This is a genomic window from Mesorhizobium waitakense, from assembly GCF_056431085.1.
The window spans coordinates 1-51,449 of record NZ_JBWKME010000097.1 but is presented as its reverse complement, the minus strand read 5'-3'; the positions used below and the strand labels follow the sequence as shown (position 1 = coordinate 51,449).

General features: G+C 63.5%; 50 protein-coding genes and 2 pseudogenes. 28 read left to right on the top strand and 24 right to left on the bottom strand.

Going from position 1 to position 51,449, the window contains the following annotated elements; translation table 11 throughout:
• Positions 1-221 precede the first annotated feature (221 nt).
• Positions 222-1,397, bottom strand: coding sequence for an Mrp/NBP35 family ATP-binding protein (locus AC07FD_RS20915; protein ID WP_478351382.1), 1,176 nt, complete (start codon positions 1,395-1,397; stop codon positions 222-224).
• 216 nt (positions 1,398-1,613) lie between these two features.
• Between AC07FD_RS20915 and AC07FD_RS20910 the strand changes: the two genes are divergently transcribed.
• The 11 genes and pseudogenes from AC07FD_RS20910 to AC07FD_RS20860 all read left to right on the top strand — a co-directional run bounded on the left by AC07FD_RS20910 (position 1,614) and on the right by AC07FD_RS20860 (position 12,255).
• Positions 1,614-1,991 (top strand): VOC family protein, encoded by a 378-nt coding sequence (locus tag AC07FD_RS20910; protein WP_478351380.1) that lies wholly within the window; start codon positions 1,614-1,616, stop codon positions 1,989-1,991.
• Positions 1,992-2,121: 130 nt separating this feature from the next.
• Positions 2,122-3,021: a LysR family transcriptional regulator gene (locus AC07FD_RS20905; RefSeq protein ID WP_478351379.1), complete on the top strand. Its 900-nt coding sequence runs from the start codon at positions 2,122-2,124 to the stop codon at positions 3,019-3,021.
• Positions 3,022-3,155: 134 nt separating this feature from the next.
• Positions 3,156-3,635, top strand: coding sequence for a formate dehydrogenase subunit gamma (locus AC07FD_RS20900; protein WP_095082625.1), 480 nt, complete (start codon positions 3,156-3,158; stop codon positions 3,633-3,635).
• Positions 3,632-5,188, top strand: coding sequence for a formate dehydrogenase beta subunit (locus AC07FD_RS20895; RefSeq protein WP_478351378.1), 1,557 nt, complete (start codon positions 3,632-3,634; stop codon positions 5,186-5,188). The genes AC07FD_RS20900 and AC07FD_RS20895 overlap by 4 nt, the downstream gene beginning before the upstream one ends.
• A gap of 10 nt (positions 5,189-5,198) precedes the next feature.
• Complete coding sequence (fdhF, locus tag AC07FD_RS20890) at positions 5,199-8,111, top strand: formate dehydrogenase subunit alpha (RefSeq protein ID WP_478351377.1); 2,913 nt, start codon at positions 5,199-5,201, stop codon at positions 8,109-8,111.
• A 2-nt stretch (positions 8,112-8,113) separates the two neighbouring features.
• Complete coding sequence (fdhD, locus tag AC07FD_RS20885) at positions 8,114-8,944, top strand: formate dehydrogenase accessory sulfurtransferase FdhD (RefSeq protein ID WP_478351376.1); 831 nt, start codon at positions 8,114-8,116, stop codon at positions 8,942-8,944.
• Complete coding sequence (locus tag AC07FD_RS20880; protein ID WP_457151683.1) at positions 8,934-9,245, top strand: formate dehydrogenase subunit delta; 312 nt, start codon at positions 8,934-8,936, stop codon at positions 9,243-9,245. Before fdhD ends, AC07FD_RS20880 begins: the two co-directional genes overlap by 11 nt.
• Positions 9,246-9,521: 276 nt before the next feature.
• The gene (locus tag AC07FD_RS20875) at positions 9,522-10,898 is read left to right on the top strand and encodes an alpha/beta fold hydrolase (RefSeq protein WP_478351375.1); all 1,377 of its coding nucleotides are present in this window, start codon (positions 9,522-9,524) and stop codon (positions 10,896-10,898) included.
• A 109-nt stretch (positions 10,899-11,007) separates the two neighbouring features.
• Positions 11,008-11,487, top strand: coding sequence for a carboxymuconolactone decarboxylase family protein (locus tag AC07FD_RS20870; RefSeq protein ID WP_478351374.1), 480 nt, complete (start codon positions 11,008-11,010; stop codon positions 11,485-11,487).
• 84 nt (positions 11,488-11,571) lie between these two features.
• On the top strand, positions 11,572-11,934 hold the full coding sequence (locus AC07FD_RS20865; RefSeq protein ID WP_478351373.1) for a nuclear transport factor 2 family protein: 363 nt from the start codon (positions 11,572-11,574) through the stop codon (positions 11,932-11,934).
• A 7-nt stretch (positions 11,935-11,941) separates the two neighbouring features.
• Positions 11,942-12,255: pseudogene (locus AC07FD_RS20860) on the top strand (hypothetical protein).
• Between the two features lie 52 nt (positions 12,256-12,307).
• Here the strand turns inward: AC07FD_RS20860 and AC07FD_RS20855 are convergent.
• The 7 genes from AC07FD_RS20855 to AC07FD_RS20825 form a co-directional block, all read right to left on the bottom strand.
• The gene (locus tag AC07FD_RS20855) at positions 12,308-12,793 is read right to left on the bottom strand and encodes an ester cyclase (protein WP_478351372.1); all 486 of its coding nucleotides are present in this window, start codon (positions 12,791-12,793) and stop codon (positions 12,308-12,310) included.
• Positions 12,794-12,836: 43 nt separating this feature from the next.
• Complete coding sequence (locus tag AC07FD_RS20850; protein WP_478351371.1) at positions 12,837-14,264, bottom strand: gamma-aminobutyraldehyde dehydrogenase; 1,428 nt, start codon at positions 14,262-14,264, stop codon at positions 12,837-12,839.
• 29 nt (positions 14,265-14,293) lie between these two features.
• The gene (locus AC07FD_RS20845) at positions 14,294-15,109 is read right to left on the bottom strand and encodes an ABC transporter permease (protein WP_478351370.1); all 816 of its coding nucleotides are present in this window, start codon (positions 15,107-15,109) and stop codon (positions 14,294-14,296) included.
• The gene (locus AC07FD_RS20840; protein WP_478351369.1) at positions 15,099-16,067 is read right to left on the bottom strand and encodes an ABC transporter permease; all 969 of its coding nucleotides are present in this window, start codon (positions 16,065-16,067) and stop codon (positions 15,099-15,101) included. Before AC07FD_RS20840 ends, AC07FD_RS20845 begins: the two co-directional genes overlap by 11 nt.
• Positions 16,064-17,074: an ABC transporter ATP-binding protein gene (locus AC07FD_RS20835; RefSeq protein ID WP_478351368.1), complete on the bottom strand. Its 1,011-nt coding sequence runs from the start codon at positions 17,072-17,074 to the stop codon at positions 16,064-16,066. The genes AC07FD_RS20840 and AC07FD_RS20835 overlap by 4 nt, the downstream gene beginning before the upstream one ends.
• 191 nt (positions 17,075-17,265) lie before the next feature.
• Positions 17,266-18,420: an ABC transporter substrate-binding protein gene (locus tag AC07FD_RS20830; protein WP_478351367.1), complete on the bottom strand. Its 1,155-nt coding sequence runs from the start codon at positions 18,418-18,420 to the stop codon at positions 17,266-17,268.
• A 214-nt stretch (positions 18,421-18,634) separates the two neighbouring features.
• Entirely contained in the window at positions 18,635-19,480 is an 846-nt protein-coding gene (locus tag AC07FD_RS20825) for a class I SAM-dependent methyltransferase (RefSeq protein WP_478351366.1), read from the bottom strand.
• 76 nt (positions 19,481-19,556) lie between these two features.
• On the opposite strand from AC07FD_RS20825, the gene AC07FD_RS20820 reads away from it, so the two are divergent.
• The gene (locus AC07FD_RS20820) at positions 19,557-20,039 is read left to right on the top strand and encodes a helix-turn-helix domain-containing protein (RefSeq protein ID WP_478351365.1); all 483 of its coding nucleotides are present in this window, start codon (positions 19,557-19,559) and stop codon (positions 20,037-20,039) included.
• A gap of 4 nt (positions 20,040-20,043) precedes the next feature.
• Here the strand turns inward: AC07FD_RS20820 and AC07FD_RS20815 are convergent, their stop codons facing one another.
• The 3 genes from AC07FD_RS20815 to AC07FD_RS20805 form a co-directional block, all read right to left on the bottom strand.
• Positions 20,044-20,949 carry a LysR family transcriptional regulator gene (locus AC07FD_RS20815; protein WP_095082657.1) on the bottom strand — a complete coding sequence of 302 codons (906 nt, stop codon included), beginning with the start codon at positions 20,947-20,949 and terminating at the stop codon, positions 20,044-20,046.
• An 81-nt stretch (positions 20,950-21,030) separates the two neighbouring features.
• Complete coding sequence (locus AC07FD_RS20810; protein WP_478351364.1) at positions 21,031-21,648, bottom strand: DedA family protein; 618 nt, start codon at positions 21,646-21,648, stop codon at positions 21,031-21,033.
• On the bottom strand, positions 21,645-22,244 hold the full coding sequence (locus AC07FD_RS20805; RefSeq protein WP_478351363.1) for a class I SAM-dependent methyltransferase: 600 nt from the start codon (positions 22,242-22,244) through the stop codon (positions 21,645-21,647). The genes AC07FD_RS20810 and AC07FD_RS20805 overlap by 4 nt, the downstream gene beginning before the upstream one ends.
• A 294-nt stretch (positions 22,245-22,538) precedes the next feature.
• On the opposite strand from AC07FD_RS20805, the gene AC07FD_RS20800 reads away from it, so the two are divergent.
• Both AC07FD_RS20800 and AC07FD_RS20795 read left to right on the top strand, forming a co-directional pair.
• On the top strand, positions 22,539-23,213 hold the full coding sequence (locus AC07FD_RS20800) for a response regulator transcription factor (protein WP_478351362.1): 675 nt from the start codon (positions 22,539-22,541) through the stop codon (positions 23,211-23,213).
• Complete coding sequence (locus tag AC07FD_RS20795; protein WP_478351361.1) at positions 23,210-24,571, top strand: sensor histidine kinase; 1,362 nt, start codon at positions 23,210-23,212, stop codon at positions 24,569-24,571. The genes AC07FD_RS20800 and AC07FD_RS20795 overlap by 4 nt, the downstream gene beginning before the upstream one ends.
• A 92-nt stretch (positions 24,572-24,663) precedes the next feature.
• Here the strand turns inward: AC07FD_RS20795 and AC07FD_RS20790 are convergent, their stop codons facing one another.
• The gene (locus tag AC07FD_RS20790) at positions 24,664-25,440 is read right to left on the bottom strand and encodes a DeoR/GlpR family DNA-binding transcription regulator (RefSeq protein ID WP_478351360.1); all 777 of its coding nucleotides are present in this window, start codon (positions 25,438-25,440) and stop codon (positions 24,664-24,666) included.
• A 428-nt stretch (positions 25,441-25,868) separates the two neighbouring features.
• Here AC07FD_RS20790 and AC07FD_RS20785 point away from each other — a divergent pair, with 428 nt between their 5' ends.
• Positions 25,869-26,756 carry a phosphotransferase gene (locus AC07FD_RS20785; RefSeq protein WP_478351359.1) on the top strand — a complete coding sequence of 296 codons (888 nt, stop codon included), beginning with the start codon at positions 25,869-25,871 and terminating at the stop codon, positions 26,754-26,756.
• A complete protein-coding gene (locus tag AC07FD_RS20780; RefSeq protein WP_478351358.1) occupies positions 26,753-29,194 on the top strand; it encodes a GcvT family protein in 2,442 nt (813 codons plus the stop codon). The genes AC07FD_RS20785 and AC07FD_RS20780 overlap by 4 nt, the downstream gene beginning before the upstream one ends.
• 19 nt (positions 29,195-29,213) lie before the next feature.
• Here AC07FD_RS20780 and AC07FD_RS20775 read toward each other — a convergent pair whose 3' ends face one another.
• Complete coding sequence (locus AC07FD_RS20775; protein ID WP_478351357.1) at positions 29,214-29,876, bottom strand: class I SAM-dependent DNA methyltransferase; 663 nt, start codon at positions 29,874-29,876, stop codon at positions 29,214-29,216.
• A 69-nt stretch (positions 29,877-29,945) separates the two neighbouring features.
• On the opposite strand from AC07FD_RS20775, the gene AC07FD_RS20770 reads away from it, so the two are divergent.
• Entirely contained in the window at positions 29,946-30,863 is a 918-nt protein-coding gene (locus AC07FD_RS20770; protein ID WP_478351356.1) for a phosphotransferase, read from the top strand.
• A gap of 11 nt (positions 30,864-30,874) precedes the next feature.
• Here the strand turns inward: AC07FD_RS20770 and AC07FD_RS20765 are convergent, their stop codons facing one another.
• The 3 genes from AC07FD_RS20765 to ilvD form a co-directional block, all read right to left on the bottom strand.
• Positions 30,875-31,798, bottom strand: coding sequence for a DMT family transporter (locus AC07FD_RS20765; protein WP_457152730.1), 924 nt, complete (start codon positions 31,796-31,798; stop codon positions 30,875-30,877).
• Positions 31,799-31,973: 175 nt separating this feature from the next.
• Positions 31,974-33,266: an amidohydrolase family protein gene (locus AC07FD_RS20760; protein ID WP_478351355.1), complete on the bottom strand. Its 1,293-nt coding sequence runs from the start codon at positions 33,264-33,266 to the stop codon at positions 31,974-31,976.
• Positions 33,267-33,517: 251 nt separating this feature from the next.
• Positions 33,518-35,362, bottom strand: a complete 1,845-nt coding sequence (gene ilvD, locus AC07FD_RS20755) for a dihydroxy-acid dehydratase (protein ID WP_478351354.1) — start codon at positions 35,360-35,362, stop codon at positions 33,518-33,520.
• A gap of 197 nt (positions 35,363-35,559) precedes the next feature.
• On the opposite strand from ilvD, the gene AC07FD_RS20750 reads away from it, so the two are divergent.
• The 3 genes from AC07FD_RS20750 (at position 35,560) to AC07FD_RS20740 (ending at position 37,016) form a co-directional block, all read left to right on the top strand.
• A complete protein-coding gene (locus AC07FD_RS20750; RefSeq protein ID WP_478351353.1) occupies positions 35,560-35,904 on the top strand; it encodes an ArsR/SmtB family transcription factor in 345 nt (114 codons plus the stop codon).
• Between the two features lie 73 nt (positions 35,905-35,977).
• Positions 35,978-36,505 (top strand): SRPBCC family protein, encoded by a 528-nt coding sequence (locus tag AC07FD_RS20745; protein ID WP_478351352.1) that lies wholly within the window; start codon positions 35,978-35,980, stop codon positions 36,503-36,505.
• 40 nt (positions 36,506-36,545) lie between these two features.
• A complete protein-coding gene (locus AC07FD_RS20740) occupies positions 36,546-37,016 on the top strand; it encodes a VOC family protein (protein ID WP_478351351.1) in 471 nt (156 codons plus the stop codon).
• Positions 37,017-37,177: 161 nt separating this feature from the next.
• Here AC07FD_RS20740 and AC07FD_RS20735 read toward each other — a convergent pair whose 3' ends face one another.
• The 3 genes from AC07FD_RS20735 to AC07FD_RS20725 all read right to left on the bottom strand — a co-directional run bounded on the left by AC07FD_RS20735 (position 37,178) and on the right by AC07FD_RS20725 (position 40,392).
• Complete coding sequence (locus tag AC07FD_RS20735; RefSeq protein WP_478351350.1) at positions 37,178-38,770, bottom strand: peptide chain release factor 3; 1,593 nt, start codon at positions 38,768-38,770, stop codon at positions 37,178-37,180.
• A gap of 99 nt (positions 38,771-38,869) precedes the next feature.
• Entirely contained in the window at positions 38,870-39,799 is a 930-nt protein-coding gene (locus AC07FD_RS20730) for a haloalkane dehalogenase (RefSeq protein ID WP_478351349.1), read from the bottom strand.
• On the bottom strand, positions 39,796-40,392 hold the full coding sequence (locus AC07FD_RS20725; RefSeq protein ID WP_478351348.1) for a TetR/AcrR family transcriptional regulator: 597 nt from the start codon (positions 40,390-40,392) through the stop codon (positions 39,796-39,798). The genes AC07FD_RS20730 and AC07FD_RS20725 overlap by 4 nt, the downstream gene beginning before the upstream one ends.
• A gap of 116 nt (positions 40,393-40,508) precedes the next feature.
• Here AC07FD_RS20725 and AC07FD_RS20720 point away from each other — a divergent pair, with 116 nt between their 5' ends.
• Positions 40,509-41,582 (top strand): NAD(P)/FAD-dependent oxidoreductase, encoded by a 1,074-nt coding sequence (locus AC07FD_RS20720; protein ID WP_478351347.1) that lies wholly within the window; start codon positions 40,509-40,511, stop codon positions 41,580-41,582.
• Here AC07FD_RS20720 and AC07FD_RS20715 read toward each other — a convergent pair.
• The 3 genes from AC07FD_RS20715 to AC07FD_RS20705 all read right to left on the bottom strand — a co-directional run bounded on the left by AC07FD_RS20715 (position 41,576) and on the right by AC07FD_RS20705 (position 44,195).
• Positions 41,576-42,949 (bottom strand): amidase, encoded by a 1,374-nt coding sequence (locus AC07FD_RS20715; RefSeq protein ID WP_478351346.1) that lies wholly within the window; start codon positions 42,947-42,949, stop codon positions 41,576-41,578. The two genes, AC07FD_RS20720 and AC07FD_RS20715, sit on opposite strands and share 7 nt — an antisense overlap.
• A gap of 181 nt (positions 42,950-43,130) precedes the next feature.
• Positions 43,131-43,931: a class II glutamine amidotransferase gene (locus tag AC07FD_RS20710; protein WP_478351345.1), complete on the bottom strand. Its 801-nt coding sequence runs from the start codon at positions 43,929-43,931 to the stop codon at positions 43,131-43,133.
• 15 nt (positions 43,932-43,946) lie between these two features.
• Positions 43,947-44,195 carry a DUF6356 family protein gene (locus AC07FD_RS20705; protein ID WP_457152761.1) on the bottom strand — a complete coding sequence of 83 codons (249 nt, stop codon included), beginning with the start codon at positions 44,193-44,195 and terminating at the stop codon, positions 43,947-43,949.
• A gap of 115 nt (positions 44,196-44,310) precedes the next feature.
• On the opposite strand from AC07FD_RS20705, the gene AC07FD_RS20700 reads away from it, so the two are divergent.
• From AC07FD_RS20700 to AC07FD_RS20675, 6 genes are all read left to right on the top strand, one after another.
• Entirely contained in the window at positions 44,311-44,781 is a 471-nt protein-coding gene (locus tag AC07FD_RS20700) for an Lrp/AsnC family transcriptional regulator (protein ID WP_478351381.1), read from the top strand.
• Positions 44,782-44,911: 130 nt separating this feature from the next.
• Positions 44,912-45,397, top strand: a complete 486-nt coding sequence (gene dut / locus AC07FD_RS20695) for a dUTP diphosphatase (RefSeq protein WP_478351344.1) — start codon at positions 44,912-44,914, stop codon at positions 45,395-45,397.
• Entirely contained in the window at positions 45,397-46,059 is a 663-nt protein-coding gene (locus AC07FD_RS20690) for an HAD family hydrolase (RefSeq protein WP_478351343.1), read from the top strand. The genes dut and AC07FD_RS20690 overlap by 1 nt, the downstream gene beginning before the upstream one ends.
• 136 nt (positions 46,060-46,195) lie before the next feature.
• Entirely contained in the window at positions 46,196-47,050 is an 855-nt protein-coding gene (locus AC07FD_RS20685) for a hypothetical protein (RefSeq protein WP_478351342.1), read from the top strand.
• An 81-nt stretch (positions 47,051-47,131) separates the two neighbouring features.
• The gene (locus tag AC07FD_RS20680; RefSeq protein WP_478351341.1) at positions 47,132-47,935 is read left to right on the top strand and encodes an isocitrate lyase/PEP mutase family protein; all 804 of its coding nucleotides are present in this window, start codon (positions 47,132-47,134) and stop codon (positions 47,933-47,935) included.
• Between the two features lie 12 nt (positions 47,936-47,947).
• A complete protein-coding gene (locus AC07FD_RS20675) occupies positions 47,948-48,946 on the top strand; it encodes a proline racemase family protein (RefSeq protein ID WP_478351340.1) in 999 nt (332 codons plus the stop codon).
• 7 nt (positions 48,947-48,953) lie between these two features.
• On the opposite strand, the gene AC07FD_RS20670 is transcribed toward AC07FD_RS20675, so the two are convergent.
• Positions 48,954-49,664, bottom strand: coding sequence for a sulfate transporter family protein (locus AC07FD_RS20670; RefSeq protein ID WP_478351339.1), 711 nt, complete (start codon positions 49,662-49,664; stop codon positions 48,954-48,956).
• Positions 49,665-50,041: 377 nt separating this feature from the next.
• Positions 50,042-50,959 carry a DMT family transporter gene (locus AC07FD_RS20665; RefSeq protein WP_478351338.1) on the bottom strand — a complete coding sequence of 306 codons (918 nt, stop codon included), beginning with the start codon at positions 50,957-50,959 and terminating at the stop codon, positions 50,042-50,044.
• A 275-nt stretch (positions 50,960-51,234) separates the two neighbouring features.
• Here AC07FD_RS20665 and AC07FD_RS20660 point away from each other — a divergent pair.
• Positions 51,235-51,449: pseudogene (locus tag AC07FD_RS20660) on the top strand (adenosine kinase); the annotation flags it as partial.

Here is a 51,449-nt window from a genome sequence, read left to right as displayed (position 1 = left end):
TCACCTATGCTATCGGTCCATTCTGTTACCTATCTATCAGGTTCGGACACCGGCACCTTCTCCCCGTATAGTGACGGGGAGAAGGGAACTGGCCGCAACGTCGGCGCCCTTCCTCCCGCGCAGATTGGCGAAATCATCAAGGACGGTGTCTTTCTCCCCGTCACTATACGGGGAGAAATGTCCGGCAGGACAATGAGGGGCGGCGCCTACCGAACGAAAAACTACTCGAACACGATGTTCGGCACCGCATCCGCGGCCGCATCACGCTCTTCATTGATCCGGTCCCAAACCTTCGAGGCGATATCCCGGTAGATCCTTGCCTCGGCGCCGTCGGGCTTCGAGACAACCACCGGCGTTCCGGCATCCGAGCTTTCGCGAATGCCCATCTCGAGCGGCACTTCGCCAAGGAAGGTGACGCCCAGACGCTCGGCTTCGCGGCGCGCGCCACCATGGCCGAAGATGTCGTAGCGTTTGCCGGTATCCGGAGCGATGAAATAGCTCATGTTCTCGACGATGCCGAGCAGCGGCACGTCGACCTTCTTGAACATGTTGAGGCCCTTGCGGGCATCGATCAGCGCCAGATCCTGCGGCGTCGAGACGATGACGGCGCCAGCCAATGGGACCTGCTGGGCCATGGTCAGTTGCGCGTCGCCGGTGCCGGGCGGCATGTCGACGACGAGCACATCGAGCCGGCCCCATTCGACCTCGCGCAGCATCTGCGTCAGCGCCGACATCACCATCGGACCGCGCCAGATCATCGGTGTCTCCTCATCGACGAGGAAGCCCATCGACATCACTTTAAGCCCATAATTCTCCATCGGTTTCAGGATCTTGCCGTCGACGGTCTGCGGCCGGCCGTGGATGTTGAGCAGGCGCGGCATGGACGGGCCATAGATGTCGGCGTCGAGCACGCCGACGCGCAAACCATTGGCGGCGAGGCCAAGAGCGATGTTGACGGCCGTGGTCGACTTGCCGACACCACCCTTGCCGGAAGCGACGGCGATGATCGCTTCTATGCCAGGCACGCCACGCTTGCCCTGGCTGTGCGAAGCCGGAGCGTGCGGAGCGGCACGCGGCGCGGTGGCAGCCGGCGGCGCTGGCCTGGGTGCAGGGCGCGATGGAACCGGCGCTTCCATACCGCCGCCTTTCTTTTCCGCCGTCAGTGCAACGACGGCACCGGCAACGCCGGGAATAGCCTTGACGACGCGCTCGGCAGCAGCCCGCAGCGGTTCCATCTCCTGGGCGCGGGCGGCGGGAACGGTGATCGAGAAGAAGACCTTGGAATCGGCGATGAAAATCTCGGAAACCATGCCAAGGTCAACGATGTTGCCGGTGAAATCCGGGCCATTGACCGTCTTCAGCCGCTCGGTGACGATTTCCTTGGTGACGGACATCAGTTCTTCCTTATGCAAGCTTTGGCCTGAGATAGTGCAGTTTCCGGACAGAACCAAGCCGTGGAGCAATTGCTGCCTTGGTGTGCCCGCAAAAACGACGGGCGGTGTCGGAGCAGCCGGCATTTTGCGAACCGGCGATCGCCAAACGGCCCCTCTGATCTATTTCAAGGATCGACATGAGCAATCAATCGAGATGAGCAATCAGGGAAGGAGACGATCATGCTCGCAAACAGCAATGCAACGGCCAATGTGGCGGTGAAAGACCTGGCGAGGGCAAAGGCCTTTTATGAAGGGACGCTGGGCCTCGAGCAGGTGGATGATATGGGTGGCGAACTGATCGTCTACAGAAGCGGCACCACGCTTATCAATGTCTATCATTCGCAATTCGCAGGCACCAACAAGGCGACGGCGGTGACCTGGACGGTCGGCGACGAGATCGAGACCATCGTCAAGTCGCTGAAATCCAAGGGTGTCGCCTTCGAGCGCTATGAGATGCCCGGCCTCACGCTGGAGGGCGACGTCCATGTCGGCTACGGCATGAAGGTCGCATGGTTCAAGGATCCCGACGGCAATATCCTGAACCTCGTCGATAGATAGGCTATTGCGCATTTCGGGGAGGCGGGGCGAGCATGATCCGGAACAGGCACTCCTGACCGAGCCGTTGGCTCGCTCTAACCGTTTGTTCTGCTGCATTTATGCGGACACCAAAATGCTCTAGCTTCCGTCCATGATCGACAAGCTGGAATTCTTCATCGCACTGGCCAAGGAAGAGCATTTCGGCCGGGCGGCGGAAGTGTGCGGGGTTACCCAGCCGACGCTGTCGGCCGGCATCAAGCAGCTCGAGGGCCAGCTCGGCGTGATGCTGGTGCTGCGCGGCTCGCGCTTCCAAGGGCTGACGCCCGAAGGCAAGCAGGTATTGGTCTGGGCGCGTCGCATCGTCGGCGACACCCGCACCATGAGAGAAGAGATGCGGGCGGCGCGCCACGGCCTGTCTGGTCGCATCCGCATTGCCGCGATTCCGACCGCCCTGGCCATGGTGGCGCGGCTGACGACCCCCTTTCGGGCAAAACATCCCGGCGTCACCTTTTCGGTGCTGTCGCGGACCTCGATCGAAGTGCTGTCGCTGCTCGGCAATTTCGACATCGATGCCGGCATCACCTATCTCGACAACGAGCCGCTGGGGCGCGTCACCAGCGTGCCGCTCTATGACGAGCGCTATCAACTGATCACTGCGATGGGGAATCCCTATTCCGACCGCGACAAAGTGACATGGGCCGAGCTTAGCAGCCTGCCGCTCTGCCTGCTGACGCCCGACATGCAGAACCGCCGCATCATCGACCAGCACCTGGCCGAGGCCGGGGTACAGGTGCGGCCGACACTCGAATCCAATTCGATGATCGTACTGTTTTCGCACATCCGCACCGGCAAATGGTCATCGATCATGCCCCTTAACCTGGCGGAAACATTCGGCTTTTCCGAACCGATCCGAGCCATCCCGATCGTCGAGCCAGACGCCAGCCACACGGTCGGCCTGGTGGCTGCGCCGCGCGAGCCGCACACGCCACTGGTCTCGGCGCTGCTGGACGAGGCGATGGCGCTGGCGGACGATTTCCACGCCCGCCGCTAGGCTAGACAATAGCGGCCGACCAAGCTCGATAGAAGATTTCTATCGAGCAACGAAACGGCTTTATTGATTCCGAGGGTTTCCTCTGATTTTGTAAAGACTTAGCGATAAAAGCTATCGACCAGGGAGGGCGCTGCATGCCAATGCAGCCTGCAAGTACCGAGATCACATCGCGCACGACCGCGATCATCCAGGAGCTGAAAGGCCTCGAAGGCCCGCTGCTGCCGATCCTGCACGGCATCCAGGAAGAGTTCGGCCATGTGCCGCAGGATGCGCTGCCAGTCATCGCGGAGGCGCTGAACATCTCCAGGGCCGAGGTGCACGGCGTTGTCACCTTCTATCACGATTACCGCAGCCATCCGGCCGGCCGGCATGTGCTGAAGGTCTGCCAGGCAGAATCCTGCCAGTCGATGGGTTCCGACGCCATCGCCGCCAAACTGAAGCAGTTGCTGGGCATAGGCTTCCACGAGACGACCCGCGACGGTTCGGTGACGCTGGAGCCGGTCTATTGTCTCGGCCTGTGCGCCTGTTCGCCCGCCGCCATGCTCGATGGCGAAGTGATCGGGCGGCTCGATGACGAGAAGCTCGACGAGATCGTTGCCGAGGTGCGCTCATGATCCCGCGTATCTACATTCCCGCCGATTCCGGCGCACTGGCGCTTGGCGCCGAAAAGGTCGCCAAGGCGATCGCCAGTGAACTGGCGGAGCGCGGCATCGAGGCCAAGATCGTGCGCAACGGCTCGCGCGGCGCTTATTTCCTCGAACCCATGGTCGAAGTTGCGACAGCCAACGGCCGTGTCGCCTATGGCCCGGTCAAGCCATCCGACGTCAAAAGCCTGTTCGACAGCGGCTTCCTCACCGGCGGCCCTCACAAGCGCTGGCTGGGCGCGCCGGACAAAATCCCCTTCCTGGCCAAGCAGACGCGGCTGACCTTCGCGCGTTGCGGCGTGATCGATCCGCTGTCACTCGAATCCTACAAGAAGCATGGCGGTTTGAACGGGCTGACGAACGCGTTGGCATTGACGCCCGCCGCCATTGTCGCCCAAGTCACCGAATCCGGACTGCGCGGGCGCGGCGGCGCTGGCTTCCCGACCGGCATCAAGTGGAAGACGGTGCTCGATACCGTTGGCGACCGTAAATACATCGTCTGCAACGCCGACGAAGGCGACTCGGGTACCTTCGCCGACCGCATGATCATGGAGGGTGACCCCTTCGTGCTGATCGAAGGCATGACGATCGCCGGAATCGCCACGGGTGCCACCAAAGGCTTTGTCTACGTCCGCTCGGAATATCCGCATGCGGTGGCGATGATGAACAAAGCCGTCGAGGTTGCCCGCAAGGCCGGCGTGCTTGGCGCGAGCGTGTTGGGCTCACCCTACACTTTCGACATGGAGATCAGGGTTGGCGCAGGCGCCTATGTCTGCGGCGAGGAGACGGCGCTGCTTGACTCGCTCGAAGGCAAGCGCGGCATGGTCCGCGCAAAGCCGCCGCTGCCGGCTCACAAGGGGCTGTTCGGCAAGCCGACGGTGATCAACAACGTCATCTCGCTGGCCTCGGTGCCCGTCATCATGGACAAGGGTGCGGCCTTCTACAAGGATTTCGGCATGGGCCGTTCGCGCGGCACGATCCCGATCCAGATCGCCGGCAACATCAGGTATGGCGGCCTGTTCGAAGCGGCCTTCGGCATGACTTTGGGCGAGATCGTCGACGACATCGGCGGCGGCACGGCGACGGGGCGCCCGGTCAAGGCGGTGCAGGTCGGCGGACCGCTCGGTGCCTATTTCCCGCGCGCGCTGTTCGACACGCCGTTCGATTATGAAGCCTTCGCGGCCAAGGACGGGCTGATCGGCCATGCCGGCATCGTGGTGTTCGACGACACTGCCGACATGCTGAAACAGGCACGGTTCGCCATGGAGTTCTGCGCCATCGAAAGTTGCGGCAAGTGCACGCCCTGCCGCATCGGTTCGACGCGCGGTGTCGAGACCATCGACAAGCTCGCCGCAGGCATCGAGCCGGAGAAGAACCTGGCTCTGGTCACCGACCTCTGCAACACGATGAAATTCGGCTCGCTCTGTGCGCTGGGCGGCTTCACGCCTTACCCGGTTATGAGCTCGATCACCCATTTCCCCGACGACTTCAAGCCTGCGCCAGTGCGCGTGGCTGCTGAATAGGAGCTGGCAGATGAACATCAAGGCCGACTTCCCATCACTCGTCGAAGAGATCGACTACGGAACTCCGCAATCGAAGGCGCACAAGCAGGTCACGCTGAGTGTCGACGGCCGCAGCATCACCGTGCCGGAAGGCACCTCGATCATGCGTGCCGCGATGGAAGGCGGGGTCGAGATCCCGAAGCTTTGCGCCACCGACATGCTGGACTCCTTCGGTTCATGTCGTGTCTGCCTTGTCGAGATCGAAGGGCGCGGCGGCACGCCAGCATCCTGCACGACACCTGTCGGCGAAGGCATGGTGGTGCATACGCAGTCCGGGCGGCTTGACGCCATTCGCCGCGGCGTCATGGAGCTTTACGTCTCCGACCATCCGACCGGCTGGAACGAGACGGCCGGAACCGGAGCCAGCGAGTTCGATGCGGTGGCGAAGTCGATCGGCTTGACCGAGAACCGCTACGGCATCGAGGGCCGCAACCACGTCAAGCAGGAAAACGGCGTAGCGCCCGGCCATGGCTCGCTGACGGTCGATTACATCGCACGCGACGAATCCAACCCCTATTTCACCTATGATCCCACGCAATGCATCGTCTGCTCGCGCTGCGTGAGGGCCTGCGAAGAGGTGCAGGGCACCTTCGCGCTGACCATCGAAGGACGTGGTTTCGAATCCAGGGTTTCGGCGGGAATGCACGAGGCGTTCATCGATTCGGAATGCGTGTCCTGCGGCGCCTGCGTGCAGGCCTGTCCGACCGATGCGCTGCGCGAAAAAACAGTCCTTGCCAAAGGCCTGCCGGAGCGCTCGGCCGTCACCACCTGCGCCTATTGCGGCGTTGGCTGCTCGTTCAAGGCCGAAGTGAAGGATGACGAGGTCATCCGCATGATGCCCTACAAGGAGGGCAAGGCGAACCACGGTCATTCCTGTGTCAAGGGCCGTTTCGCTTATGGCTACGCCACCCACAAGGACCGCATCTTGTCGCCGATGATCCGCGAAAAGATCACCGACCCCTGGCGCGAGGTGACCTGGGAAGAGGCTATTTCCCACACGGCCAAGGAATTCCGCCGTATCCAGTATCAGTACGGCCGCACCGCGATTGGCGGCATCACCTCGTCGCGCTGCACCAACGAGGAAACCTACCTCGTCCAGAAGATGGTGCGGCAGGGCTTCCGCAACAACAATGTCGACACCTGCGCGCGCGTCTGCCACTCGCCGACGGGCTACGGGCTCGGCCAGACCTATGGCACCTCGGCCGGCACGCAGGATTTCGACTCCGTCGACTACACAGACGTTGCCGTCATTATTGGCGCCAATCCCGTTTCAGCCCACCCGGTGTTCGCCTCGCGGCTGAAGAAGCGGCTGCGTCAGGGCGCCAAACTGATCGTGCTCGATCCCCGTCGCACCGAGATGGTCAAGTCGACACATGTTGAAGCGGATTATCACCTGCCGCTGAAGCCCGGCACCAATGTGGCGGTGCTGACGGCGCTGGCGCATGTGATCGTCACCGAGGGTCTTTTCAACGAGGCCTTCATTCGCGAACGTTGCGACTGGGCGGAGTTCCAGGATTGGGCATCGTTCGTCGCCTTGCCGGAAAACAGCCCTGAAACCGTCGGCAAACTGTCCGGCGTCGATCCGGAACTGATCCGCGGCGCGGCGCGTCTCTATGCTACGGGGGGCAACGGCGCGATCTATTACGGCCTCGGGGTGACGGAACACAGCCAGGGCTCAACCACGGTGATGGCGATCGCCAACCTCGCCATGGCCACCGGCAATATCGGCCGGCCGGGCGTCGGCGTGAACCCGCTGCGTGGCCAGAACAATGTGCAGGGCTCCTGCGACATGGGCTCGTTCCCGCACGAACTGCCGGGCTACCGTCATATCTCCGGCGAAGCCGTGCGCGACATCTATGAAAGCCTGTGGGGCGTGAAGCTGGACGACGAACCCGGCCTGCGCATCCCCAACATGCTGGACGCCGCCGTCGACGGCAGCTTCAAAGGGATCTACATCCAAGGCGAAGACATTCTGCAGTCCGATCCCGATACCAAGCATGTCGCCGCCGGTCTGGCTGCCATGGAATGTGTCGTCGTGCATGACCTCTTCCTCAACGAGACGGCGAACTACGCGCATGTCTTCCTGCCGGGCTCGACCTTCCTCGAGAAGGACGGCACCTTCACCAATGCCGAGCGTCGCATCAACATGGTGCGCAAGGTTCTGGAGCCGAAGGCGCGCTACGCCGATTGGGAAGCGACGCAGGAGCTTGCCCGGGCGATCGGGCTGGATTGGAACTACCAGCATCCCTCCGAGATCATGGACGAGATCGCCCAGACGACGCCGAGTTTCGCCGGCGTCTCCTTCGAGTTGCTCGACCGTGTCGGATCCGTGCAATGGCCCTGCAACGAGAAGGCACCGCTCGGCACCCCGATCATGCATATCGATGGTTTCGTGCGCGGCAAGGGCAAGTTCATCCGCACCGAATATGTGGCAACGGACGAAAGGACCGGCCCGCGCTTCCCGCTGCTGCTGACCACCGGCCGCATCCTGTCGCAGTACAATGTCGGCGCGCAGACCAGGCGCACCGACAACATCATGTGGCACAGCGAGGACCGGCTGGAGATCCACCCGCACGATGCGGAGAATCGCGGACTGCGCGACGGCGACTGGGTCCGGCTGACAAGCCGCTCAGGCGAGACGACGTTGCGCGCGCTGATCACCGACCGGGTGTCGCCCGGCGTGGTCTACACGACCTTCCATCATCCGGACACGCAGGCCAACGTCATCACCACCGACTTCTCCGACTGGGCGACCAACTGCCCGGAATACAAGGTGACGGCGGTGCAGGTCGGCGCCTCCAACGGCCCGTCGGAATGGCAGCGCGACTATGACGAACAGGCCAAGCAGAGCCGGCGCATCGCCTCGCTGCAAGCGGCGGAGTAGTCTTGAGCGAGCGCCGCAAAGCCACGACTCAGGTCTCGCGGCTGGCGCGTCGCGCGAGCGGGACGACGGCTGCCAACCGGATGGTGCCGGAAGAGACGCCGGTGGCGTTCTCGTTTGCCGGCACCACCCATGCCGTGATGATGGCAAGCCCGGCCGATTTCGAGGATTTCGCGCTTGGCTTCTCGCTGACCGAAGGCATCATCGCCAAGCCTGACGAGATCGAAGCCATCGAGGTCGAGGATCATGGCGCCGGCATCGATATCCAGATCCGGTTGAAGGACAGCGCCAATACGCGTTTCGAAGCGCGGCGCAGACGACTGGCCGGTCCGGTTGGTTGTGGCCTGTGCGGCATCGAATCGATCGAGGAAGCGATGCGTTCGGTCGACGCGGTCGGTTCGTCGACGCTTACATTTGATGCCGACGATATCGCCCGCTCGGTTAAGCTTTTGTCGAAAGTGCAGCCGCTGCACACGGAGACCGGAGCCGTGCACGCCGCCGGCTTCTATATGCCGGACAAGGGCATCGTCATGGCGCGTGAGGATGTCGGCCGCCACAATGCGCTCGACAAACTCGCAGGTGCGTTGGCGAAAGCCGGCATCGACGGCTCAACGGGCGCTGTGGTGGTGACGTCGCGCGTTTCGGTCGAAATGGTGCAGAAGACGGCGGCTATCGGCGCCGCAATCATCATCGCCGTTTCGGCGCCGACCGCGCTGGCCATCCGCACTGCGGAGGCCGCCGGGATGACACTGGTTGCGCTGGTTCGCGGCGATGATTTCGATATTTTCACCCACCCCGACCGGGTGGTTTGCGGAGTTGCCAAACATGTCGCATGACGAAGAACACATCATGAGCACCAGCGAGAAGCTGGTGCGCATGGCAAACCAGATCGCCGATTTTTTCCATTCCAAGCCGCGCGAGGAAGGCATTGCCGGCGTCGCCGAGCATATCAACAAGTTCTGGGAGCCGAGGATGCGGCGGCAGTTGTTCGATTTGCTGGACGGCGGCACCGAGAATTTCAACGAGTTGGTGGTCGCCGCCTCGGCCAAGATCAGGCGACCGATCACGCCGGCTGAGGCCGACCTCCGACTCGGGCTCGAGGCCTCCCCGGCCGACGTTGCCGCTTCGCAAAAATAGCGCCGAGGCACCGCGCCTATATTTTCCATCGCTAAAGTTTGAACTGCCGCGATCAGGCTGTTCTGCTATGGTTTGACGACCAGAAATCGTCAGGCCGGGGCGGAACCTCGTGAGGCCGATCGAGACCCGATATGCCCGTAGCGGCGATGTGCGGATCGCCTATCAGGTGGTCGGGCAGGGATCGTTCGATCTCGTCTTCGTGCTTCCAATCTCGACCTGCACTGGGAAGACGAAGGCTACAGCCGGCTGCTGAAGCGGCTATCGGCGTTCTCGCGGTTGATCCTGTTCGACAAGCGCGGCACGGGACTGTCTGACCGCGTCGACGCGCACCACCTGCCCAGCCTCGAAACGCGCATGGACGATGTGCGTGCCGTGATGGACGCGACCGGCAGCGGCCGGGCCGCACTGCTTGGCGCCTCGGAAGGCGCGCCAATGGCGATGCTGTTCGCCGCCACCTATCCGGAGAGGACGCGGGCGCTGGCGCTCTATGGCGGCTATGCGCATTTCCACAAATGGGTGATGCCACCGGAACGCCTCGATGCCTTCATCGAGACGGCTGAAACGTCATGGGGCACGGGTGCTACCTTGCCCAGCTTCGCGCCGGGCCGGGTCGACGACCCCCATTTCACCCAATGGTGGGCGCGCTTCGAGCGTTTGTCGGCAAGCCCGACCGCAGCGGCGGCACTGGCGCGCATGAACGCCGGGATCGACGTGCGCGGCGTGCTGGCGGCAATCCGCGCGCCAACACTGCTGATCCATCGCCGCAACGATGTGCGGGTCGATCCTGACGCCAGCCGCTTCCTGGCCAAGACCATCCCGAATGCGCGGCTGGCGGAAATCCCCGGGCGCGACCATCCGATCTGGACCGGCGATGTCGATCGGGTGGCTGACCTGATCGAGGAATTCCTGACCGGGGCACGCGCCGTGGCGGAAGCGGAGCGTGTGCTGGCGGCGCTTTTGGTGACACGCATCCATGACACGGCGCGGCTCGGCGACCGCATGTGGGGCGAACGCAGCCAGCGCTTCCAGGAAACATGGCGAACCCTTGTCGGACGCCATGGCGGGCGCTGCGTGGAAACGCATGGCGAAGTGATGATTTCACGTTTCGACGGACCGGGGCGGGCCTTGCGGTGCGCGGCGGCGTTGCGCGAGGCAGCGCAGGAGATCGGCGTAGCGAGCGCACAGGGGGCGCATGTCGGGGAAATCGAGGTGCGCGGATCGCCGGAAGGACTGACAGGTCGCGTGACGATGCAACTCGCTGCTCATGCCGGGCGCGGCGACATCCTGGCATCGCGGCTGGTCGCGGAGTTGGCGGCCGGCTCAGGGCTCCATTTCGCCGATGCCGGCCGCATCAGCATCGACGAACTGGACGAGCCGCTGGCGCTCGTGCTGGCGATGTCCGAACAGCATCTGGAACCGGCCTGCCGTCCCAAGGCCAGGGCGACCGAGCCGGCTTCGCTGACGGTGCGCGAGAGCGAAGTTGTGAGCCTGATCGCCGATGGCAAGAGCAATGCCGCGATTGCCGCCGAGCTCAGGCTGAGCGAGCACACGGTCAAGCGCCACGTCGCCAACATACTACTCAAGCTGGACCTGCCGTCGCGGGCCGCGGCAGCGGCATTTTCCGCCAGGCATACTGGCCCGGACGGGCCATAGGAGCCATGGCGCTTTCGGGCGAAGCGGCGCGAGGCATGCAAGCGTTATCAATTCTCTTCATGCAGGCCAGGCGGATGTCGCCGGGAAAGGCACTGCGAAGGAGGAAGAAATGCTGGAGTCAAGCCGGACGCTCAGATCGCTGGTGATTGCGGCAGGTGTTGGAGCGTTGTTCGCTATCGCTCCCGCAAAGGCCGAGGACGCGTCTGCGACAGCCGCCTACAAGGACATCCAGGCGACGCTCGGCTCGGTGCCGGACATGTTCAAGACCTTGCCGGATGTAGCCGTCGCCGGCGCCTGGGCCGAGATCAAGGGCGTACAGCTCAACCCGAAGACCGCGCTCGACGGCAAGACCAAGGAACTGTTGGGGCTCGCCGTCGCTGCGCAGATCCCGTGCCAGTACTGCATCTATTTCCATACCGAGGCGGCCAAGCTCAACGGCGCCAGCGACGAGGAGATCAAGGAGGCGGTGGCGATGGCCGCGATCGTGCGCCACTGGTCGACAATGCTCAATGGCAGCCAGGTCGACCTCGCGACCTTCAAGAAGCAGACCGACGACGTGTTCGCGGCCGTCAAGGCCAAGTCGCAGTGAAGAAATCACTGCCCGGCGATGAGCGCGGGGCGGCATCATGATCATTGACCGCCCGATCGCGAAGACGGGCATATGGAGGATAAAATGCTGACCAAGACACAGGCCGTGGACGGCGCGGCGATCAAGAAGGCGATCGAAGGCCGTGATGGAAAGATGCTGTCGAGCTTCTATACCGACGACGCGCTGGTGCGGGTGATCGACCGCAACAACCCGCCGAGCAAGCCACGCGAAATCCGCGGGCGCGCGGCGATCAGCACGTTCTGGGACGACATCTGCAGCCGGGCGATGACCCACAAGGTCGATACCGCGATCGCCGATGGCGACAGCCTCGCCTTCACCCAGGCCTGCACCTATCCGGACGGCACTAAGGTGTTCGCGGCAGCGATGCTGGAGATGAAGAACGGGCAGATCGCACGGCAGACGGTCGTGCAAGCCTGGGACGAGTGAGGCGGCGATGTTCAGCGCCAGATGGCAGATCGACGCCAAGTTCGGGCACAAGCAGACCGTGCTTGAGCTGATGAAGAAATGGGAGCGAGAGATCGGCTCGCAGGTCGGCATCGCCGACCTGAAGTTCCAGATCATGACCGGATCGATCGGCGCGCGCGAAGCGACGGTCGAGTCGCATCACCAGGTCGAGAGCCTTGCCCAGCTGGAGGCGTTCTTCGCCAAGATCGGCAAGATCGACGCCCACGCCAAATGGGGCAAGGAGATGGAGCCCTATGTCGTGTCGGGCACCAGCTGTGGAACATCTATCGTATTGTGGAGTAGTGGCCCGCGCCCTTCTCCCCGGCAACGGGGAGAAGGGATGCAGACGGCGCTGCTACATCAGGCCAAGCTGCTTGTAGAAGCCGAGCGCATCGTAGTAGTCGCTCTGTGTGGCGATCTTGCCGTCCTTGATCGAGAACATCGAGGCGCCGGTGAAGGAGAACTTCTTACCAGTGGCGGCGGTGCCGTCGGCCCAAGCGCCGGTATTGGTGCCGGAAAACTCCCATTCGAACGAGACACGGTCGCCCTCCACGACGGGCGTGCCCTTCATCGTCCACACGGCGTCGGGGACTGCTTTCAGGAAATTGTCGATGACGCCGGTCTTGGCGGCTTCCTTGCCCTTGACCGGTTTGCCGACCGAGGCATCGTAGTAGGTCACGTCATCGGCAAAATAGCCGGCGGCTTTGGCCGAGTCATGGGCGTTCCAGGCAGCGACATAGGCTTCGACCACCGATTGCGCGGTGTCAGCGGCAAGGGACGGCGCCGCGACGAAGAGCGTGGCGGCGGCAGCTGCGGATGTCAGAAATTGGCGGCGATGCATGGTTCTTTCCTCCTTTGTTGAATGCTTGCCTTGCTTGCGTGCGCTAGCCGTGAGCAACCATCACATGGCGCACGGCGGTGTAGTCTTCTAGCGCATAGAGCGACATGTCCTTGCCGTAGCCGGATTGCTTCAACCCGCCATGCGGCATCTCGTTGGTCAGCATGAAGTGGGTGTTGATCCAGGTGCAGCCATATTGCAGGCGGGCAGCCGTCGCCATGGCGCGCGAGACATCCTTGGTCCACACGGATGACGCTAGGCCATAGCCACTGTCATTGGCCCAGTTCACCGCCTCGTCGACCTCGGAAAAACGGGTGACCGAGACGACCGGGCCGAACACCTCGCGGCGAACGATCTCGTCTTCCTGCAGCGCGCCGGCAACGACGGTCGGCTGGTAGTAGAAGCCCGTGCCCTCGCCCGGCTTGCCGCCGGTGGTGATCTCGATGTGCTTCAGTTCCGAGGCGCGCTCGACGAAGCTCGAGACACGGTCGCGCTGGCGGCGCGAGATCAGCGGCCCGATCTCGTTTTCGTTGTCGTCGGGGCGGTTGTACTTGATGGTCGAGACAGCCAAGGACAGATCGGCGACGAGCTCGTCGTAGATCTTCTTGCCGGCATAGATGCGGCAGGCGGCGGTGCAGTCCTGGCCGGCATTGTAATAGCCGAAGGCGCGCAGGCCACTGACCACCGCGCCGAGGTCGGCGTCATCGAAGACGATGACCGGCGCCTTGCCGCCGAGTTCGAGATGCGTGCGCTTGACCGACTTGGCGGCGGCCTGCAAGACCTTCTTGCCGGTGGCGACATCGCCGGTGATCGAGATCATGTTGACCTTGGGGTGATTGATCAGCGTGTTGCCGACGCTGTCGCCGCGGCCGAGCACGACATTGACGACGCCTTCCGGCAGGATTTCGGCAAGGATTTTTGCCAGCTTCAGCGCCGTCAGCGGCGTCTGCTCCGACGGCTTGAAGACCACTGTGTTGCCGCCGGCGATCGCCGGCGCCAGCTTCCAGGCCATCATCATCAGCGGATAGTTCCACGGTGCGATCGAGGCGACGATGCCGATGGCGTCGCGACGCACCATCGAGGTGTGGCCAGGTAGATATTCGCCGGCGACGACGCCTGGCATCGAGCGAACGGCGCCGGCAAAGAAGCGGTAGCAGTCGACGATCGCCGGGATCTCGTCATTGAGCACGGCGTTGATCGGCTTGCCGCAATTGAGCGCCTCGAGCGTCGCGAATTCCTTCGCGTCGGCCTCGATGCGATCGGCGATCTTCAGGAGATAGCCGGAGCGCTGCGCAGGCGTGGTGCGTGACCACAAGACGAACGCTTGTTCGGCGGCCATGACTGCCGCCTCGATCTGGGCGGGGCTGGCTTCGGGCAGGTTGAGAATGGTCGCCCCGGTCTTTGGATTGAGGATCGGCTCCTCGGTTTCGGTGCCCTTCTCGAATCTCGAGCCGATCAGCATCTGGGTGTCCATGGACGTCTCTCCCTTACGAATTCGTGGATTTACTTGCCCGAACCGGCGATCTGGTCGCCCTCGCGGGTTAGGTAATAGGCGGCGAGGATCGGCAGCAGCGTCACCAGCACGACGACCATCGCGACGACATTGGTGACCGGGCGCTGGCGCGGTCGGATCAGCTCTTCCAGCATCCAGATCGGCAGCGTCTGCTGCTGGCCGGCGGTGAAGGTGGTGACGATGACCTCGTCGAAGGACAGAGCGAAGGCCAGCATTCCACCGGCGAGCAGCGCGGTGGCGATGTTGGGCAGCACAACATGGCGGAAGGTCTGGAAACCGTCGGCGCCGAGATCCATCGACGCTTCGATCATCGAACCCGAGGTGCGGCGGAAACGGGCCACGGCATTGTTGTAGACGACAACGACGCAGAAGGTGGCGTGGCCGAGCACGATCGTCCAGAACGAGAATGGAATGTCGGCCAGCGAAAAGGCCGAGCGCAGCGCGATGCCGGTGATGATGCCGGGCAGCGCGATCGGCAGGATGACCAGCAGCGAGATGGTTTCACGGCCGAAGAATTTGGTCCGCGACACTGCCGCCGAACACAGCGTGCCGAGGACCAACGCGATCGCCGTTGAGATCGCGGCAACCCTGACCGACAGCGACAGCGCCTGCCAGACATCCGGCCGGTTCCAGGTGACGGCGAACCACTGCGTGGTCAGACCGGGCGGCGGCCAGACGAAGCTCTTTTCCTCCGTCGTGAAGGCGTAGACGAAGATCAGCAGGATCGGCAGATGCAGGAACAGCAGACCGCAGGCGGCCGCGATCTTCAGGCTGAGCGGAGCCGACTGAGAGCCGTCAGAGCGCATCGAAGGCCCCCATGCGCTTGGCGCCCCAGAGGTAGAAGCCCATGATGACGATCGGCACGACGGTGAAGGCGGCGGCGAGCGGGATGTTGCCGGCGGTGCCTTGCTGCGAATAGACCGCCTGGCCGATGAACAGGCGCGAGGTGCCGATGATCTGCGGGATGATGTAATCGCCGAGCGTCAGCGAGAAGGTGAAGATCGATCCGGCGACGATGCCCGGCAGCGCCAGCGGGAACAGCACATTGCGGAAGGTCTGTCCCGGCGAAGCGCCCAAATCGGACGAGGCCTCGACCAGATTGCCCGGCACGCGCTCGAGCGCCGCCTGCACCGGCAGGATCATGAACGGCAGCCAGACATAGACGAAGACGATGAAGGTGCCGGTGAACGACACTGACAGCGAATTGCCGCCGACGACCGGCAGCGACAGCCAGGCGTCAATCAGCCATTGCAGATGCAGCTTGCCGAACATCCAGGTGAGGATGCCTTCCTTGGCCAGGATCAGCTTCCAGGCGTAGATCTTGACCAGGTAGCTCGACCACAGCGGCAGCATGATGCCGAGATAGAACAGCGCCTTCCAGCGGCCACGGGCATAGCGTGCCGCGTAATAGGCGATCGGAAAGGCAATGATCGCCGAGGCCAGCGTGACCAGCGCCGCCATCGTCACCGTGCGCAGGATGATGTCGAGATTGGCCGCCTGGAACAGGTCGCCATACGTCTTCAAAGTGAACTGGCGGTTGATGAGGCCGGAAAACTCGTCGATGGAGAAAAAGCTTTGCGCCAGCAGCGCGAACAGCGAGCCTATGTAGACGATGCCGAGCCACAGAACCGGCGGCAGCAGCATGAGGAGCAGCAGAACCTTGGGTCTGCGCCAGAAAAGATCCGATAGCGCGCCGCGCAAGCCACCGCTGCCCGGTAGGATGGCGGGCGCCGTGGCGCGCGGGATGGCGGCGTCGAGGCTCATACCGGCTCGTCCATCAGATGCAGGTGCTCGCGGTTGAAGGTGAGCATGACCGCCTCGCCTTCCACGGGTAGCGTGTTGCCGGCCGGCACGATGGCGTGCAGTTTCAATCCGTCGGCATCGAGCGCGAGTTTTGTCGTGGCGCCGAGATAGTTGGTCGAGACAAGGCGAGCGGAAACGCCTTCGCCACTTGCCGCCCCCTTGGCCGTGCGGCCGACGCGAATGGATTCAGGCCGCAGGCTGCCCCAGCGATGCTGGCCACAATAGCGCTGGACGAAATCCGGCGGCAGCACGTTGGAGGAACCGACGAAATCGGCGACAAAGCGGGTCTTCGGCCGCTGGTAGATATCCTCCGGCGTGCCGATCTGCATGATCTTGCCGTCATTGAAGACAGCGACGCGGTCAGCCATCGACAGCGCCTCGCCCTGGTCGTGGGTGACGAAGACGAAGGTGATGCCGAGCACTTTCTGCAGCGACTTCAGCTCCTCCTGCATGTTCTCGCGCAGTTTGAGGTCGAGGGCGCCGAGGGGCTCGTCGAGCAGCAGCACCTTGGGCTGGTTGACCAGCGCACGGGCGAGTGCGACGCGCTGGCGCTGGCCGCCGGAAAGCTGGCCGGGGCGGCGGGCGCCATAGCCGGGCAGCCGCACCAGCGACAGCGCCTCTTCAGCCGCCTTGTGCCGTTCAGCCTTGCCGATGCCCTTGACCATGAGGCCATAGGCAACATTGTCGAGCACGCTCAGATGCGGGAACAGCGCGTAGTCCTGGAACACGGTGTTGACGTTGCGGCGATAGGGCGGCACGCCCTCGGCGCGTTCGCCGAAGATCGAGATCGAGCCCGAGGTCGGCTGCTCGAAGCCGGCGATGAGGCGCAGGCACGTGGTCTTGCCGGAACCGGACGGCCCGAGCATGGCGAAGAACTCACCCGGCGCAATGTCAAGATCGACCGCGTCGACGGCGCGAACGCTGCCAAAATGGCGCGAGGCTTTCTGGAAGGAAACGGCAGAGGTCATGGGCTGTCCTGATCTGTCAGGCTCATCAAATTCGGGCGGCTGCGCTGCCCCTCATCCGCCTACCGGCACCATCTCCCCATATAGTGATGGGGAGAAGGAAAGCGCTCCAACACCGGCGATCCCCTCTCCCCGTTCTTCACGGAGAGAGGGTAAGGGTGAGGGGCGGTGCCGAGCTCAGCAAAGAGGCGAAATCACCGTCCACCGATGACGCCGATATAGTCCGACACCCAGCGGTAATAGGGCACGCACTGGTCGTTCTCGGTGGCGCATTTCGACACCGGCGTCTTCCAGAACTTGATCTTGTCGAAATTATCGTAGCCGTTGGTCTTGCAGCCTTCGTCGGTCAACAGCTCGTTGCCCTTGCAGGCAGCCGGCACGACCGGCAACGAACCGAACCAGGCCGAGACATCGCCCTGCACTTTCGGCGACAAGGAATGTTCCAACCACATATAGGCGCAGTTGGGGTTGGCCGAGTCGGCCTCCATCATGGTGGTGTCGGCCCAGCCGGTGACGCCTTCTTCCGGCACGGTCGACGCGACCGGTTTCTTGGCGGCGACCAGCGCATTGACCTGATACGGCCACGAGCCGGAAGCGACGACGCCTTCGTTCTGGAAATCGTCGACCTGGATGGCGGCGTCATGCCAGTAGCGGCCGACCAGCGTGCGCTGCACGCGCAGCAGTTCGAGCGCTGCCTTATATTGGTCCTCGTTCAGTTCGTAGGGATCCTTGATGCCGAGTTCCGGCTTGTGGAACATCAGATAATTGGCGGCGTCGGCGATATGGATCGGCCCATCATAGGCCTGGACGCGGCCCTTGTTGGACTTGCCGTCCGGCAGCTTCATTTCCTCGAAGACGATATTCCAGCTCTTGGGCGCTTCCTTGAACACCTCGGTGTTGTACATCAGGACGTTCGGACCCCACTGGTAGGGAACGCCATAGTGGACGCCACCGACGGTGAACCAAGGGGCTTCCTTCAGCCGTTCGTCGACAGTCTTCCAGCTCGGGATGAGATCGGTGTTGATCGGCTGCACGCGCTTGCCGGCAACGAGGCGCAGCGACGCATCGCCCGATGCGGTGACGAGGTCGAAGCCGCCCTCGTTCATCAGCGAGACCATCTCGTCGGAGGTGTTGGCGGTCTTGACGTTGACCTTGCAACCGGTCTCCTTCTCGAAGGAGGTCACCCAGTCATAGCCCTTGTCGGTTTCGCCGCGTTCGATGTAGCCCGGCCAGGCAACGATGTTGACCTGGCCTTCGCCCTTGCCAAGTTCCTTGACCTGGGCGACGGCCTGGCCGGAGAAGGTCAGCGCGACCGTCAAAGCAGTGCATGACTTCAGGAATGAATTCATCATCGATCTCCCATTTGGCGCCTGACCCCGAAAGCCGGTTTCGGTCTTCGCTAGGGGTCACGCGCGGACTGAAAACTGTCAGCTCGTGCGTTGGACTTGATGTCGCTCTGGTGACGACTTTGGTCCCTGGACAGAAAGTGCTTTGAAAATTCCGGTTTCGCAAATTCATTTATCAGAAAGGCGATATCGGTTTTTCCGATAGCCCGACACCCCTTCAAGCCAGCGCCGTCACCAGCCAGCAGGCGGCGTTGAAGCGAGCCTCACCGTCCTCCACGAAAGGCGCGAACGCAGCAGGCAACACCGCAGTGATTTTTTCGGCCGTTGCCCGGTCAACCTCACGTAACGCGGCGCCGACCGGCCCTAATCGGGTGACAAACGTTATCAGATCATCTTCGGCGATCCGACACTGGACATCCACCTGTTCGACTTCGATTGACGACCAGCCACCCGCTTCAAGAATCCGCTTCACCTTGGCGGCGTTGGCAAAAGCAAACTGCCCCGGCGCATCGGGGTCCGGCGCGGGTGCGGGGGGCAGGAAAGGCGCAGCCGCTCGCGCGGCGGTCGTCATGAAATCATTCTCGGCCGGACTGCGCCAAGCAACAAAGGCGAGTTTGCTACCGCGGCTTGCGGCCTGTCTTATGTTGGCGAACGCGGCCACGGGATCATCGAAGAACATGACACCAAAACGCGAGACAACAGCGTCGAAGTCCCCTAATTCGAACGCATACGTCTGGGCATCGCCCACTTCAAAACTTGCGTTTGGTACCTCTTCTGCCCCTGTGCGCTCCGTCGCCAAGGCGACAAGCGGCTGCGAGATGTCGAGCCCAACACAACGTCCGTCGTTGCCCACGCGACGCGCCATTGCCAGAGTTGTGGCGCCGGCGCCGCAGCCGATGTCCAGGACATTGCCCCCTTCTCCGGGATAGCCGGCATCGACTACCAGCCGCTCGAACGGCGCCAGTATCTGGTCGAGGATCGGTTGCATCTCAACCCAGGTTTTTCCGCTGGCGTCGTTCCAGAGCGCGGCTTGCCGTGTGTTTGGCTGCGCGGATTGCGGCATGACGGACCTCGCTTTTCTGTTGCTCTCACTGATCGTCGCGAGCACTGTACGAGTTCAAGCCGACTTGAGGTCAAGCATGAAAGATATAGACATTGCCGAAGTGTCGCGGCGCACCGGCGTGCCCGCCTCGACACTTCGCTACTATGAGGAGAAGGGCCTCATCGCCTCAATCGGCCGTCGCGGCCTGCGCCGCTTGTTCGACCCGGCCGTCCTGGAACGGCTCGCTTTGATCACGCTTGGACGCGCCGGTGGATTCGCACTGGACGAGATTTCCGCGATGCTGAGGCCCGACGGCCTGCCGAAAATGGATCGAGGGCGCCTGGATGCCAAGGCGAACGAACTGGACCATACCATCCAGCGCCTGACCGCGATCCGAGAGGCCTTGCGTCACGCCGCCCGATGTCCGGCCGCCCGGCCGATGGAGTGTCCGCCGTTCCGCCGCGCCGTCAGGCTTGCCGGCGCTGGCCGCTTCGAGGTTGCTCCGATCGGGTCGTTCAAGGCGGAGGCGGTTTCCGTCACAAGGCGCAAGCGCGAGACTGGCGACGCCAGGCCGGAGTAGGCCACTAGCGGCGGATCGTGCGCTGCGACTGGGCAAGGCCTATAAAATCGCGCGCCGCCTGCGGCAGACCGGACCCGCGGCGCCAGACCATGCCGACCTGGACAACCGGCAAGGAGCCGGAAATATCGCGCGATTCGATGCGGTCGCCCTCCAGCGACCAGGGTCGGTAGACGAGGTCGGGCAGCAGCGCCACGCCGGCGCCGGTGGCAACGAGACTGCGCACGGCTTCCACGGAACGCGTACGAAAGGCGACATGCGGCTTGGCGCCGATCGCCGTGAGCAGCTTGCCGGTGTTCTCCTCGATCTCGTCGACGGTCAGCATGATCAGCGGCTCGAAGGCGATGTCGCCAATGCTGATGATGTCGGCGCCGGCGAGCGGGTGGCCGAGCGGCAGCCAGAGGCGATAGGCCGAGACCTCGAGGATTTCCGACTGCAGTGCCGTGCGGTCGCGCAGGTTGGAGGTGACCATGACGGCAATGTCGAGCTTGCCGCCGATCAAGAGATGTTCGAGATAGTCGCCATTGTCCTCGATGGCCGAGACCTCGACGCCGGGATAGGCGCGGCGGTAACGGGCAAGAAGATCCGACAGCACGTAACCGGCGACCATCGAGGTGACGCCGAGTTGCAGCCGGCCGCCTGCTGCTGCCTGTTCGCCGGAGAAAGAGCGGCGTGCATCCGAAACGTCGGCAAGGATCTTTGTTGCATGGCGCAGGAACTGGTGGCCCTTGTGGGTGATGTTCAGGCCGCGCGGATGGCGTTCGAACAGTTCGACCCCGAGATCGCTTTCGAGTTCCTTGATCGCTTCGGTGACCGAGGATTGCGAAATCGACAGGTTCTGCGCGGCACCCGACACCGTGCCTTGCTCGGCGACGGCGATGAAGAACTGCAACTGGCGGATGGTGAAGGCCATGGCCGGACTAAACACCGGCGCGCAAGGGAAGGAAAGCCGACGGCAGAGCTTATCCCGTGACTGGTGACTGGTGCTGCGAGCTCAGCCTCGCACCAGCCTGATACGCCGCCGGCAGGCATGGCCATAACGCAACGCAAGCATGAATGCCGTCTCCAGCGCCACGACAATAACAATGATGCGGAAGCCGACAGTGAAGGAGTCCTGGCCACTGCCCTGCAGCAGATAACCGGTGACGAGAAACCCCGCATTCCAGAGCATGGCGCCGAACAGCGTCGTGGCCGCGAACGGCAAAGCAGGCAGACAAAGTGCGCCGGCCGCGATCGGGAGATAGTTGCGCACCGTCGGGATGAACTGCGCCAACAGCGAGATCCCGAGATGATTGCGGCGGTAAGTCTGACCAAGCTTGTGGTAGGTTGCGGGGCGCAGGAAGACATATCTGCCGAAGCGTTCGACCAGCCTGCCAGCACGGTCAAATCCGATCCGGCGGCCGACCGCATACCAGACAAGGCAACCGCTGGTGGAGGCAAGCGTCGTCACTGTCAGCAGGATCAGCAGTGTCACGCCATCCGGGGCCGCCGTCATGCCAAGGAACAGCAGCATCACGTGCGACGGCGGCACCGGCAGGATCTTTTCGGTGAAGGCGAGGCAGAAGACGCCGAACAGACCGAGGCCAAGAACGACCGACAACGGCCCCGTCATGCGAAGCGCCAGTCATAGGTGCTGATCGTCTTGATCCTGGCGATGCGATAGACCGTTGCCGGCGGGAAGTTGCGAAAGGTATTGCCGACCCGCGTGACCTCGAGGTCAAGCCGATCGAGCAGCGACTGGTCGAACGGGCAGCGCCGACCAAGCGTGAACTGATAGAGCGCGCCGCCCGGGCGAAGATTTGCGAAAACACCATCGAGAATGGCGAGCGTCTTGCGCGGTGAAATCAGCCGGAAGGGCAGTCCGCTGACGGCGGCGCAGGCCATCGCCCCGGGGAACAGCGACAGATGGCGCAGACCGACGGCATCCATTTCGAAAACCCGGGCCGCGGGAAAGCGCCGCCTGAGCAGCGCGGCGAAATCCGGATCGGATTCGATCAGCGTCAAATGCTCTTCAGTCACCCCACGGCCCAGCAGCGCCCGGGTGAACGGGCCGGTTCCGGGGCCAAGTTCCAGCACCGGTCCGGTGTCGGGACCGATATCGCGCGTCATCAGCGCCGCCAGGCTGGTACTGGACGGCGTGACGGAGCCAACCCTGAACGGCGCCACGCTCCACGCCACGAGAAAAGACAAGGCATCACTTGCAGGCATAGCCAACCTCAATCCTGACCGCTGCGGTTCAACCGGATTGCGGCCATCTGCAGCTTTTGTTTCAGCGTCGGACGCGAAATCGGTTCCGATCCGGGTCCTACGCCTTAGTGTCGGCTGCGGGCGAATCGCCGACACTCGACCGGCGCTGTTTGCCGCGACTGGATTGCAGAGACATTGCGCAAGGCGGCAAATGCAAAGAAAGGGCGTGTCGACGGCCACCGCCGGGTTTTGCCATGCTTGCGCAATGTTGGCGTTGTAGCGCCCGAGGCAACTAACCTCTTCAAGGGATGATGGATGCGCATCTTGTTGGTCGAAGACGAGCCTGAAATGGTTGCCGCCCTGCGTGCCGCGCTGAAGCGGCATGACATGGTCGTCGACCATGCCGGCTCTTTGCTCGAGGCCGAGGGCTTCGTTGCCGCCGACAGCTACGACGCCATCCTGCTCGACCGTCAATTGCCGGACGGCGACGGGCTGTCGCTGGTGCCCAGACTGCGTTCGGCGAAGAACACCACGCCCGTGCTGATGCTGACCGCGAAAGGCGATACGTCGGACAAGGTCGACGGGCTGGACATGGGAGCGGACGACTACCTGGCGAAACCGTTCGCCTTCGAGGAATTGCTGGCCCGGTTGCGCGCACTGCTCAGGCGCCCGGTGCCGATGCAGTCGCAGTTCATCCGCGCCGGCCATCTGGTTCTCGATGTCGGGCATCGCGAGGTGTCGATCGGTGGCGAACCGCTCGGCCTGCCGCGCCGTGAACTTCTGGTGCTGGAGGCGCTGATGCGGCGGACCGGCCGCATGATACAGCGCGAGGCGCTGATGGAGGCGGTGTTCGGCCTCGACGACGAGATCCAGTCCAACGCACTCGACACCCACGTTTCGCGCCTGCGCCGTAAGCTTGCCGACGCGAACAGCGGCGTGACGATCAACGGCATTCGCGGCGTCGGCTATCTTTTGCGCGAGACGACATGAGCATCGGGCGCCCGCGTTCGCTCAAATGGAGCCTGGTGCTGCGCATCGCGTTGTTGCAATGCGCGATGCTGACGCTGATCATCGTCGGCATTCTCGGCACAATGCTGGCCACGGGGCTCATTCCGCATGATTACGAGGATGGCACAATGGACGTGCTGGCGGACGCGGTGGCGCGCGATGCAAGCGGCAAGCTTGTCCTCAACGAAACGCCGGATATGACGACGCTGCGGTCGAACGTTGCGGACCTCTGGTTCATCATCCGCGACAAGCAGGGGCGGCGGCTGCAGGAGGGAACGGTGCCTGCCACCTTCCAGCCCTTCGTCGGGCTGCTGGACAACATCAGCGACGCCCGTGTCGACCACGCCCTCGGGCAAGCCGCTCCGCCGGCGGGAAAGATACGCTGGACCGACACGGCGGCCGGCAATGTCCAGATCATGACCGGCACCAAGGGCGGACTTTCGCTCCTGCGCCTGCTCGCGCAGGCGCCACAATTCTTCCTGCAGGGGATACTGCCGCTTGCCGGGTTGATGGCGCTGGCCACGCTGTTCGCCACGCCCTGGGTGGTGCGCGGCGCGCTCTCGGGCCTTGGCCATGCAGCCGCCGAGGCCGAGCGCATCGATATCGACCAGCGCGGTGTGCAGTTGCCGCTGAAGGACGTGCCTATGGAAGTGACGCCGCTGGTAAGGGCAGTGAATGCCGCGCTCGCGCGCCTCGACAAGGGCTATGAGCGCCACCAGCGTTTCCTGACCGACGCGGCACATGAGCTCCGAACGCCGGTCGCCATCCTCAACACGCGCCTTGCCTCATTGCCGGCGACACCGGAGCGGGCGCGGCTGCTGCAGGATGCAGCCAGGCTTTCGACGCTAACCGACCAGTTGCTCGACCTGCAACGCCTCGACCGGCAGGCGGCGGTTTTTGAAAAGGTGGACCTTGTGGCGATCGCCCGCGGGGTCATTGTCGACCTTGCGCCGATGGCATTTTCGGCCGGATACGAGATGTCGTTCGAACCGGCGAGAGAGACGGTTCTCGCCACCGGCGACCGCACCGCAATCGAACGCGCCGTCACCAATCTGGTCCAGAACGCGATCGAGCATGGCGGCCGCATCGGCAAGATCACTGTCGCCGTCACCGCGCCAGCCATCATCGAGGTGCGGGACGAAGGCGGCGGCGTGCCACCGGGCGAGCGGGAGCGCATCTTCGAGCCCTTCTACCGGTTGCGCCCGCAGGATCATGGCGCCGGGCTTGGCCTCAACCTGGTGCAGGAAATCATGCAATTGCATGGCGGGCGGATCGATATCCTCGACGGCAGACCGAGCGGCGCCTGCTTCAGGATCACTTTTCGCGCTCTGCCGGCATAGGCATGTCCGCAGGCGGCCACCGCGCATAGCAGCGCGTTTGAGATCCGTATGCGTCCACCAATTGCTAATGTTCGGCCAGGCTCTTGCGGATTCTAGAACCCGGCTGCGCCACCGGCAATGCTGAGCCGCGCGCCGGCTTGCGACAGGGCGGCGGCAATGTCGCGTGATGGCGACCGATCGGTGGCGAGTTCGGAAAAACCGTCGAAGCTGCAGACCTGAACCAGACCATGGCGGCCGAACTTGCTGTGATCGGTGATGACGAGCGAACGCTGGCCGCGCGACAGCACCATGCGGGCGAACTCGGCCTCTTCCAGATCGTAGTCCATGACGCCCATCACCGCATCGATGGCGCCGGTGGAGATAATGGCATGGCTGACCGAGAAACGGCTGACGAAATCGATGGCCGAGGCCCCGAAGGCAGCGCCTGAATCGCTGCGCAATTCGCCTCCGGCCATGTAGACCTTGTTGCCGTTGACGGTGGCCAGCGTGCGGGCGATGTCCGACGAGTTGGTGACGACGGTCAGCCGACGGTGGCCGAGCAGTTCACGGGCCAGGAACGAGGTCGTCGTGCCGGTGTCGAGCATGATCGATTCACCGTCGCGGATGGTGCCGGCGACCATGCGGGCAATGATCCGCTTGGCATCGGCATTCTCGCGCATGCGCCGTTCAAACGGCGCTTCGCCGATCATCGACGGCAGGCCGATGGCGCCGTGCATCTTGAGGACGGAGCCGTCGCCGGTGAGCGGCTTGACGTCACGGCGCACGGTCTCGAGTGAAACGCCCAGCCGATCGGCCAGGCTGGCGATGGTGACGGTCCCCTCTTCCTGCAGCAGCCGCAGGATCTCGCCGTGTCGTTTTGAATGGACCATTTGGGTTTCCCGGACTTAACCCTTTGCCCGATTCTAAGCTAATTCGAGCGGTTTTAAAGCAATTGCTTGTGCTTTCGGGCAAAATACCCAAAGAAAGTCACAACTTTTTGTTGACAAGCAGGCAACCTTGGCGTGAAATTGAGCTATCAAACACGGGTTCGGAGCTGCAACGGGAGGGTGATGGCAGAGCCGCAACTCAGTGACCAGGCAGTTTCGAACGTGTCTGGCGCAAGGAATTTTCAGATCCGCGGGGGCGGATGCCGGGGTCAAAAACCTGGCCAAGGGGCTCGTCGGTGCGGTGCGGGATACCGATCCCGGCGTCTCGCACCGACGAGGTTTTTTTGTTTCTCCTCGCTGTCGTTGGGCTGTCCATGGCGCCCTTGTCGACGCTCGGCAGAGTCGACGCTCAGCAAACCAGGGATGATTCCGTGATTGCCGAAGACCGCATCCGCGCCCTGCCCTGCTGGACCGGCAACATCGAGATTGCGCCGTTGCCGGGCGGTCTCAGCAACGCCAATTATGTGGTCAAGGACGCGGCCGGAAAGCACGTCGTGCGCTTCGGCAGGGACTATCCGTTCCATCATGTCTTTCGCGAGCGTGAGGTGATGACCGCACGCGCGGCACATGCCGCCGGTTTCGCGCCAGCCGTCCTGCATGCCGAACCGGGCATCCTGGTGACGGAATTTCTTGGTGCGAAAACCTATCTTGCACAGGACGTGCGCGCCAATCTTGGTCGTGTCGCAGCCCTGATGCGCGGCTTCCACCGGGAGATGCCCAATCACGTCTCCGGCGCCGGCTTCATGTTCTGGGTGTTCCATGTCATTCGCGACTATGCGCGCACGCTTGAAGAAGGCGGCAGCCGCAAGCGCAGCGAATTGCCGCGCCTGCTGACACTGGCTGACGAACTGGAGCGCGCGCAGAAATTGCTGCCGATCGTCTTTGGTCACAACGATCTTTTGCCGGCTAATATTCTTGACGACGGCAGCAGGCTATGGCTGATCGACTTCGAATATGCCGGCTTCAACACCGCGATGTTCGACCTTGCCGGCGTCGCCTCGAATGCCGGTATGAGCGATGAGGAATCCTTTGCCTTCCTGACCGCCTATTTCATGAAGGAACCGGACCAGGCGATCCGCCGCTCGCACGCGGCCATGCAATGCGCCTCGCTGCTGCGCGAGGCGATGTGGAGCATGGTGTCCGAACTCTACCTCGACGCGCCCGGCATCGACTACGTCGCCTACACCGAGGAGAACCTGACGCGGCTCGAAGCCGCGCTCGATAACTACAGAACGAAGTACGGGATACAGAAATCATGACATTGCCCAGCCAGGCCGCGATCGTCGTCATTGGCGGCGGCATCATCGGCTGTTCGACGGCCTATCATCTGGCGCGTGACCACAAGGCGGACGTGGTGCTGCTCGAACAGGGCAAGCTGACCTCGGGCTCGACCTGGCATGCCGCGGGGCTGGTCGGCCAGTTGCGTTCGTCGGCCTCGATCACCCGCGTGCTCAAATATTCCGTCGACCTCTACAAGGGGCTGGAGGCCGAAACCGGCCTTGCCACCGGCTGGAAGATGACCGGCTGCCTGCGGCTCGCCACCAATGCCGACCGCTGGACCGAGTACAAGAGGCTGGCGACGACGGCGAAAAGCTTTGGCATGGATATGCAATTGCTGTCGCCGGCGGAGGTCAAGGCGATGTGGCCGCTCCTGGAAACCGGCGATCTCGTCGGCGCTTCCTGGCTCCCGACCGACGGCCAGGCGAGCCCTTCGGACATCACGCAGTCGCTGGCGAAAGGCGCGCGCATGCATGGCGCCAAACTGTTCGAGGATGTGCGCGTCACCGGCTTCGAGATGAAGGATGGCCGCATCGCGATGGTGCAGACCAGCAAGGGCGACATTGCCTGCGACAAGGTGGTCAACTGCGCCGGGCAATGGGCGCGGCAGGTGGGTGCGATGGCCGGCATCAACGTGCCGCTGCAGCCGGTGAAGCACCAGTACATCATCACCGAGAAGATCGATGGACTGGCGACCGACGCGCCGACCATCCGCGACCCGGACCGGAGCACCTATTTCAAGGAGGAGGTCGGCGGGCTGGTGATGGGCGGTTACGAGCCCAACCCGCAGGCCTGGACGACCGGAGATGTGCCTGACGATTGGGAGTTCCGGCTCTTCGACGACGATTACGATCATTTCGAACAGCATATGCGCCAAGCGATGACGCGCGTGCCGGCGCTCGAAACCGTCGGCGTCAAGCAGATGATCAACGGGCCGGAGAGTTTTACGCCGGACGGCAATTTCATTCTCGGGGCGGCGCCCGAATGCGCCAATATGTTCGTTGGCGCCGGCTTCAACGCCTTCGGCATCGCCTCGGGTGGCGGCGCCGGCTGGGTGCTGGCGCAGTGGGTGGTCGACGGCGAAGCGCCGCTCGACCTGTGGGTTGTCGACATCAGGCGCTTTTCCAACCTGCACCGCGACCGGCAGTGGGTCTGCGACCGCACGCTGGAAGCCTATGGCAAGCACTATACGATCGGCTTCCCGCATGAGGAGTACGCCTGCGGGCGGCCGCGCATCGTCTCACCCCTTTACAACAGGCTGAAACAGCAGCGCGCCGTGTTCGGCTCGAAGCTTGGCTGGGAACGGCCGAACTGGTTCGCGCCCGAAGGCGTCGAGCCGCAGGATGTCTATTCGATGGGTCGCCAGAACTGGTTTGCGGCAGTCGGCGAGGAACACCGGCACGTGCGCGAGAAGGTCGGCATCTTCGATCAATCCTCCTTCGCCAAATACGAACTGAGCGGGCCCGACGCACTGAAGGCGCTGGACTGGATCTGCGCCAACGACGTCAGCAAACCCGTCGGCCGGCTGACCTACACGCAGCTTCTCAACACACGCGGTGGCATCGAGGCCGACCTGACCGTGGCGCGGCTGGCCGAGGAGAAATTCTACATCGTCACCGGCACCGGGTTCCGCACGCATGATTCCTCATGGATCGGCGACCATATCGGCGAAGGGCTCGATGCCACGCTTGTCGATGTCACCGAGGAATTCGGCACGCTGTCGCTGATGGGGCCTCGGGCGCGCGACGTGCTGTCTGCCGTGACCGAAGCCGACGTGTCGAACACCAGCTTCCCGTTCGGCCATGTGCGTGAGATTGCCATTGCCGGCCACACAATTCGAGCGCTGCGCGTCACCTATGTCGGCGAACTCGGCTGGGAACTGCATGTGCCGATCGCGGCGACAGGCGAAGTCTTCGATGCACTGATGGCGGCCGGTGGGAAGCATGGCATCCGCCCGGTCGGCTATCGCGCCCTGGAATCGCTGCGGCTGGAAAAGGGCTATCGCGCCTGGGGCTCCGACATCACGCCCAACGACACGCCGCAGGAAGCCGGCTTGGGCTGGGCGGTCAAGCTGCGCAAGAACACCGATTTCGTCGGACGGCGCGCGCTCGAGAAGACCAGCGGCGCGGCCTTGAAGAAACGCTTTGCCGGCTTCACGGTCGCTGACCCAGAGATCGTGCTGCTCGGCCGCGAGACCATCCTGCGCAATGGCGAGCCGGTCGGCTATCTCACCAGCGGCGGCTATGGCTACACGGTGAGCCGGAACATCGGCTACGGCTACGTGCGCAACGCCGACGGGGTGAGCGACGATTTTCTCGCCTCGGGCGACTATGAACTGGTCGTGGCGATGGAGCGGACGCCGGCCCAAATCCATCTCGAGCCGATGTACGACCCGACAGCCGCCAAGGTCAAAGTGTAGATCGGGGTCAAAGCGTAGATCAGGTGACGCGCAGGGCGAGACCGCGGCTTGGCACGGTGTCGGCCTCGCCCGGCATGGAGACGTAGGGACGCGTTTCCTCGATGCGGGTGACGAGGCCTTGCGCCTCGAGTTCGGCGATGCGAGCGCCAAAGCCGGCTTCCCACAACGTGTTCTTGACTGTCAGCACGATGATGCCACCCGGCCGGCAGATACGGATCAGCTCGTCCAGCCCCTCAGCGCCGACATGGCCGGAGGTGAAGACGCCGGCCGAAATGATGCCGGCATAGGCATCGTCGGCAAACGGCAGCTTGCCGCCGAGCGCCAGGCAATGCAGCGCCGAATAGACCCCCTTGCGGGCGGCCTGGGCCAGCATGCCTTCAGATATGTCGAGCGCCTCGACCAAGGGATAGCCTGTTATATCAAGCCATTCGCCGATAAGCCCAGTGCCGGCTCCCGCATCGAGCAGCGGCGCGGCACCGCGTGGCAGATGGCGGGCCAGCAAAGCAAGGCAGATCGTCGGATGGCGATAGCCGGCGGCCGACATGTCGGCGTCATAGGTCTGCGACCAGCGGTCATAGAGTGCCGCGACGTCCTCTGGCCGCTTCGCCGCGTAGGCCGCTGCAAGCGGGCCTCGATGTTTGCTGTGCGCCACTTTTGTCCTGTCCACCAATCGGTCTTGCATCGCATGATAGCCAAACCACAAAAATTGTGGAACCGTCGCTGCGACAAATAACAGCGTGGGGGCGCAGGCATGGTGACAGACGAGGCGCGTGCGGCACTTGCCGACATTTCCTTGGCCACCATTCCCATGCTGGCCGGCTACACCGGGCCGCTCGAACGGCTCGGCGGCCTCACCAATCTGGTCTTCAAGGCTGACGAGTTCTGCCTGCGCATTCCCGGCAAGGGCACCGAGGAATACATCAACCGCGCCAACGAGGCGGTGGCGGCGCGCGAAGCGGCAAAGGCGGGGGTCAGTCCAGAGGTGCTGCATGTCGATCCCGCCACCGGGGTCATGGTGACGCGCTTCATCGCCGGCGCGGAGACGATGTCGCCGGAGAAATTCAAGGTTCGGCCCGGCAGTCCGGCGCGGGCCGGCGAGGCCTTCCGCAAACTGCACAATTCCGGCGCGGTGTTTCCCTTCCGCTTCGAACTGTTTGCGATGATCGACGACTATCTCAAGGTGCTGTCGACCAAGGACGTCGCCCTGCCGGCCGGCTATCATGACGTGGTGCACGAGGCCGGGAGCGTGCGGTCGGCGCTGGCCGCCCATCCCTTGCCTCTCGCTGCCTGCCACTGCGATCCGCTGTGCGAGAATTTTCTCGATACAGGCGAGCGGATGTGGATCGTCGACTGGGAATATTCGGGCATGAACGATCCGCTCTGGGATCTCGGCGACCTCAGCGTGGAAGGAAAATTCGATACGGCGCAGGACGAAGAGATGATGCATGCCTATTTCGGCGGCGAGGCCAGAGCGGCCGAGCGCGGCCGCATCGTCATCTACAAGGCGATGTGCGACCTGTTGTGGACATTGTGGGGGCTGATCCAGCTCGCCAACAACAATCCGGTCGACGATTTCCGCGCCTATGCCGACGGGCGGTTCGTGCGCTGCAAGGCGTTGATGGAGACGCCGGAGTTTTCACGGCACCTGGCGGCGATACGCCTGGGTTAGGCACCGGAAACCTAATTCACGCCCTTCGGCACGTTTTCGGGCGGCACCGTGGTGTCGACCACTTTCTGGCGGTGGAAGATGAACAGGCCGGCGAGAACGACGATGCCCGAACCGATAAGGATGCGCGGACCGGGAACGTCACCAAAGAACACCAGCCCGAACACCACCGCCCACAGGAGCAGCGTGTAATGCAGCGGCGCCAGCGTCGAGGCCGGCGCCAGCTTGAGCGCCCTGGTGATCATCAGATGCGCGCCGCATGAAACGATACCGAGCAGCAGCATGGCGCCGAAATCGAGCGCCGACGGTGTCTGCCAGGCGCCGATGGTCAACACGCCGCCGACCACCATCGTGCCGATGGTCTGCCATGTCACCAGGTTGGTGTCGCTGGTGCCGCGCAGGCGCCGGTTGAGGATGATGGCGAAGGCGAAGGCAATGCTGCCGGCGAGCGCGAAGCTCGATGACAACGAGAACGCCGCCGAGGACGGTTTCAGCATGATCAGCACGCCGCAGAAGCCGAGCAGGATCGCCATCCAACGGCGCCAGCCGACCTTCTCGCCAAGCAACAAATGCGAGAGTGCCGCGACATAGATCGGTCCGGCCATGTAGAAGCTCATCACGTCGGCAAGCGGCAGGTAGACGACGGCGGCGTAGAACAGTGCCGTGTCGAGCGTCGTCATCACCACGCGCAGCAGCTGCAGCTCCAGGCGCTCCATGTGAAACAGCTTGGCCGTGCCCTGGTGGGCGATCATCGGGCCAAGCACGAAGAACGCGCCGATGGAACGGATCAGCACCACCTGGCCGACCGAGAAGCTGGCGACCAGCCACTTGCCCATGGCGTCGTTCAGCGCAAACAGGAAATCGCCGGCCAGCATCAAAAGGATGCCGGCCAGAAGCACGTTCCTGATTGTGGAATTCTGCGCCACGGGCTGCGTCATGCCGATCCCGATTCCTCCCTAGAGCATGATGCCGAAAAGCGTGAAGCGGTTTTCGGACGACATCATGCTCTATCTCGATTTAGAGCCGCGTCGTAGACTGAAGCGCCTGCTTTGACGAGGAGAAATCCGGAAATCCGCAAGGCCAGAACCGGGAATCGGCTGGGTCTGGCCTGTTCTATTGGGCCTGATGCGGCGTCCGGTGCCTGCGGTTCACGAGGCCGGGCCTGCCCGGGATGGACAGCCTGGTGTCCTGCTTCGACCGCTGCGCCACCACCTTGCCCCTGGCGATGACGCACAGGCGTTCGGCGCGCAGGCGCAGGGCTTCGATCGGATTGCCGGCATCCAGGATGACCAGGCTGGCGCGCTTGCCGACCGCCAGGCCCAGATGATCGAGCCGCATGATCGACGCGTTGACATTGGTGACCATGTCGAAGCAGCGGGCCATGTCGGCCGGGCTCGACATCTGGGCAACATGCAGGCCCATGAAGGCGACGTCGAGCATGTCGGCGGTGCCCAGCGAATACCAGGGATCGAGCACGCAATCCTGGCCCCAGCCAACACGGATGCCCAGCGCCTGCATTTCCTTGAGCCGGGTCATACCGCGGCGCTTGGGGAAGGTGTCGTGGCGGCCCTGCAGCATGATGTTGATCAGCGGATTGGGGATCGCCGAAACACCCGCCTCGGCGATCAGCGGCAGCAATTTCGAGACATAGTAATTGTCCATCGAATGCATCGAGGTGAGGTGTGAGCCGGCGACCTTGCCCTGCAGACCCAGACGCTGCGTCTCATAGGCAAGCTGCTCGATATGGCGCGACAGCGGGTCATCGGTCTCGTCGCAATGCAGGTCGACCATCAGGCCGCGCTCTGCCGCGATCTCGCACAGCTCCGTCACCGAACGCGTTCCGTCGGCCATGGTGCGCTCGAAATGCGGGATGCCGCCGACGATATCGACGCCCATGTCGAGCGCGCGGATGGTGTTGTCGCGTGCCGTCGGCGAACGATAAAGCCCGTCCTGCGGAAAGGCGACCAATTGCAGATCGATATATGGAGCGATCGTCTTCTTGACCTCGAGCAGGGCCTCGACCGCCAGCAGCCTGTCATCGCAGACATCGACGTGGGTGCGGATGGCAAGCAGACCCATCGACACCGCCCAGTCGCAGTAGGCAAGGGCGCGGTCGCGCACGGCTTCATGCGTCAACAGCGGCTTCAGCTCGCCCCACAACGAGATGCCTTCGAGCAGGGTACCCGACGCGTTGATGCGCGGGATGCCGTAGGAAAGCGTTGCATCCATGTGGAAATGCGGGTCGACGAAGGGCGGCGAGACCAGATTGCCACTGGCATCGATCGCCGTGCCGGCGGTGACATCGAGCTTCGGCTCGATCGCCGCGATTGTCTCGCCGACGATGCCGATGTCGGCGACCCTGCCATCAGGCAGCGTGCCCCCGCGAACGATAAGGTCGAAATCCATCCGTCGTCATCCCGCTTGAAGAATCAGCATCCTATCGTGGCGGCAAAAAATCTGCAGCGCTTGTGCCGCCCCTGATCCGCCTGCCGGCACCTTTTGCCTATACCGGGAGAAAGATGCTGCGACCTCGTCGCTGTTTGTCAACGCCTACAATTGGCGAATCGTTGGTGCCGGCCCCTTTCTCCCCGTCACTATACGGGGAGAAATGTCCGGCAGGACGATGAGGGGCAGCACCACGCTGATGGAATTCAGCCCTACTCCGGCACGAACCTGACCGCGCCCTTGGCAGCGCTGGTCGCCATCGCGGCGTAGGCGCGCAAGGCTGTCGTGACCTTGCGCTTGCGCTTTTCCTCGGGCTTCCAGGCAGCAATCCCCTTGGCCTCCATCGCCGCCCGGCGGCTGGCAAGTTCAGCGTCGCTGACGGCAAGGCGGATGCTGCGCTTCGGGATGTCGATCTCGACCGTATCGCCTTCCCGCACCAGACCGATCAAACCGCCCTCGGCGGCTTCCGGCGAGACATGGCCGATCGACAGGCCGGAGGTGCCCCCGGAGAAGCGGCCGTCGGTGACCAGCGCGCAGGCTTTGCCCAGGCCCTTCGACTTCAGATAGCTGGTCGGGTAGAGCATTTCCTGCATGCCGGGGCCGCCGCGCGGCCCCTCATAGCGGATGACCACGACATCACCGGCCTTGATCTCGTTGGCCAGGATCGCCTTGACGCTGGCGTCCTGGCTTTCGAACACGCGGGCCGGGCCGGTGAACTTCAGGATCGATTCATCGACGCCGGCGGTCTTCACGATGCAGCCGTCGAGCGCCAGGTTGCCTTTCAGCACGGCAAGGCCGCCATCCTTGGAGAAGGGGTGCTGGACTGAGCGGATGACGCCTTTCTCGCGGTCGAGGTCGAGGTCGTCCCAGCGGCGGTCCTGGCTGAAGGCAACCTGCGTCGGCACGCCGCCAGGCGCGGCGAGGAAGAAATCACGCACGCTTTGGCTGGTCGAGCGCGAAATATCCCAATGGTCGAGCGCTTCCCCAAGAGTGCGCGTGTGCACGGTCGGCAAGTCGCGGTTGATCAAGCCGGCATTGTCGAGCTGGCCGAGGATCGCCATGATGCCGCCGGCGCGGTGAACGTCTTCCATATGCACATCCGCCTTGGCGGGAGCCACCTTGCACAGCACCGGCACCTTGCGCGACAGCGCGTCGATGTCATCCTGATCGAAGTTGATCTCGCCCTCATGCGCGGCGGCCAGGATGTGCAGCACGGTGTTGGTCGAGCCGCCCATGGCGATGTCGAGCGTCATGGCGTTTTCGAAGGCACCCTTCGAGGCGATATTGCGCGGCAACGCGGTTTCGTCGTCCTGCTCGTAATAGCGCTGGGCGAGATCGACGATCAGGTGGCCGGCTTCGACGAACAGGCGCTTGCGGTCGGCATGCGTGGCCAGCGTCGAGCCGTTGCCCGGCAGCGACAGGCCAAGCGCCTCGGTCAAACAATTCATCGAATTGGCGGTGAACATGCCCGAGCAGGAACCGCAGGTCGGGCAGGCCGAGCGTTCGATGACCTTGACGTCCTCGTCGGAGATCTTGTCGTCGGCGGCCGCCACCATGGCGTCGACCAGGTCGAGCGCCTGCGTCTTGCCGGCCAGCACCACCTTGCCGGCTTCCATCGGCCCGCCGGAGACGAAGACGGTCGGGATGTTGAGGCGTAAGCTGGCCATCAGCATACCGGGCGTGATCTTGTCGCAATTGGAGATGCAGACCATGGCGTCTGCGCAGTGCGCGTTGACCATGTATTCGACGGAATCGGCGATGAGCTCGCGCGACGGCAGCGAATAGAGCATGCCGTCATGGCCCATGGCGATGCCGTCATCGACGGCGATGGTGTTGAATTCCTTGGCGACGCCGCCGGCCTTCTCGATCTCGCGCGCGACCAGCTGGCCAAGGTCCTTCAGGTGGACATGGCCCGGCACGAACTGGGTGAAGGAGTTGACCACCGCGATGATCGGCTTGCCGAAATCACTGTCCTTCATGCCGGTGGCGCGCCAGAGGCCGCGGGCGCCGGCCATGTTGCGGCCATGGGTGGTGGTGCGGGAGCGATAGGCAGGCATGAATTTTCCTTGGCTGGATGGCTTCGCTCCATGCGGAGCGTGGCGGCGCTGAATTCGGACCGCAGGCGTTATAGACGCGCAAGCCTGGTCTGGCCACAATTTTGCAATGCGCCAAGAAATCCGCATGGGCGGTTGACGGGCGGCGTTCGCCTGTATATAGCCAATCAGGTATATACCCTTTTGGCTATGGACATCCAATGGACCAGCTGGACGCCACTTTTGCCGCACTCGCCGATCCGACGCGCCGCGCCATTCTTGCCCGGCTCATCCAGGGCGAAGCATCCGTGATGGAACTCGCCGAGCCTTTCGCGATGAGCCAGCCCTCGATTTCCAAGCACCTCAAGGTGCTGGAAAACGCCGGACTGATTTCACGCGGCCGCGACGCACAGCGCCGGCCGTGCCGGCTCGAAGCAAAACCGCTGGCAGAGGCCAATGACTGGCTGGAGCGTTATCGAAGGATCTGGGAAGGCAACTTCCAGCGCCTCGACGCGTTGCTCGGCGCGATGAAGGCCGAGAAAGCCCCCGACAGTACCGACCAATAGCGCGAAAACATCGCGGCCTGTGTCGGATCACCGGCCTGCCGCACGTCCTTTGGCAAACATGAGGAGGATCATCATGAGCACCACAACCTTGCCCGGTTCGACCGTCGCCACACTGACGGTGACCACGCCCAGCGACCGCGAGGTCCAGATCACTCGCATCTTCGATGCGTCGCGGCCGATGGTCTTCGACTGCTGGACGATACCCGAGTTGCTGAAGGGCTGGCTGCACGGCCCCGATGGCTGGCGGCTGGCGGTCTGCGAAATCGACCTCAGGGTTGGCGGCGCCACACGCTACGTCTGGCAGCACCGCGATGGCCGCAGCATGGGCATGAGCGGCGCCTATCGCGAAATCGTGCGTCCAGCCAGGATCGTCGCCACCGAATTGTTCGACGAGGACTGGACCGGTGGCGAAACCATCGGGACGGTGGTCTTCACCGAACAGAGCGGGAAGACGCTTCTGACGCAGACGGTGCTCTACGCTTCGCAAGCGGCCCGCGACGGCGCGATCGGCACCGGGATGACCCGCGGCATGGCCGAGAGCTATGCCCAGCTCGACGCTTATGTCGCCTCACTTCAGGACGCTGCCAAAGGCGCCGCCTGACGCTTCCTTCATCCCCCAAGAGAAAACGAGGAGAAAGAACATGCAAAAGATCACCACCTTCCTGTGGTTCGACGGGCAGGCCGAGGAGGCCATGAACCATTACATGTCCATCTTCAAGAATTCCAAGGAGCTGAGCGTGACGCGTTGGCCCAAGGGCCACGCTGATGAGGGCAAGGTGCTGGTGGCCTCGTTCGAACTCGACGGCGTCCCGTTCCTGGCGCTCAACGGCGGACCACAATACAAGTTCACCGAGGCGATCTCACTATCGATCGACTGCAAGACGCAGGAAGAAGTCGATCATTTTTGGACCGGGCTCACAGAGGGTGGCGGCGAACCAGGACCCTGTGGCTGGCTGAAGGACAAGTTCGGTGTTTCCTGGCAGGTCGTGCCGGAACAATTGCCGCGCCTGCTGCAGGATCCGGACAGGGCCAAAGCCGGCCGGGCGATGAATGCGATGATGCAGATGGGCAAGATCGACATCGCCAAGATCGAAGAAGCGGCCAGAGGGTGAGCGGACTTTCCCTTCTCCCCGTTGTGGGAGAAGGTGGATCGGCGCGCAGTGCCGAGACGGATGAGGGGTCTTCCAGCGGAGTGAGGCGTTGGCGTTCCCTGGAACCATCCGTCGCCTTCGGCGACACCTTCTCCCACAAGGGGAGAAGGCAAGATGGCGCTTCAAGCCGCCTTGTCGCGAACCTGATAGTCCTTGATCGTGGCGAAGCGGATCGCCTTCCAGCGTTCCGCTTCGTAGTTCAGCGAGAAGGCGTGCTGGGCGAGGAACACCGGATCATTGTCGAGGTCGCGGGCGATGTCGCCGCGATGTGCCTCGATGAAACGCAAAACCTCGGCCTTGTCCTCGGCCGAGATCCAGCGGCAGACCGAAAAGCGTGACATCTCGAACTCGACCGGGAGCGTGTATTCGAAGCTCAGCCGCTCCTTCAGGACGTCGAGCTGCAGGGCGCCGACGACGCCGACGATGGCCGGCGAGCCATCCTCCGGCGAGAACAATTGCACGACGCCTTCCTCGGCCATCTGGTGCAGCGCTTCCTTCAGCTTCTTGGCCTTCATCGCGTCACCCAAGCGGACGCGGCGCAGGATTTCCGGGGCGAAGTTGGGCACACCTCGGAACAGGATTTCTTCGCCCTCGGTCAGCGTGTCGCCGATGCGCAGCGTTCCGTGGTTGGGGATGCCGACGACGTCGCCGGCAAACGCCTCGTCGGCGGTGACGCGGGTGCGGGCAAAGAAGAATTGCGGCGCCGACAGGCTCATCGGCTTTCCGGTGCGCACCAGCTTGGCCTTCATGCCGCGCTCGAGCTTGCCCGAGCAGACGCGGACGAAGGCGATGCGGTCGCGGTGATTGGGATCCATGTTGGCCTGGATCTTGAAGACGAAGGACGTCATCTTGTCCTCGGTCGCTTCGACCTTGCGGGCATCGGCCTCCTGCGCGCGCGGCGGCGGCCCAAAGGCGCCAAGCGCCTCGATCAGGTCGCGGACGCCATAGTTGCGCAGCGCCGAGCCGAAATAGACCGGCGTCAAATGGCCCTCGCGAAAGGCGTCGATGTCGAGCGGACGGCAGGCCTCGCGCGCCAGTTCCAGCTCCTCGATGAAGGCCTCGCGCTCGTTCTCCGGCAACAGGCCGGCAACGCGGTTGGAATCGGGACCGTTGACCGGCGTGCGCTCCTTCTCGTCGTCACCCTTGCGCACCGCATTCAGCGCCAGGTGATAGGTGCCGGAAAATGTCTTGCCGCGACCGATCGGCCAGGTGATCGGTGCTGTATCCAGCGCCAGCTTCTGTTCGATCTCGTCCAAAATCTCAAACGGATCGCGGCTTTCGCGGTCCATCTTGTTGACGAAAGTGATGATCGGAATGTCGCGCAGCCGGCAAACCTCGAACAGTTTCAGCGTGCGCGGCTCGATGCCCTTGGCGGCGTCGATGACCATGACCGCGCTGTCGACCGCCGACAGCGTGCGATAGGTGTCGTCGGCGAAATCCTCGTGGCCGGGCGTGTCGAGCAGGTTGAAGACATTGTCCTCGTATTCGAACGTCATCACCGAAGTGACGACCGAAATGCCGCGCTCGCGCTCGATCTTCATCCAGTCGGAGCGGGTCTGGATCCTATCCTTCTTGGCCTTGACCTCGCCGGCAAGCTGAATGGCGCCGCCGAACAGCAGCAGCTTTTCGGTGAGCGTCGTCTTGCCGGCGTCCGGGTGCGCGATGATCGCGAAGGTGCGGCGGCGCGCCACTTCTTCTTCTATTGCTTCAGGCATTCTACAGGATTTCCGTGTGACAGGCCGGGCTTCTAGCAGCGCAGTGCCGGGCTGTCGACCGGTCCAGCGGCACTGACACCGCCGGTTGGCGTGGCTCGCTCAGGCCAACTCGGTCATGTGGCTCGCCGGAACGATCTCCGGAAGCCAGCCGGCAATGGCCTCGCCTATAGCGTCGGCATGGTCCTCCTGCAGATAATGCGCGCCGGGTCCGAGATTGATGAACCGGCAGTTCTTCAGCCCGGCGGCGAATTCGCCTGCGGCCTGCGGCGCGATCAGCGCGCCGGGATCACCGGCGAACAGCAGTTTCGGGTAGGTGGAAAGCCGCAGCGCGCGATGGTCGTGCTCGCTGATGGCGGCGACGTCGGCAGGCTGACCCTCGATCGGCAATTCCCTGGGCAGGCGCAGCACCGGCTTGCGCGATCGCGGTGTCGGGAACGGCGCCCGGTAAGCCGTCATCTCCTCGTCGCTCATCGTGCGCAACACCGAGGCCGGCAGCACTTTCTCGACGAAGACATTGTCTTCCAGAACCAGCTTTTCGCCGACATCCGGCGTGCGCAGCGCCTTGAACAGTTCGCGGGCCTGCGGACGCTGGTGAAAATCCTCCCAACGCTCGAAGGGCCGGATGAATTCCATGAAGGCGAGGCCGAGAATGTTGCGCGGCCGCCGCGCCGCGAGATGGAAGGCAAGTGCGGTGCCCCAGTCCTGCGCGACCACCACCATTTCCCTGATGTCGAGCGCATCGAGGAAGGTGTCGAGATAGCGGACATGATCGAAGAATCGATAATCGATATCGGGCTTGCCGGACTGGCCGTAACCGATCAGGTCCGGTGCGATGCAGCGACCGAGGGGCGCGACATGCGGGATGATGTTGCGCCAGATGTGGGATGAGGTCGGATTGCCATGAAGGAACAGCACGGTCGAACCGGCCGCGCCGGCCTCGACATAGGACATCGTCGAATCGAGCACGGCGATTTCCTCGCGCCGCGATGCGGTGGAGCCCGATTTCGGCTTGTCGGCGTTCAAACTCATTGGATCGGCTCCTTTGCAAAGACTGTGCTGAAGATGATTTTCTTGAAGCGCTCGAGCGGCGCGGGGCTGCGCTCGACCTTCATGCGAAGCATGGCGCCTTGCCAGGACGACAGCAGGAAGTCGGCGAGGTCGTCGGCATCGAAAGCTCGAGTGATGTCACCGGCCGCCTGGCCCTCGGCGATGCAGGCCGCGAATGGCTGGCGCCAACGCTCGAAGATGGCGACAAGCTGTAGGCGCAGCGGTTCACTGTGCACTGCGGTTTCGAGGCTGAGATTGCCGATCATGCAGCCGCGCGCCCAGTCATGCGCTTCGAGCTTCGAGGTGATGACATCGAGGTAGCGACGCAGCCTGCCGACGGGCGGCGTCCCGTCCTGCGCAAGGGCTGCTTCGACCAGGCCGCTGACATAGGCGAAATAGCGGTCGAGCACCTCGCCGGCAAACTCCTCCTTGGAGGCGAAATGGTTGGTGAACGAACCCGGCCGGGCATCGGCCGCGGCAACGATGTCGCGCACGCCGGCAGCGGCATAGCCTGAATTCCATATGGTCCGGAAACCAGCGTCGAGGAGTTTTTCGCGGAGTGATTGTCTAGCCATGTTGAAATAATACGTACGTACGTATTGATGTCAAGTGGTGTATTTGGTGTTGGCAAGCGACCATGGGGATGGCACTGGAATCAGTGCCCTCAGGGGCCACGAGGCAGAGGTCCAGCATGAGCACCGCGAAACAAGTCATCGTCATCGGCGCCGGCATCATCGGTGCCTCCATCGCCTGGCATCTGAGCAAGGCGGGTGCACAGGTGACAATCATTGCCGACAGCGCCGCCGGCGGCGTCGCAACGCCAAACTCTTTCGCCTGGATCAATGCCAGCTGGGGCAATCCGCAGCCATATTTCCGGCTGCGCACCCGCGCCATGGCCGAATGGACGCGGCTGGCTCGGGACCTGCCCGAAATTCCGCTCAGCTGGTGCGGCAGCCTGTGCTGGGATTTGTCGGCGGCCGCAATGGAAACCTATGCCGCCGAGCACTCCGCCTGGGGCTACGGCATCAAGCGTGTCGACCGCGCTGGCGTAGCGCGTATCGAGCCCAATCTCGCCGAGCTTCCCGATGTCGCCTTGCATGTCGCCGAAGAGGGTGTCGCCGAGCCGGTGGCCGCCACCAAAGCGCTGCTGGCCGATGCCGAACGGCGCGGAGCGCGCATCATCTCCAGCACGGTGACGGCGCTGGTCCAGCCCGGTGGTCGGATCACCGGCGTGGACACGTCGCATGGCCTGATAGCAGCCGACGAGGTGGTGATCGCGGCCGGCGTTGGCTCACCGGCCATCGCCGCGACGGCCGGGATCAACCTGCCGATCGAGACGCCGCCCGGCCTGATCGTCCACTCGCGGCCTTACAGAAAGCTGCTCAACGGGCTGGTGCTGGCCGAGCGGCTGCACATGCGCCAGAGCGCGGAAGGCCGCATCATCGCTGGCTCGGATTTCGGCGGCGCCGACCCTGGCATGGATGCCGAAGTCACCGCCCGCGACCTGTTTGCGGCCCTGAAAGCCATGCTGCACGGCGGCGACGAACTGGAGCTGGATTTCCATACCGTCGGTTATCGGCCGACGCCGATCGACGGTTTTCCGATCATCGGCCGCGCCGAGGGCATGGACGGTCTCTACGTCGCGGTCATGCATTCGGGCATCACGCTGGCGCCGGCTGTCGGCCTGTTCGCCGCCCGGGAAATCCTCGACGGCGAGCGCGACCCGCTGCTGGCGCCCTACGGGTTGTCGCGCTTCACTCAGTAACCCGGCGGACGGCGAAAGCCGCCGGTCAACGGTTCGATTGCCTTGGCGATGCCGAGCAACCGCGATTCCGACCAGCGTTTGCCGACCAGTTGCAGGCCGATCGGCAAACCGTCGCTGTCCTGTCCGCACGGCAGCGAAAGTGCCGGATGGCCGCTGTAGTTGAACACTGCGCCATAGGCCGGCAGCATCCAGTAGCTCTGCTCCTTGCCGTCGACCTGGATCGGTGCGCCCGGCTCGCAATGCGGGAAGGCCGTCGTCATGGCGACCGGGCAAAGCAGCGCATCCCAGGTTTCGAAGAACTGGTCCCAGGCGAGAATGGATCTGTCGCGGCGGGCGAGTGCCTCGAACCAGCGCGAGACCGGTGTCGGCTCCTCCGGCGGCTCCGGCTGCGCGGCCTCCATCATCATGCCGATCAGCGCGCCGCCTTGCTTGAGATCGTCGTGCAGGTCGAGCTTGGGCAGTTTCGCTTCCTCGACGGTCGCCCCTGCCGATTGCAGCTGCCGTGCAAGACTTTCGACCGCGGCGCTGAAGTCTCCAGTCACCGGAAAGTCGGGAAAGGACGGCGCAAAGGCGATACGCAACGCCTTGAGGTCGAGCTTCGGCATGTCCTCGACCGGCACCGGCGCAAGATCGGTGTCGCTTCCGTCCGGTCCGGCGATGATTTTGTAAATCAACGCCAAATCTTCCACGCTGCGCGCCAGCGGGCCGAGACAGGACATCAGCCGCACGCTGCGCGCAGCGTCGCCGGGAGCAGGAAAGGCGCCGGCCAGCGAGATGCGATGCTCGGTCGGCTTCAAGCCATAGACGCCGCAGAAAGCGGCGGGCAGGCGGATCGAGTCCTGCATGTCGGTGCCGACATCGAACGGAGTCATCCCTGCGCAAAGCGCTGCCGCGGCACCGCCACTGGAGCCGCCCGCGGTGCGCTGGAGACCCCACGGATTGCCGGTGCGGCCGAACAACGGATTGTTCGACTGCCAGTCCGACAGCATGGTCGCGACATTGGTCTTGGCCATCAGCACGCCGCCGGCTGCCTTCAACCGGGCAACGACCGGGCTGTCCCGTTTGGCGACGTAGTCGGCGAAGGGCGGGAAGCCGACCGTGGTCCTCATGCCTGCAGTCTCGTGCATGTCCTTCAGCGCGAACGGCACGCCATGAAGCGGCCCGAGCGCCTCGCCGCGCGCCAGTGCCGCGTCGACCCTTTTTGCGCGGTCGCGGGCGCATTCCCGGTCGAGCGAGATGACGGCGTTGACCGCCCTATTGTGGTTGTCGATCTGCGCCAGATGAGCGTCGAGCGCCTCGACAGCGGAGACTTTTCGAGTGGCGATCGCGGCGGCCAGCGCCACGGTTGAGGAAAAGACGATGTCCATGATCAATGCTCCGGCTTGGCCGCGCGTGTCTGGATCAAGATGGCCGACAGCGACGCGACTTCAAGCGGAGTTGAGCATTGGAGGATCGTCTGCGCTTGATCGGAATTGCACTGATAGGTTTTGTTGGGTCGGCGCTCTACGGCGCCCCCCCTCTGTCCCGCGACGCTGCCGCAATTTGTAACTAGACGGCCAGTGCCAGCCGGGCCGATGCGGGTGCAAAGGGACGGATGGCGATACCATCCCTGGTCATGGTGACGAAGCTCGATGGCGGGATCGCCTGCCAGTCGCCGCCCTCGCGATCGAACGGCTCGGAAACAACGCAGCGGCCGCCGCCTCTGCGGAAAACGGAGGTGTAAAGTGTCGGGGCGTGAGCGTCGGTGGCATAGCGCACCGCATGGAGCGCCTGCCCGTCGGAGAAGGCGGCGGTGAGCTTCAGCGCGGGCTCCAGGCCGGCCCGGCGCGAGGCTTCAAGCACGCGGCTGGTGGCGCGCGAGACGGCGCCTTGCGGATCGGTGGCCAATCCTTCGTCGATCATCAGCAGGAAAAACAATTCGGAATCGGTGGTGCCTTCGCGTTGGTCGAAGACGGCATCGGACAGCGAGTTTTCCAGCGTCCGGCGGATCTTTTCGAAGCCGCCGATCTGGCCGTTGTGCATGAACGACCAGCGCTCCGAAATGAAGGGATGGCAGTTCATGCGGCTGGTGGCGCCGCCGGTCGAGGCCCGTACATGCGCCAGGAACAGGCCGGATTTGATCTGCCGGCACAGGCTCTTCAGATTGGGATCGGACCAGGCCGGCAAGATGTCACGGTAGAGACCCGGCTCCGGTCGGTCGCCATACCAGGCAAGGCCAAAGCCGTCGCCATTGGTCGGTGATTTCGCTTCCTGTGCACAATGGCTCTGGGCAATCAGCGAATGACAGGGCGCCGTGAGGATGTCTTCGAGAAAGACCGCTTCACCTAGATAGGCCGCCCACCGGCACATCGCTTCTGTCGTCCTCTAGGCACGATCCATGAGAGCGGCTGGCTCCTTGGTCCCGTGCGAGCCTCTGTTGTGCGTCCGCTCGTAAAGCTCGCGGACGATTCGGCTGGCGGTAGTCTCGAACAGAAATGGCAAGAAAGCGTGAACGAGCGCGGCACCAGCCGCCATCAGCAACCGCGACGAGAACCAGGCGGCAAAGGCCATATGGCCGAAATAGGTTTCGCCGACCTTGGCCGGATGAGAGGTGAAGATCGTTGCGAGCGACATGCTGTTCCCCTTTCAGTGCTTGACGTTCCTGATGTGAGTATCCTGACACGCTTTGCCGGTTCATCGGTCTCAAAATGTCCTTGTATTTGGCCACTCCATGAGACAAGCATCCCACATGGCACCGGAAATCGACGAAATCGACCGTAAATTGCTGACCGAACTGCAACGCGACGGCACGCTGTCGGTCGACCAGCTTTCGGAACGGGTGGCCTTGTCGCGCAATGCCTGCTGGCGCCGGGTGAAGCGACTTGAGGAGGACGGCATTATCACTGGCCACGTGGCGCTGGTCGATGCCGAAAAGCTCGGGCTTGGCCTTTCGGTGTTCATCCTGATCCGCACGTCCAACCACGACCCGGACTGGCTGCAGAAGTTCCGGGCGGCGGTGACCAGCTTTCCCGAGATCATCGGCGTCTATCGCATGTCGGGGGACCTCGACTATGTGCTGCGCGCCCGGGTCGCCGACGTGAAGGCCTATGACCGGCTCTACCAGCGGCTCATCGCCAAGGTGGCGCTGTCGGACGTTTCCGCCTCCTTCGTGATGGAGGAGATCAAGGAGACCACCGTGGTTCCAATGGAACTGCGGTAGGTCTGCTCGGATTCAGGTGATGTCGGACTGATCTGGATGCCGGAGGCCATAGTGATGCCCGAAAGAAAGCCGTTGATAGCGCTAGACCCGAGTTGACCGAATCGCCGTTCGCGCCGATAGGATCGATTTTATGCGCGCAGCCCTTCAAACTCCCTCCGTCATCGGTCCGACCGTCGGCTTCGTCAGGTTGCCGCATGGTGAAGGACTTCCCCTCCCCGCCTATGAAAGCCCCGGTGCGGCCGGCATGGATCTGCGCGCTGCGGTGCCCGACGACCGGCCGCTGCTGATCCTGCCTGGAAAACGCGCTCTGGTGCCGACCGGGCTGATCCTGGAAATTCCCGAAGGCATGGAAGGCCAGGTCCGGCCACGCTCCGGCCTTGCTTTCAAACATGGTCTTACCGTCCTCAACACGCCCGGCACCATCGACAGCGACTATCGCGGCGAGGTGAAGGTGCTGCTGATCAATCTCGGCGACGAGGATTTGGCGGTGACGCGCGGCATGCGCATCGCCCAGATCGTGTTCGCGGCGGTGACGCAGGCGGCCGTGGAAGAGCGCAGCCTGGCTGGCGGCACGGCGCGTGGCTCGGGCGGGTTCGGATCGACCGGCACCGCCTGATGCCCGAACTGCCGAAACTCGTTATCTTCGACTGCGACGGGATCCTGGTCGATACAGAGAACCTCGCCAATCGACGCCTCGCCGAATGGCTTGTTACCGCCGGCTATCCGACGAGCTTCGAATATTGCCGCAAGCATTTCTCCGGCCGCAGCATGGCGTCGGTGCAAAAACAGATCGAAGAGGAGACCAGCGTCAGGCTCGGCGCCGATTTCGTCGACCGCTGGAATGCCGGCCTGCCGGACCTGTTCGCCCACGGGGTCGAGGCGATCCCTTACGTACGCGAGTTTGTCGAAGCCGTGGGCTCAGCCGGCATCGCCTATTGCGTCGCCACCTCGGCCAGGGTGTCGAAGATGCACATCACGCTCGGCCAGACCGGGCTGTTGCCGCTGTTCGAGCACGCGATGTTCAGCTCGACGATGGTCGGGCGCGGCAAGCCATTCCCCGACCTGTTCCTGCATGCGGCCAAGACCATGGGCTTCGCGCCCTCCGACTGCATCGTCATCGAGGACAGCGTCGCCGGCACCCAAGCCGGCATTGCCGCCGGCATGCGGGTGTTTTCCTATCATGGCGACCCCTATTCCGACCGCGACGGCTTGATCCAGGCCGGCGGCATCCTGTTCAACGACATGCGCGAGTTGGCCGGGCTGGTGCCGATCCACTGACCTGATCTTCAGGGCACGGCTGTACGCCTCGGTTGTCCGTGCTCTATCTGCTTGTTTGAGCATGATCTTTGCCGAAAACCGGGTTCCACTTTTCGGGATCATACTCTAGCGTGGCGCCGCCAATTCGGAGCCACGCATGAAATTCCCGCTGCTTCGCTTCATCCTCGCCTTGACGCTGCTGCCATTTCTCTGGACAGCCGCCGGCGCGCAAGCCGTCAGCTTCCCGGAACTCGGCAGCGCCCTGCCCGGCCACCAGGACGTCACCTATCTCGACCTGGCGAGGATGGTCATCCCGGATCTCGCCGTGGACAAGGACGGCTTCTACAGGGGCGGGCTGCCGATCGACATGCGCCACATCGAGGGACCTGACAGCGGCGGTTCGCCGCCCGAGACATCGGGCTTTTCAAATGCCGCGGTGCTTGCCATCAAGGCTGGCGGCAAGGACCGGCTGACGATGTTGTTCGACCTCGGCGATTCTCCCGATAGTGCCGAAGGGTATGCGGTGCTGGCGCTGTACGACACTTCGGCCAAGCCAAAGCTGCTCGACGCCGTCAATGTCGCGGTCGACCGTGGCACCTATTTCCGCGAACCGGGCAAGCTTTCCGTCAGCGCCAACGATGACATCCTCATCACCATGAGCGCGCATTTCAATTCGAACCAGAACTATGTGGCCACGCCGCTGATCATGGTCCGCGGCGACAAGTTCGAACTGATCGACATGATCTATACGTTCGATGAAAACCTGTGCAGCTACAGCCGCAAGCAGAATGTGGCTTTCCAGACCATCGCCGACGACCAGCTTTTTGCCGCCATCAAGGTGACGGTGACCGATGCCACGGTGCCGAACGGCGAAAGCTGCGATGACGCGCCGCCCGCGGCTGCGTCGCAGGACATTTCCGTCACCTACCACTGGGACACCAAGGCCTCGCACTACGCCAAGGACTCCGACGCGCTGGACAAATTGGCAGGAGAGAACGCCAAACGCTTCTGAACCAATGGCATTCGTTTGCCCGGCAAGGGAGGGCAGGATAAAATCCTCTCCGCCACGCCGCACATGATGGGGGGAATTACCATGGACAAGGGCAAGATATTTCGTGACCTGCATGCCTCGACCTTCGTCATGCCCAATCCCTGGGATGTCGGCACGACAAAGCTGCTGGATTCTTTCGGCTTCAAGGCGCTGGCGACGACCAGCGCCGGCTTTGCCTTTTCGCGCGGGCTGCCGGACGGCGCCGTGACCTTCGAGGCGATGATCCATCATTGTCGCGACGTGACGGCGGCAACCAGCCTGCCGGTCTCGGCCGACCTCGAGAGAGGCAAGGGCGACAGCGCCGAGCGCGCCGCCGAAACCATCTTCGCGGCCGAAGCGGCAGGCCTTGCCGGCTGCTCGATCGAGGACCACACCGGCGATCCGGACAAGCCGATCTATGATTTCTCGCACGCCGTCGAGCGCGTCGCGGCCGCCGTGGAGGCGGCGCGGGCGTTGAAGCGCGATTTCGTCTTCACCGCGCGGGCCGAGAACTTCCTGTGGGGCAGGTCCGATCTCGACGACACCATCAAGCGGCTGCAGGCCTTCGAGAAGGCCGGCGCCGATGTGCTCTATGCGCCAGGCATAGGCGATATAGAGATGGTGCGCACGATCTGCTCGGCGGTCAGCAAGCCGGTCAATGTCATGGCGAGGCCCGGTTTCACCGTCGCCGATCTCGCCATGGCTGGCGTCAAGCGCATTTCGCTCGGGCCGTGGCTGACCAATTTCGCCTATGGCATGCTGGAAACGGCGGCACGCGAGATCCAGCAGGACGGCACGTTCGGCTTCACCCGCGCCGCCATGCCGTTCGGCAAATTGCAGGCCTTGTTTGGCAAATCCCCAGATTGAGAGGCCTGTCGCATGACGCTGACTGTCGTCGACATGCATACGGGCGGCGAGCCGCTCAGGATCGTTACCGGCGGCTACCCGGATATCCCGAATGGCACCATCCTGGAAAAGCGCGCCTATGTGCGCGACCATCTCGATCATTTGCGCAAGATTTTGATGTTCGAGCCGCGCGGCCATTATGACATGTATGGCGCCTTGCTGGTCGAGCCGGATCTGCGCGGCGCCGACCTCGCCGTCCTGTTCATGCACAATGAGGGCTATTCGACCATGTGCGGCCACGCCATCGTCGCGCTCGGCCGCTACGCCGTCGACGAAGGGCTGGTGACGAAACGCGAGCCGATGACGACCGTCAACATCGAGGCGCCGTGCGGATTGGTCGTTGCTGCGGTGGAGGTCAGGGATGGCAAGGCCGGTGCGGTGTCGTTCGAAAGCGTTCCGGCATTCCTGTTCGCACGGAACCAGGCGATCGAGCTGCAAGGCTATGGCACGATCGGCTTCGACATCGCCTATGGCGGCGCCTTCTACGCGCTGGCCGACTGTCACCAGTTCGGGCTGGAGTTCGGCCGCAATCGGGTGCGCGATTTCGTCGATGCGGCGACCGCGCTGACCAGCAGGCTCAAGGCCGAGCTGCCGCTGTCGCATCCCGACCATGCCGACCTTGCCTTCCTTTATGGCACCATCCTGACCGATGGCCGCGACGCGTTTTCCGGCGACGTGACCAAGAACGTCTGCGTCTTTGCCGAGGCCGAGGTCGACCGCTCGCCGACCGGCTCCGGCGTCACCGCCCGGCTGGCGGCCATGCATGCCAAGGGCGAGATCGACATCGGGCAGACGCGCACATTCGAAAGCATCGCCGGCTCGCGCTTTTCCGGGGCCGTGGTGCGGACGGCGACGGCTGGCCCGCACGAAGCAATCATCGCCCGCGTCGGCGGCCGCGCCTACTATTCCGGGCGAGCGGAATTCATCGTCGAAGCCGATGATGACCTCGGACGCGGGTTCCTGTTGCGCTGAACAGAGCTCAGCCGCGCGAGACGCGAGCCGCTTCCCGTCCGCCAATCGCCTTGTGCAGATGCACCATCATGGCGGCGGCGAAAAGCGGCGTCACCAGATTGAGCAGCGGCACGGCGAGGAAGGCTGATATGACCAGCCCGGCGAGGAACACCGTGCCGGCATAGTGCCTGCGCAAGGCCCTTGCCTCTTCTTCCGGGCGAAAGCGCATGGCGGCGAATTCGAAGAACTCACGCCCGAGCAGATAGCCGTTGACGATGAAGAAGGCGGCAATGTTGACGCCCGGCACCAGGAGAAGCAGCAGGGCGACGATGTTGCCGAGGATGACGACGCCCAAGAACCTGGCTGACAAGACCAGCGACCGCAACGCCGGCATGGCGCGTCCGGCCAGGTCGCCGGGATAGTCGGTGCGTTCGACGACTTCGGCGATGTCGTCGAGGAACAGGCCGGCGACGATCGCCGTAACCGGGGCGATGAGCAACGCCATGCCGAAGGCAAGAGCGATGGCTGCGATGATACCGCCCAGCGAGCCGGCCCAGGACGGCATGCCGGGCAACAGCGCGTGGAGCCACGGCAGGGCCAGCCACTCGACGAGGCTGGTGAGGCCGAACCACAAGGCCACCAGCGCCAGCAAGGTCAGCCCGAGTGTCTTGATGAACACCGAACGGAATTCGGGCGAGAACAACTGGCCGGCGGCGGCGCGGGCGGCGTCAGAGATCACGGTGCTTCCAACCTCACGTCGAACGGATCGTCCGGAGATAGGCGACACACCTGCCCGCCACAAGCGCGGATCATTTTCGGGCCATGGCAATCGTTTCAGGTTTCGAACTCGCCCCACTCCCTTTCCCGACGTGGGCGCTGCCCCTCACCTGCCCGCCGGCATCCTCTCCCCGTATTGTGACGGGGAGAGGGGGCCTCTCATCGATGGTTTCGCCAATTCCCAAAGTCGCAAGAAGGACGCCAACGTTGCGGCCAGCCCCTTCTCCCCGTCACTATACGGGGGGAAGTGCCCGGCAGGGCGATGAGGGGCGGCGCCGACTTCGACGATTGGTGGTCTTCGCCACAAGTCGGAGACTATCTTCGAAGCGGTTGCCCTGTCTATCGCGCGAGCGCAGGCTTTCGAACCGGGATGGTCATGGCTGCGACGCCTGCCACAACAAAACCCATTCCCAGCCATGCCGTGGGGCCAAGGCTTTCGCCGAGGAAGACGGCACCGATGCCCACGCCGATCGGCACGCGCAGATAGGCTTGCGAGGTGGTGCCGACCGAGCCGAGCGTGTGGATGAGGCGGAAATAGATGACGAAGGCCAGCGCGGTCGAAAACACCGACAGGCCGAGCAAGGCCAGGATCGACGCCGTCGATGGCGTGAGCGTCCAGGGCTGGTCGACCATCAGGCTGAGCGGCACCAGGATGATGGCGCCGCACAGCATCGAACCGGCAGCGGGCAGCATCGGGTCGAGGCCCTTGAAGCCGCGGCCGAAGATCGCCGCCCCGGCATAGCAGATCGTCGCCGCGACGATTGCCAACTGCGCCCAGAGCTCATGACCGAGACTACCCAGCGCCTCGGTCCCGATGATGAGGCAGATGCCGGCAATGCCGGCGCCGACGCCAATCAGTTTGCGCAACGTGACCGGCTCGTGGTGGGTGATGAGCGCGGTCAGCAGGAAGGTGAAGATCGGCGAGGTCGCGTTGAGGATGGTGGCGAGGCCAGCATCAACCGAACGCTCTGCCGCTGCGATCAGCGTGAACGGCACGACGCTGTTGAGGCATGCCTGGAAGGCGAAGCGGCGCCAGCTTGCAGAATCGCCCGGCATGGTAAGCCCGCGCCAGCGTATGATGGCGAACAGGATACCACCCGCGATCAGTGTGCGGGCGGCAATGAAGGTGACAGGCGGGATCGTCTCGACGCCGATCTTGATGAATGTATAGGAGGCGCCCCAAAGCACCGCCAGCACGGCGAGCAGCGCCAGGTCGGAGGTCATATCGTTCTTTGTCGGCTTGTTATTTGTAGGCATGGGGGCTGGATCGCCTTAGAAAAATGATCGGCTGGCCAGGGCTTGTAAGCGGCGCCGCGATGAAATGCTTCGGCCACGGTCGAATTGTCATAGCGCCTCGTCGCGGATGCGCACAATGATTTGCAAGAACCGCGGCTCCGCGCCTTGCTCCACAAGGGAATGGTCATCGCCGCCACGCCGGCACGACAGAAAATCGGTTGCCAATTTTCGGAGTCTTGCTGTAGACCCGCCCGGGCATGGCAAGAAGCCGGCTCGGGTTTTTGGCGGAGACATTGATGCCGGATTATGACGTGCTTTGCATCGGCAATGCCATTGTCGACATCATCGCCCAGTGCGACGAGGGCTTCCTCGAGACCAACGGCATCATCAAGGGCGCGATGAACCTCATCGACACCCAGCGCGCCGAACTGCTCTACAGCCGCATGGGCCCGGCGATCGAAGCGTCCGGCGGCAGCGCCGGCAACACGGCGGCCGGCGTCGCCAGCTTCGG

What these genes read in the sequence shown, in the direction of transcription:
- AC07FD_RS20910 (WP_478351380.1), top strand. Translation starts at nt 1,614, where the DNA reads ATGCTCGCAAACAGCAATGCAACGGCCAATGTGGCGGTGAAAGACCTG.
- AC07FD_RS20905 (WP_478351379.1), top strand. Translation starts at nt 2,122, where the DNA reads ATGATCGACAAGCTGGAATTCTTCATCGCACTGGCCAAGGAAGAGCAT.
- AC07FD_RS20900 (WP_095082625.1), top strand. Translation starts at nt 3,156, where the DNA reads ATGCCAATGCAGCCTGCAAGTACCGAGATCACATCGCGCACGACCGCG.
- AC07FD_RS20895 (WP_478351378.1), top strand. Translation starts at nt 3,632, where the DNA reads ATGATCCCGCGTATCTACATTCCCGCCGATTCCGGCGCACTGGCGCTT.
- fdhF (WP_478351377.1), top strand. Translation starts at nt 5,199, where the DNA reads ATGAACATCAAGGCCGACTTCCCATCACTCGTCGAAGAGATCGACTAC.
- AC07FD_RS20880 (WP_457151683.1), top strand. Translation starts at nt 8,934, where the DNA reads ATGTCGCATGACGAAGAACACATCATGAGCACCAGCGAGAAGCTGGTG.
- AC07FD_RS20870 (WP_478351374.1), top strand. Translation starts at nt 11,008, where the DNA reads ATGCTGGAGTCAAGCCGGACGCTCAGATCGCTGGTGATTGCGGCAGGT.
- AC07FD_RS20865 (WP_478351373.1), top strand. Translation starts at nt 11,572, where the DNA reads ATGCTGACCAAGACACAGGCCGTGGACGGCGCGGCGATCAAGAAGGCG.
- AC07FD_RS20855 (WP_478351372.1), bottom strand. Translation starts at nt 12,793, where the DNA reads ATGCATCGCCGCCAATTTCTGACATCCGCAGCTGCCGCCGCCACGCTC.
- AC07FD_RS20850 (WP_478351371.1), bottom strand. Translation starts at nt 14,264, where the DNA reads ATGGACACCCAGATGCTGATCGGCTCGAGATTCGAGAAGGGCACCGAA.
- AC07FD_RS20845 (WP_478351370.1), bottom strand. Translation starts at nt 15,109, where the DNA reads ATGCGCTCTGACGGCTCTCAGTCGGCTCCGCTCAGCCTGAAGATCGCG.
- AC07FD_RS20840 (WP_478351369.1), bottom strand. Translation starts at nt 16,067, where the DNA reads ATGAGCCTCGACGCCGCCATCCCGCGCGCCACGGCGCCCGCCATCCTA.
- AC07FD_RS20835 (WP_478351368.1), bottom strand. Translation starts at nt 17,074, where the DNA reads ATGACCTCTGCCGTTTCCTTCCAGAAAGCCTCGCGCCATTTTGGCAGC.
- AC07FD_RS20830 (WP_478351367.1), bottom strand. Translation starts at nt 18,420, where the DNA reads ATGAATTCATTCCTGAAGTCATGCACTGCTTTGACGGTCGCGCTGACC.
- AC07FD_RS20825 (WP_478351366.1), bottom strand. Translation starts at nt 19,480, where the DNA reads ATGCCGCAATCCGCGCAGCCAAACACACGGCAAGCCGCGCTCTGGAAC.
- AC07FD_RS20820 (WP_478351365.1), top strand. Translation starts at nt 19,557, where the DNA reads ATGAAAGATATAGACATTGCCGAAGTGTCGCGGCGCACCGGCGTGCCC.
- AC07FD_RS20815 (WP_095082657.1), bottom strand. Translation starts at nt 20,949, where the DNA reads ATGGCCTTCACCATCCGCCAGTTGCAGTTCTTCATCGCCGTCGCCGAG.
- AC07FD_RS20810 (WP_478351364.1), bottom strand. Translation starts at nt 21,648, where the DNA reads ATGACGGGGCCGTTGTCGGTCGTTCTTGGCCTCGGTCTGTTCGGCGTC.
- AC07FD_RS20805 (WP_478351363.1), bottom strand. Translation starts at nt 22,244, where the DNA reads ATGCCTGCAAGTGATGCCTTGTCTTTTCTCGTGGCGTGGAGCGTGGCG.
- AC07FD_RS20800 (WP_478351362.1), top strand. Translation starts at nt 22,539, where the DNA reads ATGCGCATCTTGTTGGTCGAAGACGAGCCTGAAATGGTTGCCGCCCTG.
- AC07FD_RS20795 (WP_478351361.1), top strand. Translation starts at nt 23,210, where the DNA reads ATGAGCATCGGGCGCCCGCGTTCGCTCAAATGGAGCCTGGTGCTGCGC.
- AC07FD_RS20790 (WP_478351360.1), bottom strand. Translation starts at nt 25,440, where the DNA reads ATGGTCCATTCAAAACGACACGGCGAGATCCTGCGGCTGCTGCAGGAA.
- AC07FD_RS20780 (WP_478351358.1), top strand. Translation starts at nt 26,753, where the DNA reads ATGACATTGCCCAGCCAGGCCGCGATCGTCGTCATTGGCGGCGGCATC.
- AC07FD_RS20775 (WP_478351357.1), bottom strand. Translation starts at nt 29,876, where the DNA reads ATGCAAGACCGATTGGTGGACAGGACAAAAGTGGCGCACAGCAAACAT.
- AC07FD_RS20770 (WP_478351356.1), top strand. Translation starts at nt 29,946, where the DNA reads ATGGTGACAGACGAGGCGCGTGCGGCACTTGCCGACATTTCCTTGGCC.
- AC07FD_RS20765 (WP_457152730.1), bottom strand. Translation starts at nt 31,798, where the DNA reads ATGACGCAGCCCGTGGCGCAGAATTCCACAATCAGGAACGTGCTTCTG.
- AC07FD_RS20760 (WP_478351355.1), bottom strand. Translation starts at nt 33,266, where the DNA reads ATGGATTTCGACCTTATCGTTCGCGGGGGCACGCTGCCTGATGGCAGG.
- ilvD (WP_478351354.1), bottom strand. Translation starts at nt 35,362, where the DNA reads ATGCCTGCCTATCGCTCCCGCACCACCACCCATGGCCGCAACATGGCC.
- AC07FD_RS20750 (WP_478351353.1), top strand. Translation starts at nt 35,560, where the DNA reads ATGGACCAGCTGGACGCCACTTTTGCCGCACTCGCCGATCCGACGCGC.
- AC07FD_RS20745 (WP_478351352.1), top strand. Translation starts at nt 35,978, where the DNA reads ATGAGCACCACAACCTTGCCCGGTTCGACCGTCGCCACACTGACGGTG.
- AC07FD_RS20740 (WP_478351351.1), top strand. Translation starts at nt 36,546, where the DNA reads ATGCAAAAGATCACCACCTTCCTGTGGTTCGACGGGCAGGCCGAGGAG.
- AC07FD_RS20735 (WP_478351350.1), bottom strand. Translation starts at nt 38,770, where the DNA reads ATGCCTGAAGCAATAGAAGAAGAAGTGGCGCGCCGCCGCACCTTCGCG.
- AC07FD_RS20730 (WP_478351349.1), bottom strand. Translation starts at nt 39,799, where the DNA reads ATGAGTTTGAACGCCGACAAGCCGAAATCGGGCTCCACCGCATCGCGG.
- AC07FD_RS20725 (WP_478351348.1), bottom strand. Translation starts at nt 40,392, where the DNA reads ATGGCTAGACAATCACTCCGCGAAAAACTCCTCGACGCTGGTTTCCGG.
- AC07FD_RS20720 (WP_478351347.1), top strand. Translation starts at nt 40,509, where the DNA reads ATGAGCACCGCGAAACAAGTCATCGTCATCGGCGCCGGCATCATCGGT.
- AC07FD_RS20715 (WP_478351346.1), bottom strand. Translation starts at nt 42,949, where the DNA reads ATGGACATCGTCTTTTCCTCAACCGTGGCGCTGGCCGCCGCGATCGCC.
- AC07FD_RS20710 (WP_478351345.1), bottom strand. Translation starts at nt 43,931, where the DNA reads ATGTGCCGGTGGGCGGCCTATCTAGGTGAAGCGGTCTTTCTCGAAGAC.
- AC07FD_RS20705 (WP_457152761.1), bottom strand. Translation starts at nt 44,195, where the DNA reads ATGTCGCTCGCAACGATCTTCACCTCTCATCCGGCCAAGGTCGGCGAA.
- AC07FD_RS20700 (WP_478351381.1), top strand. Translation starts at nt 44,311, where the DNA reads ATGGCACCGGAAATCGACGAAATCGACCGTAAATTGCTGACCGAACTG.
- dut (WP_478351344.1), top strand. Translation starts at nt 44,912, where the DNA reads ATGCGCGCAGCCCTTCAAACTCCCTCCGTCATCGGTCCGACCGTCGGC.
- AC07FD_RS20690 (WP_478351343.1), top strand. Translation starts at nt 45,397, where the DNA reads ATGCCCGAACTGCCGAAACTCGTTATCTTCGACTGCGACGGGATCCTG.
- AC07FD_RS20685 (WP_478351342.1), top strand. Translation starts at nt 46,196, where the DNA reads ATGAAATTCCCGCTGCTTCGCTTCATCCTCGCCTTGACGCTGCTGCCA.
- AC07FD_RS20680 (WP_478351341.1), top strand. Translation starts at nt 47,132, where the DNA reads ATGGACAAGGGCAAGATATTTCGTGACCTGCATGCCTCGACCTTCGTC.
- AC07FD_RS20675 (WP_478351340.1), top strand. Translation starts at nt 47,948, where the DNA reads ATGACGCTGACTGTCGTCGACATGCATACGGGCGGCGAGCCGCTCAGG.
- AC07FD_RS20665 (WP_478351338.1), bottom strand. Translation starts at nt 50,959, where the DNA reads ATGCCTACAAATAACAAGCCGACAAAGAACGATATGACCTCCGACCTG.